Source organism: uncultured Campylobacter sp., assembly GCF_938045625.1.
In the GTDB taxonomy this organism is placed as follows: Bacteria; Campylobacterota; Campylobacteria; order Campylobacterales; family Campylobacteraceae; genus Campylobacter_A.
On the sequence record NZ_CALIAV010000022.1, the window covers coordinates 1 to 48,402 of the forward strand.

Annotated in this window: 50 protein-coding genes and 1 tRNA gene; 18 read left to right on the forward strand and 33 right to left on the reverse strand. The window is 44.9% G+C overall.

What is annotated here, in order from left to right; all coding sequences use genetic code 11:
* Positions 1-244: 244 nt before the first annotated feature.
* From Q0386_RS01740 to Q0386_RS01770, 7 genes are all read left to right on the forward strand, one after another.
* Positions 245-448 carry a 4-oxalocrotonate tautomerase family protein gene (locus tag Q0386_RS01740; protein ID WP_002949321.1) on the forward strand — a complete coding sequence of 68 codons (204 nt, stop codon included), beginning with the start codon at positions 245-247 and terminating at the stop codon, positions 446-448.
* Positions 445-942: a thioredoxin-dependent thiol peroxidase gene (gene bcp / locus Q0386_RS01745; RefSeq protein WP_295144267.1), complete on the forward strand. Its 498-nt coding sequence runs from the start codon at positions 445-447 to the stop codon at positions 940-942. The genes Q0386_RS01740 and bcp overlap by 4 nt, the downstream gene beginning before the upstream one ends.
* Positions 943-1,550: 608 nt before the next feature.
* Positions 1,551-2,165 carry a glycerol-3-phosphate 1-O-acyltransferase PlsY gene (plsY, locus tag Q0386_RS01750; RefSeq protein WP_299026188.1) on the forward strand — a complete coding sequence of 205 codons (615 nt, stop codon included), beginning with the start codon at positions 1,551-1,553 and terminating at the stop codon, positions 2,163-2,165.
* A complete protein-coding gene (locus tag Q0386_RS01755; RefSeq protein WP_299026191.1) occupies positions 2,162-2,476 on the forward strand; it encodes a dihydroneopterin aldolase in 315 nt (104 codons plus the stop codon). Before plsY ends, Q0386_RS01755 begins: the two co-directional genes overlap by 4 nt.
* 73 nt (positions 2,477-2,549) lie before the next feature.
* Positions 2,550-3,221: a homeostatic response regulator transcription factor HsrA gene (gene hsrA, locus Q0386_RS01760; RefSeq protein ID WP_002947350.1), complete on the forward strand. Its 672-nt coding sequence runs from the start codon at positions 2,550-2,552 to the stop codon at positions 3,219-3,221.
* Positions 3,222-3,259: 38 nt separating this feature from the next.
* On the forward strand, positions 3,260-4,489 hold the full coding sequence (locus tag Q0386_RS01765; protein ID WP_299026194.1) for a HAMP domain-containing sensor histidine kinase: 1,230 nt from the start codon (positions 3,260-3,262) through the stop codon (positions 4,487-4,489).
* Positions 4,490-5,938 carry a Ppx/GppA phosphatase family protein gene (locus tag Q0386_RS01770; RefSeq protein ID WP_299026197.1) on the forward strand — a complete coding sequence of 483 codons (1,449 nt, stop codon included), beginning with the start codon at positions 4,490-4,492 and terminating at the stop codon, positions 5,936-5,938. It begins immediately after the preceding gene.
* A gap of 1 nt (position 5,939) precedes the next feature.
* Here Q0386_RS01770 and Q0386_RS01775 read toward each other — a convergent pair whose 3' ends face one another.
* The 11 genes from Q0386_RS01775 to glmM all read right to left on the reverse strand — a co-directional run bounded on the left by Q0386_RS01775 (position 5,940) and on the right by glmM (position 15,707).
* Positions 5,940-7,133, reverse strand: coding sequence for a PD-(D/E)XK nuclease family protein (locus Q0386_RS01775; RefSeq protein ID WP_299026200.1), 1,194 nt, complete (start codon positions 7,131-7,133; stop codon positions 5,940-5,942).
* 15 nt (positions 7,134-7,148) lie between these two features.
* A complete protein-coding gene (locus tag Q0386_RS01780; RefSeq protein ID WP_299026203.1) occupies positions 7,149-8,087 on the reverse strand; it encodes an excinuclease ABC subunit A in 939 nt (312 codons plus the stop codon).
* Positions 8,084-8,380 carry a flagellar motor switch protein FliN gene (fliN, locus tag Q0386_RS01785; RefSeq protein ID WP_034957998.1) on the reverse strand — a complete coding sequence of 99 codons (297 nt, stop codon included), beginning with the start codon at positions 8,378-8,380 and terminating at the stop codon, positions 8,084-8,086. Before fliN ends, Q0386_RS01780 begins: the two co-directional genes overlap by 4 nt.
* A 56-nt stretch (positions 8,381-8,436) precedes the next feature.
* Positions 8,437-8,850 (reverse strand): chemotaxis protein CheX, encoded by a 414-nt coding sequence (locus Q0386_RS01790; protein WP_299026311.1) that lies wholly within the window; start codon positions 8,848-8,850, stop codon positions 8,437-8,439.
* A 65-nt stretch (positions 8,851-8,915) separates the two neighbouring features.
* Entirely contained in the window at positions 8,916-9,665 is a 750-nt protein-coding gene (trpA, locus tag Q0386_RS01795; RefSeq protein WP_299026206.1) for a tryptophan synthase subunit alpha, read from the reverse strand.
* Positions 9,658-10,839, reverse strand: a complete 1,182-nt coding sequence (gene trpB, locus Q0386_RS01800) for a tryptophan synthase subunit beta (protein ID WP_299026208.1) — start codon at positions 10,837-10,839, stop codon at positions 9,658-9,660. Before trpB ends, trpA begins: the two co-directional genes overlap by 8 nt.
* Positions 10,840-11,013: 174 nt before the next feature.
* Complete coding sequence (locus tag Q0386_RS01805) at positions 11,014-11,613, reverse strand: phosphoribosylanthranilate isomerase (protein ID WP_299026211.1); 600 nt, start codon at positions 11,611-11,613, stop codon at positions 11,014-11,016.
* Entirely contained in the window at positions 11,610-13,223 is a 1,614-nt protein-coding gene (gene trpD, locus Q0386_RS01810) for an anthranilate phosphoribosyltransferase (protein WP_299026214.1), read from the reverse strand. The genes Q0386_RS01805 and trpD overlap by 4 nt, the downstream gene beginning before the upstream one ends.
* Before the next feature lie 265 nt (positions 13,224-13,488).
* Complete coding sequence (locus Q0386_RS01815) at positions 13,489-13,851, reverse strand: NINE protein (RefSeq protein ID WP_299026217.1); 363 nt, start codon at positions 13,849-13,851, stop codon at positions 13,489-13,491.
* Positions 13,841-14,371, reverse strand: coding sequence for a signal peptidase II (locus tag Q0386_RS01820; protein ID WP_299026220.1), 531 nt, complete (start codon positions 14,369-14,371; stop codon positions 13,841-13,843). Before Q0386_RS01820 ends, Q0386_RS01815 begins: the two co-directional genes overlap by 11 nt.
* On the reverse strand, positions 14,364-15,707 hold the full coding sequence (gene glmM, locus Q0386_RS01825; RefSeq protein ID WP_299026223.1) for a phosphoglucosamine mutase: 1,344 nt from the start codon (positions 15,705-15,707) through the stop codon (positions 14,364-14,366). Before glmM ends, Q0386_RS01820 begins: the two co-directional genes overlap by 8 nt.
* 400 nt (positions 15,708-16,107) lie before the next feature.
* Between glmM and rpsT the strand changes: the two genes are divergently transcribed.
* Both rpsT and prfA read left to right on the forward strand, forming a co-directional pair.
* Positions 16,108-16,374: a 30S ribosomal protein S20 gene (rpsT, locus tag Q0386_RS01830; protein ID WP_002949506.1), complete on the forward strand. Its 267-nt coding sequence runs from the start codon at positions 16,108-16,110 to the stop codon at positions 16,372-16,374.
* An 11-nt stretch (positions 16,375-16,385) separates the two neighbouring features.
* Positions 16,386-17,453, forward strand: a complete 1,068-nt coding sequence (gene prfA / locus Q0386_RS01835) for a peptide chain release factor 1 (protein WP_299026226.1) — start codon at positions 16,386-16,388, stop codon at positions 17,451-17,453.
* 555 nt (positions 17,454-18,008) lie between these two features.
* Here the strand turns inward: prfA and Q0386_RS01840 are convergent.
* The 3 genes from Q0386_RS01840 to Q0386_RS01850 are packed head-to-tail and all read right to left on the reverse strand — an operon-like array spanning position 18,009 to position 19,340.
* The gene (locus Q0386_RS01840) at positions 18,009-18,410 is read right to left on the reverse strand and encodes a sel1 repeat family protein (protein WP_299026229.1); all 402 of its coding nucleotides are present in this window, start codon (positions 18,408-18,410) and stop codon (positions 18,009-18,011) included.
* On the reverse strand, positions 18,407-18,661 hold the full coding sequence (locus Q0386_RS01845; protein ID WP_299026234.1) for a replication/maintenance protein RepL: 255 nt from the start codon (positions 18,659-18,661) through the stop codon (positions 18,407-18,409). The genes Q0386_RS01840 and Q0386_RS01845 overlap by 4 nt, the downstream gene beginning before the upstream one ends.
* Before the next feature lie 10 nt (positions 18,662-18,671).
* The gene (locus Q0386_RS01850) at positions 18,672-19,340 is read right to left on the reverse strand and encodes a hypothetical protein (protein ID WP_299026237.1); all 669 of its coding nucleotides are present in this window, start codon (positions 19,338-19,340) and stop codon (positions 18,672-18,674) included.
* Positions 19,341-19,434: 94 nt separating this feature from the next.
* Between Q0386_RS01850 and Q0386_RS01855 the strand changes: the two genes are divergently transcribed.
* Positions 19,435-20,205 (forward strand): exodeoxyribonuclease III, encoded by a 771-nt coding sequence (locus tag Q0386_RS01855; protein WP_299026241.1) that lies wholly within the window; start codon positions 19,435-19,437, stop codon positions 20,203-20,205.
* Positions 20,206-20,450: 245 nt separating this feature from the next.
* Positions 20,451-20,942 carry a hypothetical protein gene (locus Q0386_RS01860; RefSeq protein WP_299026243.1) on the forward strand — a complete coding sequence of 164 codons (492 nt, stop codon included), beginning with the start codon at positions 20,451-20,453 and terminating at the stop codon, positions 20,940-20,942.
* A gap of 62 nt (positions 20,943-21,004) precedes the next feature.
* Here the strand turns inward: Q0386_RS01860 and Q0386_RS01865 are convergent, their stop codons facing one another.
* Positions 21,005-21,565, reverse strand: a complete 561-nt coding sequence (locus Q0386_RS01865) for a manganese efflux pump MntP family protein (RefSeq protein ID WP_299026244.1) — start codon at positions 21,563-21,565, stop codon at positions 21,005-21,007.
* A 300-nt stretch (positions 21,566-21,865) separates the two neighbouring features.
* On the opposite strand from Q0386_RS01865, the gene Q0386_RS01870 reads away from it, so the two are divergent.
* The 5 genes from Q0386_RS01870 to Q0386_RS01890 all read left to right on the forward strand — a co-directional run bounded on the left by Q0386_RS01870 (position 21,866) and on the right by Q0386_RS01890 (position 25,239).
* Positions 21,866-22,612 carry a DUF4197 domain-containing protein gene (locus Q0386_RS01870; protein WP_299026247.1) on the forward strand — a complete coding sequence of 249 codons (747 nt, stop codon included), beginning with the start codon at positions 21,866-21,868 and terminating at the stop codon, positions 22,610-22,612.
* Between the two features lie 14 nt (positions 22,613-22,626).
* A complete protein-coding gene (locus Q0386_RS01875; protein ID WP_299026249.1) occupies positions 22,627-23,514 on the forward strand; it encodes a DMT family transporter in 888 nt (295 codons plus the stop codon).
* Positions 23,515-23,734: 220 nt separating this feature from the next.
* Positions 23,735-24,622, forward strand: a complete 888-nt coding sequence (locus Q0386_RS01880) for a DMT family transporter (protein WP_299026252.1) — start codon at positions 23,735-23,737, stop codon at positions 24,620-24,622.
* A 96-nt stretch (positions 24,623-24,718) separates the two neighbouring features.
* Positions 24,719-24,874: a hypothetical protein gene (locus Q0386_RS01885; protein WP_299026257.1), complete on the forward strand. Its 156-nt coding sequence runs from the start codon at positions 24,719-24,721 to the stop codon at positions 24,872-24,874.
* On the forward strand, positions 24,835-25,239 hold the full coding sequence (locus tag Q0386_RS01890; RefSeq protein ID WP_299026260.1) for a hypothetical protein: 405 nt from the start codon (positions 24,835-24,837) through the stop codon (positions 25,237-25,239). The genes Q0386_RS01885 and Q0386_RS01890 overlap by 40 nt, the downstream gene beginning before the upstream one ends.
* A gap of 88 nt (positions 25,240-25,327) precedes the next feature.
* Here the strand turns inward: Q0386_RS01890 and Q0386_RS01895 are convergent, their stop codons facing one another.
* From Q0386_RS01895 to Q0386_RS01920, 6 genes are all read right to left on the reverse strand, one after another.
* Positions 25,328-26,125 (reverse strand): metal ABC transporter permease, encoded by a 798-nt coding sequence (locus Q0386_RS01895; protein ID WP_299026263.1) that lies wholly within the window; start codon positions 26,123-26,125, stop codon positions 25,328-25,330.
* Between the two features lie 437 nt (positions 26,126-26,562).
* On the reverse strand, positions 26,563-27,993 hold the full coding sequence (locus Q0386_RS01900) for a DUF4139 domain-containing protein (protein WP_299026265.1): 1,431 nt from the start codon (positions 27,991-27,993) through the stop codon (positions 26,563-26,565).
* Positions 27,994-28,043: 50 nt separating this feature from the next.
* Positions 28,044-29,369, reverse strand: a complete 1,326-nt coding sequence (locus tag Q0386_RS01905; protein WP_299026268.1) for a TRAP transporter large permease subunit — start codon at positions 29,367-29,369, stop codon at positions 28,044-28,046.
* Positions 29,366-29,947, reverse strand: a complete 582-nt coding sequence (locus Q0386_RS01910) for a TRAP transporter small permease subunit (RefSeq protein ID WP_299026271.1) — start codon at positions 29,945-29,947, stop codon at positions 29,366-29,368. Before Q0386_RS01910 ends, Q0386_RS01905 begins: the two co-directional genes overlap by 4 nt.
* On the reverse strand, positions 29,948-31,288 hold the full coding sequence (locus tag Q0386_RS01915; RefSeq protein WP_298086477.1) for a sodium-dependent transporter: 1,341 nt from the start codon (positions 31,286-31,288) through the stop codon (positions 29,948-29,950).
* Positions 31,289-31,290: 2 nt separating this feature from the next.
* Positions 31,291-32,628, reverse strand: a complete 1,338-nt coding sequence (locus Q0386_RS01920) for a sodium-dependent transporter (RefSeq protein ID WP_299026275.1) — start codon at positions 32,626-32,628, stop codon at positions 31,291-31,293.
* A gap of 272 nt (positions 32,629-32,900) precedes the next feature.
* On the opposite strand from Q0386_RS01920, the gene Q0386_RS01925 reads away from it, so the two are divergent.
* Positions 32,901-33,200, forward strand: a complete 300-nt coding sequence (locus tag Q0386_RS01925) for a F0F1 ATP synthase subunit C (RefSeq protein WP_122862636.1) — start codon at positions 32,901-32,903, stop codon at positions 33,198-33,200.
* A gap of 46 nt (positions 33,201-33,246) precedes the next feature.
* Positions 33,247-33,330: transfer RNA gene (locus Q0386_RS01930), tRNA-Leu, on the forward strand.
* Between the two features lie 412 nt (positions 33,331-33,742).
* On the opposite strand, the gene Q0386_RS01935 is transcribed toward Q0386_RS01930, so the two are convergent.
* From Q0386_RS01935 to Q0386_RS01990, 12 genes are all read right to left on the reverse strand, one after another.
* Entirely contained in the window at positions 33,743-34,594 is an 852-nt protein-coding gene (locus Q0386_RS01935) for a universal stress protein (protein WP_299026278.1), read from the reverse strand.
* A gap of 16 nt (positions 34,595-34,610) precedes the next feature.
* Entirely contained in the window at positions 34,611-36,806 is a 2,196-nt protein-coding gene (locus tag Q0386_RS01940; protein ID WP_299026281.1) for a polyribonucleotide nucleotidyltransferase, read from the reverse strand.
* Complete coding sequence (locus tag Q0386_RS01945; protein ID WP_299026284.1) at positions 36,791-37,501, reverse strand: phosphoribosyltransferase family protein; 711 nt, start codon at positions 37,499-37,501, stop codon at positions 36,791-36,793. Before Q0386_RS01945 ends, Q0386_RS01940 begins: the two co-directional genes overlap by 16 nt.
* Positions 37,501-39,672, reverse strand: a complete 2,172-nt coding sequence (locus tag Q0386_RS01950; RefSeq protein WP_299026286.1) for an LPS assembly protein LptD — start codon at positions 39,670-39,672, stop codon at positions 37,501-37,503. Before Q0386_RS01950 ends, Q0386_RS01945 begins: the two co-directional genes overlap by 1 nt.
* A complete protein-coding gene (locus Q0386_RS01955; protein WP_298058471.1) occupies positions 39,662-40,111 on the reverse strand; it encodes an RDD family protein in 450 nt (149 codons plus the stop codon). The genes Q0386_RS01950 and Q0386_RS01955 overlap by 11 nt, the downstream gene beginning before the upstream one ends.
* A complete protein-coding gene (gene purD, locus Q0386_RS01960; protein WP_299026290.1) occupies positions 40,108-41,361 on the reverse strand; it encodes a phosphoribosylamine--glycine ligase in 1,254 nt (417 codons plus the stop codon). Before purD ends, Q0386_RS01955 begins: the two co-directional genes overlap by 4 nt.
* Positions 41,362-41,593: 232 nt before the next feature.
* Positions 41,594-42,226: a uroporphyrinogen-III synthase gene (locus Q0386_RS01965; protein ID WP_299026293.1), complete on the reverse strand. Its 633-nt coding sequence runs from the start codon at positions 42,224-42,226 to the stop codon at positions 41,594-41,596.
* 82 nt (positions 42,227-42,308) lie between these two features.
* Positions 42,309-43,472 carry a PIN domain-containing protein gene (locus tag Q0386_RS01970; protein WP_299026296.1) on the reverse strand — a complete coding sequence of 388 codons (1,164 nt, stop codon included), beginning with the start codon at positions 43,470-43,472 and terminating at the stop codon, positions 42,309-42,311.
* Positions 43,473-43,510: 38 nt separating this feature from the next.
* Positions 43,511-44,155, reverse strand: coding sequence for a cupin domain-containing protein (locus Q0386_RS01975; RefSeq protein ID WP_299026299.1), 645 nt, complete (start codon positions 44,153-44,155; stop codon positions 43,511-43,513).
* Between the two features lie 304 nt (positions 44,156-44,459).
* Positions 44,460-46,250 (reverse strand): type I restriction-modification system subunit M, encoded by a 1,791-nt coding sequence (locus Q0386_RS01980; RefSeq protein ID WP_299026302.1) that lies wholly within the window; start codon positions 46,248-46,250, stop codon positions 44,460-44,462.
* The gene (locus Q0386_RS01985; RefSeq protein ID WP_299026305.1) at positions 46,247-47,563 is read right to left on the reverse strand and encodes an AAA family ATPase; all 1,317 of its coding nucleotides are present in this window, start codon (positions 47,561-47,563) and stop codon (positions 46,247-46,249) included. Before Q0386_RS01985 ends, Q0386_RS01980 begins: the two co-directional genes overlap by 4 nt.
* The coding region (locus Q0386_RS01990; protein ID WP_299026308.1) for a restriction endonuclease subunit S at positions 47,563-48,402 on the reverse strand (840 nt) is incomplete at its 5' end. The genes Q0386_RS01985 and Q0386_RS01990, both read right to left, overlap by 1 nt.

Here is a 48,402-nt window from a genome sequence, read left to right on the forward strand (position 1 = left end):
GGCCGCAGCCAAAACGATAGAACCGAAAAAATTCTTACGCATATTCGCTCCTTTTGGGATAAATTTAGCTAATTTTACTACTATCAAATCACATAATAATCACAATAGCTTTAGATTTTACTTAAATATCAAATTTAAAGCTATATTTTAATATGAAGGCTTAAATTTTAACGCGCAAACGAGCTGGGCAACTGATTAAATTTTGATATAATTAGTCTCTATTTATCAAATTTAAGGAGAAAAAATGCCTTTCATAAACGTCAAAATGGCAGGCCCGGAGCCGACAAAAGAGCAAAAGCAAAAGCTGGTCGAGGAGATGACCGACACTATGGTGCGCGTGCTGGGCAAAAACCGCGAACGAGTGCAAATTTATATCGAGACATACGACGCAAGCTCGATAGGCTCGGGCGGCAAGACGCTTGAGGAGATCAGAAAGGAGCAAAAATGAGCGAATTTTCTAAAGAGGATTTGGAGCGAAAAATCACGCTAGTAGCGGGCGATACGGCGCCGGAGTTTAGCCTAGAAAACAGCGACGGCGTAAGCGTCAGCCTAAAAGACTTCGTCGGCAAAAACGTTGTGCTGTACTTTTATCCAAAGGACAACACCCCGGGTTGCACGACCGAAGCATGCGAATTTAGCGCGCTTTACGACGACTTTATAGCCAAAGACACCGTGATCGTGGGCGTTAGTCCCGATAGCGTCAAGTCGCACGCCGGCTTTGCGCAAAAACAGAGCCTAAAGCACATCCTGCTAAGCGATCCTACGCACGAAGTCGCCAAACTCTACGGCGTCTGGCAAGTGAAGAAAAATTACGGCAAAGAGTATCTGGGCATAGCGCGCTCGACCTTTGTGATCGGCAAAGACGGCAAGATCGCGAAGGTGTATAAGAGCGTGAAAGCCAAGGAGCATGCGGCAAAGGTTTTGGCCGATCTTGTGAAGTGATTGCGGCTTGTCTTTTTCCTTTATACTTCGCTTTGCTTCGTTACACTCGCAACTGCAAGCAGAAGGAAATTTCGCCGAAGCTCGGTTACATACTACTTGTATGCGCCCTCGCTCGGCTAATTTCCGCCTCGTCTAAAGAAAAAATACTTCACCTTACCGTTTTATACTCGAATTTGAAGTCAAATTTGCAAATTTGAGTCACTGAGACCCACATTTTAAACCTGCGACGCTTTGCTCGCAGAGCAAAGCAGTGTCGCCACCTCTAACGTGCAGTGGGGTTGGAGAGGGCTTGGGAGAGGAAGGGGCGACGCTTCGTAAGTAGAAACCCCTTCCTCTCCCAAAGAAAAGAGAAAGGTGGATACAAAAGGGGAGCTCTTTTGCTTTGGCGTTGCCTCGCAACTGCAAAGCAGAGCGTAATTTAAGCCCCTTCCTCCTTAACAAGAAAGACTAAAATCCAAATTTGACAAAACCAAATTTAGCATTTTTGCGGTGCAGGTCTCGGTGCGTAAAATTTACAAATTTACCGTCCTCCAAAACGACCGATTTATCAAAAAATCAGCCGAATTTAATTAATATTGCGAAATCGAAACAAAAATCAGGATGAAAAAATGAACGAAAATTTGATAGCTTACGCCGCGGCGTATCTGCTAGGCGGTATCCCCTCGGGCGTGATTTTGGCTTATATCTTCGGCGGAGTGAACATCAGAAGCGAAGGCAGCGGCAGTATCGGCGCGACGAACGTCTTGCGCGTGCTAAAACAAAAAGACCCCAAACTCGCTAAAAAAATCGCGATTTTGACCGTCGTTTGTGACGTTTTAAAGGGTGTTTTGCCGATACTGATCGCGAAATTTTTTGGCCTTGCTCCCGCGACGCTTTGGGCGATGGCGGTACTTTCAGTGCTTGGGCACTGCTATTCGCCGTTTTTGAAATTTGAAGGCGGCAAGGGCATAGCCACGGGAGCTGGCGTTTTGGCGGTATTTTTGCCTCTTGAGATCGCTATCGCGCTTGGAGTTTGGTTCGTCGTGGGCAAGCTGCTTAAAATCTCCTCGCTTGCCTCGCTAGCCGCGCTTGCGGCGTTTATCGTAGCGACTTTTGCGCTTCAGCCGCAGATTCCTGATATCGACTCCTATGCGCCGATATTTTTGATCGCGTTTTTGGTCGTTTACAAGCATCTGCCAAACATAAAACGCCTGATAACCGGGCAAGAAAAGCGCGTAATTTGACGACGATTATCAAAGATTACGAGTTTAGTACTATCATAGGACTGCTTGATTCTGAGCGCGTGACGCCGCAAAAGGTAAGAGTTAGCGCAGAGTTTGAAAGCGGCGAGTTTATAGACTACGTGGAAATGATAAATTTGATCGAGGAAATTTATGCGCGGGAGAAATTTGGCAGCGTGGAGAGCTCGCTTGAAATTTGCGCGAAAAAGTTGAAGGAAAAATTTAACTCGCTTAGCTTTTTGAAAATGGAAATTTTAAAAATCGAGATCGTCAAAAATGCGATGGTTGGCGCAAGAGCCGAGTTTAAATATTAAATTTTTTTTAAAGTATCTTGAAATCTTGCTTAATTTATGCTACAATCCCAACAAATTTCACTGAAGGGAAAAAATGAGAATTTTAATAGTTGAAGATGAGGTAACTCTAAACAAAACCATCGCCGAGGGCTTGCAAGAGTTCGGCTATCAGACCGACAGCTCGGAGAATTTCAAGGATGCCGAATACTACATCGGTATTAGAAATTACGATTTGGTTTTGACTGATTGGATGTTGCCTGACGGCGACGGCGTGGATCTAATCAACATCATCAAACACAAATCTCCGCGCACCGCAGTAGTCGTACTGTCTGCGAAAGACGATAAAGATAGCGAAGTTAAAGCATTTAGAGCGGGTGCGGACGACTATATCAAAAAGCCGTTTGATTTCGACGTTTTGGTAGCTAGAATCGAAGCGAGACTGCGCTTTGGCGGCACCAACGTTATCAAAATAGACGACCTCATCATCGATCCGGACGAGGAGAAAATCACCTATCTAGGCCAAGATATCGAGCTAAAAGGCAAGCCGTTTGAAGTACTAACTCACCTTGCGCGTCACAGCGACCAGATTGTTAGCAAAGAGCAGTTGCTAGATGCGATATGGGAGGAGCCTGAGCTTGTAACCCCAAACGTAATCGAAGTGGCGATAAATCAAATCCGCCAAAAAATGGATAAGCCGCTAAATATCTCGACTATCGAGACGGTCAGAAGACGCGGGTATAGATTTTGCTTTCCCAAAAAAGCCTAAGACTTAGGTTTATAGCGCAATTAGCATCGGCTTCTACGATGCTAATTCTCATCATCTCCGTCCTTTTATATCAGTATATCAAGGTTACGATTTACGAAAATATCTCCCAATCGCTCGCTTACGAAGCTAAAATTTTATCCACGAGCGCAAATTTATCTAAAGTAGAAAAACCGTTTGAATACTTCACGCTAAACGATAGTCCCACGAGGGCAAAGCTCGTTGAGGGCAAGACCGTATCGCCTTATTTCGTCACGGAAAGTGTCGGCCAAAAGACCCATTTGACGTTATTTTACCCGTATATGGACGATACTAGCATCGCGCTAACCAAAGACACCACCCATCAAAGCAAACTCGTAGATCAAATTTTAATCGATATCATCATAGTAAACGCTACGTCGATACTCCTGATTATTTTTTACGTGCTGTTTTTGTCGCGGATGCTGCTTGTGCCGATCAAAATTTTAAGCAGAAAAATGACGAATTTAAACGAGCGATTTTTGCAGACGGTGAGCCTTGACGAGCTACCGCCCGAGTTTAAGCCGCTAGGCAGAAGTCTAAACCGCTTAATCGAGCGTATTCAGACGTTCGTGCTTTATCAAAAAGAGCTTTTTGTCGGCGTCGCGCACGAGCTAAAAACGCCGCTTGCGGTGATGAAAACCAAAAATGAAGTCACGCTAATAAAGCCGCGCGAGAGCGAAAAATATATCGAAGCACTCAAAAACAACAACGAAGCGATCAATCAGATGAACAAAATGATCGGCTCGATCCTAGAGATTGGGCGGCAGGAGGGCGCGCAGTTTGAGGAGGCCGTGCGCATCGATATCATCGAGTTTTTAAATCAATCTGCGAATAATTTTAAAATTTTAGCTCGCGGCGAGGGCAAGGATATCGCGACTGATTTTGCGCCAAACAGACTTGAAATGACGCTGCAAACGACGCTTTTAACGCACGTTATCCAAAATTTCGTCCAAAATGCGATCAAATTTTCTCCTCGCGGCGCTGTGGTTACTCTACGCTCGCGCCTTAGCGAAAACGAATTTATCATCGAGGTCGTAGACGAGGGCTGCGGCATCGACGAGAGCAAGGATCTTTTTGCGCCGTTTAAGCGTTTTGGCGATAAGGGCGGAGTGGGACTTGGGCTATTTTTGGCTAAGGGCGCGGCTCAGGCTCTGGGCGGCTCGGTATCTATCAAAAACCGCACCGATGGGCGCAGCGGTGCGGTCTCGACCCTCACTCTAGCGATAAATAAAAATAATAAAGGCAAATAAATGGCAAAACGAACCGCCGTCATAGATCTAGGCTCAAATTCGATGCGAATGGCGATTTTTGAAAAGACTTCGCGTTACGCGTTTCACATCATCGGCGAATTTAAGATGAAGGTGCGTCTGGGCGAGGGCGCGTACGAACATGGCGGCGAGATCTCGGAAAAGTCCATGCAAAAGGCCTTCGAGGCGCTTAGCGAGTTTAAAAATATCGCAAAAAACTACAAATGCGCGAAAATTTTAGCCATGGGCACCTCGGCTCTGCGCGACGCCCCAAACGCCGGCCTGCTCATAAGTATGGCGCGCAAAGAGCTTGGGATAAATTTAAAGGTCGTTAGCGGCAAGGATGAAGCGACGTTTGGCGGCGTGGCGGCACTAAATTTGCTAGAACCCCTAGACGAGTTTGTCACGCTTGATATCGGTGGCGGTTCTGCCGAGCTAGCGCTTGTTAGCGGTGGCAAGATAACTGATGCCGTATCGTTAAATTTAGGCACCGTGCGGCTAAAGGAGCTATTTTTCGATAAGAAAAATTTAAACGCCGCAGCGCCCTTTATCAAAGAGGCGTTTAAAAGCTTGCCTAAAAACTTTAAAAGCAAAAATCTAGTCGCCATCGGAGGTAGCCTGCGCGCGATATCTTCAGCCATCATGTCGGCGCAAGACTATCCGCTAAAAACCGTGCATAACTTTGCCTACAAATTTCAAAACCACAAAAACTTCATCGAAAATCTCGCGCGAGCGAGCGTGCTTGAGCTCGGGAAATTTGGCATAAAAAAAGATCGCTTCGATACGATTAGAGAAGGCGCGCTCATATTTTTGGGCGCAGTGGATGCTGTGGGTGCGCAAAACATCTATACTAGCGGCGCGGGCTTTAGAGAGGGCGTGTTTTTGAGCGATATCTTGCGCCCGACGCGTAAATTTCCGCCGAACTTTAACCCGAGCGTGAGGAGTTTGCAGGATAGATTTTTACTAGACGATAACAAAACGATCGTGAAATACGCCAAAGATCTATTTGCCGCGCTAAAGCCGTTGCATGGGCTTGAGGGGCGATACGAGAGCGAGCTGGCTGTCGCTGCTAGATTGCATAGCGTGGCGCAGTGTTTGGGATTTTATGGCGAGCACGCTAGCTCGGCGTTTTTTGTGTTAAATGCCCTAAACTACGGCTTTTCGCATGCGCAAAAATGCCTGGTTGCCGCGATCATCGCACAAAACGGCAAGAAAACCTCGAGCGAATTTGAGCGATTTAAAAACCTGCTACCGAGCGAGGATGTCGTGCGCTGGCTGAGTTTTATTCTCGCGCTTGCTAAAAATCTCGATGCAAACTGCGTGCATAAGAAGCTGGAGTTTGAGTTTATCAACCATACTTTGCAAATTTACGGCGCCAAGGAGCTGTTTATGGCGAAGGAAAATATCAAAAAGATGACCAAGCCGGATACTTTTGCGATCTGTTTTGCGTGAACTAGGAAATTCCTAGTTCACTTTTGACTATATTATTAAAAATATTTATTTGCTCTTTAATAATGCCTACTAATTCTTCTGCCTTGGATTGAAGTTGATTTTCTGTAAAATTTTCTAGAGAATCTTCTTTTATTGGTTCGCATATATATGTAAATTGAGTGCTATTGTCTATTTTTAGGTTTTCTCTAATTTTTGACTGTATTTTTATAACTTTATCCTCTTTAATGCTATGATGATAGTATGATATTCTTAATACTTTGTGGTGTTTTCTGAGTTGTTTTTCTATTATTATAGATATAACTTTCGATGAAACTTCCGCCCATGATTTCTCAAATATCTTTTTCGCGATCAAATCGGTTCCATTGGTTTTAATATCGAAGACGTCGGTATTGTATTTTCTTATACCGCACTCCTCTAACTTATTAATAATTAGCCTGTACAATATATCTATGTTTGTTTCTCTATGGCTAATTAAAATTTCGAGTACTCTTTTATATTTTGGGTTATTCCAGACATCATCGCAAATAGCTTGCAATATATCGTCTTCCACGATATTTTCTCCTTTTAATAAATCAACATAACTTAATAAAATAATTTTTGCTTTTTCTGATATTGTTTGATTCTTATTCAATAAACTTTCTATGTTTTTGCTTACCATTTTGTATGTCGCTATTAGCCACCAGCCTCGCTCTGTCTCATCTGCAGGCAAGCGACCGTCTTTTGTCAAGAAAATATAAATTCTTTCAAAATCATTATATTTATCGTCAATAAATTTGCGATATTTGAGCAACTGTTCTTCGCCTTCATCCGCTTCAACCTTGTTTTCTATCGTTATGACAAGTTTATTATTTTCGTCAATTAGCAAAAGATCAATATTATCGCTTTCTCTAAAAACTCTTATATTTTTTTCTTGAATTTTTAGATATTTTTCTAAATTTTTGTAGCCTTCTGAAGTATTATCGCTATTTTCTAACGTAAATTTTAAAAATCCTTCTAAAATTTGATATTTTAGTCCGTGTTCATTATCTCCAAAAAGCCAAGCTAGGGTGTTTGAGTGTTTTATTTCTTGATTGCCAAGACCGGCAATTTCAAAGATATTAAAGTCCATTACGCTATTTTTGATAGCGTTAAATTTTTCTTGAGCCTCTTTATCGTTTATAAATTCTTTTAAAATTTCCAAATCGTTTTTGGACAAATTTATCTCCGATTTTTAGTCTATACTGGCCTTATCTTTATATGCATCAAGAGGTTGGCGGTTTTCGATGTAGGCGTTTAGCTTTTTTTGATTTTCCTCAAAAAAGCTCTGGAAGTCCTGCTCGCTTGTCATCTTTTCTTCGCCGAATTTATCCAAAAGTACGTTTGAGGCGCCCGTTAGCACTAGGTAGCGTCTGTCAAGGTGCTGAAAAAGCACGACTTTATTGACGCCGTCAAGCTGTTTTTCGTAGATTATCTCCACCTCTTCGTCTTTTTTTACCTTTTCAAACCAGTCGTTTTTTTGCTTTGTTTTAAATGCGTTTTGCTTATTTTTTAGTTTTGTTTTGATGAATAAGAGCGTGAGTAAAAGTAGCGCCAAAACGCCCAAAACCGAGTAATATCTATAATCGATCATATCGCTCATGCCCTGCGTCATAAAATTTACGTCGCCGTTTTGCGCGCTTAAATTTAGGCCGGCACCTTGAGCAGACGCGGTCAAATTTGATGCGTTTTGATCGCCGGATAAATTCGTCGCTTCGGTTATATTTTCTCTAGTTTCTTGTGGCGAGAGTGTTGTTGCGGCGGCTGAGTTCGCTGCATTTTCAGACGTCACGCGTATACGCAGGCCAAAGCCGTCGGTGGTTTTTGATGCGCTAACGGCTACTTGCGCGTCGCTTTTTATCACGAGGGCTAAATTTTGGCCCCTAGGCTCAAACAAAAGCTCTTGTAGTATGCTTGAGTTTACGCTTTTTTCGATATTTTGATCGTTTTGCAGGTCTGTAAAAAGCAGGGTTATCGCGCCGTCTTTGCGCTCTTGCAAGATCGCTCCGCTATAAGGTGCATCAAAGCTAAGCATGATATCGACGCGGTCGCTGCGCTCGTAGACGTTATATGTGGATAAATTTGAACCCCAAAGCGCTACGAAAAACAACAAAAGCGCGGCAAAAATCCTCATAGTTGCTCTCGTTTAAAGTACTGGATGACGGATTTTGAGTCGAGGATTTCATTTATCCTGATGGCGAGGTTTTTTTCGTAAACCATAACTTCGCCCTTGCCGAAAATTCGGTTGTTTATAAAAAGCTCCACGCTCTCGCCGGCAGGCTTTTCTAGGTCGATTACAGAGCCTACTTCGAGCTTTAAGAGCTGTTTTACGCTAATAGTCGTGGTGCCGAGCTCCGAGATAAAATCAACTCCGATATCCATCAACTCGTCGTAGCTTTTAAAAAGCCCGCCGCGCTCTTGCAACATCTCCTGAACCCCTTGCAGCGCCGTTTCTACGGCGGTTACTTCTTGTAGTTCTTCGCTCATGCTTTTTTATATCCTATTTGAAATGTTCTATTTTTGATTTTATAGACGCGCTTGTCGTCTAGTTTGACGTGAAAGCTCGTCCTGCCTAGATACTCGGGAGTGCCTAGTTTATAGGCGTTTGCTTCGCGTTCGTTGAGTAGATTTTTAGCGTAGCCGATCGTGAGATTTGCCACCTCTTTGCAGATGTCGCTTAGCTCGTCCTCAGCTAGTTTATCAACGCCAAGAAGCACGCTAGCAAAGCGATTTAGCGTATCTTTTTTAAAGTAAAGATAAAAGTGAAACTCCTCTTTGCCCTTAAAAATCGGCAAGCTCGAGCCGTAAAATTCCCCTTCCGCGCTCTTTGCGCTCTCTACCTTGTAGCCCAGGGTATCCTCGCACAGATGCTTGATCCCAAGCTCCGCAACGTCCATCATCGCGTCGTCCTTTAAACGAAATTTTTTGATTATACTTAAATTTAACGCAAACGCGGCTAAATTTAAAAAAGTTTATTGATTTGCTTTATCAGCTCTTCGCCCTCAAATTTGGCCGTGAGCTTTACTATCTCGGTGCCGATTATCGCGCCGTCGGCATAGGTTTTTACCTCGTCGGCATCGTTTTTATTTTTCACGCCAAAGCCTACCGCGACAGGCAGATCGCTTCTTTTTTTTAGACCCTCTACTAGCGCTTTTAGTCGCTCCTCGCTTGCTCGCTGCGAGCCGCTCACGCCGATAGCGCCCAGAGCATAGACAAATCCTGAGCCAAATTTTAAAATTTTATCCGCGCGGTTTTGCGACGTGACGCTGATTAGCGGTATGAGATCAAGGTCAAATTTAGCGCACAGCCCAGCTACCTCCTCGCTCTCCTCAAACGGCAGATCGGGGATGATAAAGCCTGCTATACCGACCTCTTTTGAGCGGGCGATAAAATTCTCTACGCCGTAAGCAAACACGATGTTAAAATACACGAGAAAAACGACGGGTTTATTTATCTTGCCTTTGCACTCTTCTAGCATGGAAAATATCGCGTCCGTATTTACGCCCTTTGCGGCGGTTTCAAAGCTGGCTTGCGCGATGAGTTTACCGTCTGCTAGTGGATCGGAGTAAGGGATGCCAAGCTCAAGTAGATCTAGGTAGCTGCCGTCTAAATTTAATAAAAACTCCTTCGTCGCCTTGGCGCTAGGATATCCGGCCACGACGTAGCCGATGTTTGCTTTTTTACCCGCGAACGCATCTTTTACCTTAGCCATAAATTTTTCCTTTCTCGTAGCTCATCACGGTGTTTATATCTTTGTCGCCGCGCCCCGAGACGTTTACGACGATGACGCTTTTTTTCGTCAAATTTGGACATAGCTTTTCTAAATACGCTAACGCGTGCGAGCTTTCGATCGCAGGTATGATGCCTTCTAGGCGGCTGGTTAGATATAGCGCGTTTATGCACTCGTCGTCGGTGACGCCGTAGTAGGCGACTCGTTTGCTCTCGTGGAGGTGCGCGTGCTCCGGTCCTACACCTGGATAGTCAAGTCCCGCCGAGATGCTATGCACCGGCTCGATCATGCCGTACTCGTCTTGCAAAACGATCGTTTTCATGCCGTGGATGATGCCTGTGCGGCCCTTGGTTAGCGTCGCGGCGTGATAGGGCGTGTGTGCGCCAAGCCCTGCTGCCTCGACTCCGATCAAATTTACGTCCGCGTCGCCCAAAAACGCGCTAAAGATACCGATCGCGTTGCTGCCGCCGCCGACGCAGGCGATGACGTAGTCCGGATGCACGCCGTATTCTTTTAGCTGGGCCTTGGTCTCGTGGCCGATGATACTCTGGAAGTCGCGCACGATCCTAGGATAGGGGTGCGGGCCAACTGCCGAGCCGATGACGTAAAAGGCGCTTTCTATCTCGTTTACCCACGCTTGGATCGCTGCGGTAGTGGCCTCTTTTAGGGTTTTTAGACCCTCTTCTACGCTCACGACTCTGGCGCCTAAAAGCTGCATGCGAAATGTGTTTAGCTGCTGACGCTCTACATCGGTCGCACCCATATATACGTCGCACTCAAGGCCGAGCAATGCCGCCGCGGTCGCAGTCGCTACGCCGTGCTGACCCGCGCCCGTCTCTGCTAAAACCTTCTTTTTGCCCATTTTTTTGGCTAGAAGCGCCTGGGCTAGGGCGTTATTTATCTTATGCGCGCCCGTGTGGTTTAGATCCTCGCGCTTTAGATAAATTTCATGCCCGTAGTGCGAGCTAAGGCGTTTTGCGTGATATAGCGGGCTTGGGCGTCCGACGTAGTTTTTTAGTAGATCGTCTAGCTCGGCCTCAAATTCAGCCGTTTTTACTATGCGCTCATATGCGTCCTCGAGCTCATCTAGCGCGAACATCACGGTTTCTGGCACGAACTGTCCGCCGAATTTGCCGAAATATGCTTTAGTGTTCATCGGTATCCTTTAAATTTTCGTTTATTTTAGCATTTTAAGTTTTTATTAGGCTTATTTGGGATGTGGTGCGGTCACACCAACCGGCAAGCGGGTAAAATGAGAAAATTTGAAACAAGCGATATTTTATTTAGGCAAGGCGGCAAAGGCGTAAATTTGCCTTCGCCGCAAGCAAATTTACGCCTTTATCAGCTCCAAAATTTTCTTTATTTTATCGGCCGATTTTATACCGTTTTCATCCTCGACTTTTGAGTTTAGATCGAGCACTCGCGGGTTAAATTTGACCGCTTCGCGCGCGTTGTGCTCGCCGATGCCACCCGCCATGCCAAAGTCAAATTTGACCTCCCGTAAAATCTCCCAATCAAAGCTAATGCCGTTGCCGCCTGCGTTTTCACCCTTGCAGTCAAAAAGCGGCATATCGCAAAGCGCTGTATCGACGGCTGGAAGTGCGTCTAGCACGCTATAAACGCGCCAAACCTCTAGCCCCATCGCCTTTAAATTTGCGTACAAATTTGAGCTAACCTCTCCGTGGATCTGCGCCGCGTCAAGCGGGACAAATTCGCAGATTTCCATTATCTCGCAGTCGCTTTGTCCGGCAAAAACGCCGACACATTTTTTGCCCGCCGCGTGTGCGATACTCACTATCTCGCGCGCCGTCTGAGCGCTTACTTGACGTTTGCTTTTGGCAAATATCGCACCCAAAAAATCTACGTCCAGGCTCGCCACCTCGCGCGCTTCCTCAGGCGTTTTGATACCGCAAATTTTAACCAGCGTCACGCTTTGCCTCGCACGTAGTCCTCGAAAAAGCGATAAACTTTACCGCTTTTTATCGCGTCTAAGATGACCTCTTTGGCCTGCGCTGGGCTATCAGCGACGCCTGCTGCATAGAGCGCAAACATCGCGTTTAGCACGACTATGTCAAATTTCGGTCCGCTAATCTCGCCTTTTAAAATTTGCTTTAAAATTTCGGCGTTTTGCTCAGGCGTGCCACCCTCGATCTCGCTGTGAAACGCCCGTCTAAAACCAAACTGCTCGGGCGTGATGCTGTACTCGCTGGTCTGGCCACCGCGTAGCTCTACGACGCGCGTCTCATCGCACAGGCTAATCTCGTCTAGTCCGTCCTCGCCGCGAACTACCAGCGCTCGCTCGCGTCCCAGCAGCTGCAGCGTCTCGGCGTAGAGGCGTAAAACCGGCTTATGATAGACGCCCACGAGCTGATTTTTGAGCGCCAAATTTGGATTTAGCAGCGGGCCAAGTACGTTAAAAACCGTGCGGATGCCTAGGCGCTGACGCACTTCGCGCACTTCGCCAACTAACGGATGGAAAAACGGTGCGTGGAAAAAGGCTAAATTTTTATCGTTTAGCAGCTCGCGTTGTCGTAGGAGCGAATTTGAGCTCTTAACGCCCAAAATTTCCAGCACGTCTGAGCTGCCTGATTTGCTAGAAACGGCTTTGTTTCCGTGCTTTGCGACCTTGACGCCAAGGCTCGCTAAGATAAATGCGACGGTCGTTGATATATTTATCGTCTTAAAGCCGTCGCCGCCCGTGCCGCAAAGATCGATCATCGGCGAAGGATCGCGGTAGGTCTGCGAGTATTTTAGGATGTTTTTGGCGAGGCTTGCGAGGCTTTGCGGATAGAGGCTTTTTTCGCTGATCAGCACCAAAAGCGCGGCTAGCTGCGTGATCTCGTACTCTTTGCTCGCGATGATTTCGCAAATTTGCTCAAAGTCGCGGTCGTCTAGGCGTTCGTTTTCTTGAAGCTTGATTAGAAACGGCTTGAGCGGGCGGATTTTGGGCTCTTTGGCGACGTCTGCCACAGGCGCGGCTTCGTAGTTGATGAAATTTTCGATGATTTTTTTGCCGTACTGCGTGAAGTAGCTCTCTGGATGAAATTGGATACCAAAAATCGGCCTGTCTCTCACGCTAAGAGCCATCACTACGCCGTCCTCGCTCACGGCAGCGGCCTGCAAATTTGACGGTAGCTCATCCACGTAAAGCGAGTGGTAGCGCATGACCTCAAATTCATCCGGCAGCCCCGTAAACAGCGGCTCTTTGCGGCTAACTTTTATGAGCGAAGTTTTGCCGTGATAGGGCCTTTCTAGGCGTTTGATTTTGGCGCTGTAAACGAGCCCGATCGCCTGATGTCCGAGGCAGATACCAAGGATCGGCGCGGTGATGTCGCTTTTTAAAATCTCTAGGCAAATGCCGCTATCTTGCGGGTGTTTCGGTCCCGGGCTTAGCACGATTTTGCTCGGATTTAGCCTGCGGATTTCATCCAGAGTGATCTTGTCGTTGCGCACGCAGCGTACTTCTTCGTCGGTTAGCTCGCGTAGGTACTGCTCCACGTTGAAAACGAAGCTGTCATAATTATCTATCAATAAAATCATTTCTTTCCTTTTAAACGGCTTGTCTCGCGAGCGCTTTTTGTGGATTTCGTTAAAATTTGACTCGATAGGCTATATGCCTTATCTTCGTCAAATTTTAACTTCAAAACCCCAAAAATCATCTCAAAATCCTACGCCTTATCATTTTACGTTCAAATTTTGAAGTCAAATTTGCAAATTTGATTCACCGAGACCCGTACCTTGAAAATGCTAAATTTGGCCGTTTGCGATTAGAAAATCGATCAAATTCTCGTAAATTTACCGAGCCTCACCCTAGCAAAATTTCCTTCCTCGCTTCAAATTCCTCTTTACTTATCGCGCCGCTCTCATAAAGCTCATAGAGTCGTCTTAGCCGCTCTTCGAGGTCTTGCGCGCGCAGTTTGTCTTTTAGCGCTTCTTTTTTCTGATTTTTCTCGACGGCCGCGCCGGTTAAGCGCAGATCAAAGAGCCACCACGCGCCCCAAAGCGCCCAAAATACGTAGCCGACAAGCGCCCACGCTAGGCTATATCCGATGAAAAACAGCACCATCATCGCAAATCCGCTCACGAATTTACCCAGATAAAATCTGTGCCCGCCAAACCAGCCCGTAAGCAGCCAAAGCGCGTAGGCTATATAAACGTTATCGCCCATTTTTAGCACCTTTTCGCCCCGCGGCAAAGCTTTGCCAGAGTATGAGTACGACCCCGACGTCGATCATAACGTCGGCGAGGTTAAAGATCGCAAACTCAAACCACTTGTGCCAGTAGACGTAGTCGACGACGCCACCGTGAACGAAGCGATCGAGCAAATTTGAACTGCCCGCGCCCAGGATTATACCCGCTCCTAGCGCATGCTCCTCTAAAATTTCCTTTTTTTCGCCGTTTGCGCTTAAATTTGGCTCCATTTTTGCCACAGCCCGCGCGTCAAATTTACGCTTTAACCTCCAAAGCAGATAGCCGCAAACGCCCGCGATCAACGCCAGCTGGATAAATTTTAGCCATTCTCTCAGAAACGCGAACATCGAAAACGCTACGCCTCGGTTGTAAGCAAGCACTAGCGAAAAGTACTCGCCCTGCCACGAAAAACCGCCCAAAAATATCTGCTTGACCGCCTGATCGAGCGCGAAAACGATAAAAAACGCCGCAAAAAAAACGCCTAAAATTTTAGCCATTTAGAGCTTTTAGGAAAAATTTCTCGACCTCGTCCATGCGGGTTTTTAGTGCGTCGGCGCACTTGCCCTCGAGTAAAAGCCTGATGAGGTTTTCGGTGCCCGAGTAGCGAAATAGCGAGCGGATGCCCTCTTTTGTGAGGCTTGCTTCAAGCTCTTTTAGCCCCGCGATGCTTTCAAGCGGCTTTTTCTCGGTTATCTTTAAATTTAGCAAAATTTGCGGATACGGTTTTATCTCGCTTAAAATTTCGCTCGCTTTTTTGTCTTTTTTTAGCACCAGTGCCGCAAACTGCAGCGCCGCCACGAGTCCGTCGCCCGTCTTTGCGTAGTCGCTAAATATGATGTGACCGCTCTGTTCGCCGCCGAAATTCGTGCCGTTTTCTTTCATCTTTTCAAGCACGTATTTGTCGCCGACGTTTGCGCGCAGGAGCTTGATTTTGTGGGATTTTAGATAGTCTTCGAGCGCCGCGTTGCTCATCACTGTAGCCACGACTGCGCCGCCTTTTAGGGCTTTGTTTTCTTGTAAAAATGCCGCCATGACGCCTAGCAAACTATCGCCGTTTGCCACCTCGCCGCACTCGTCGACAACCACGAGTCTATCGGCGTCGCCGTCAAATGCAAAGCCTAAATCCGCCCGTAATCGCACGACTTCGGAGGCTAAATTTTGTGGATAGAGCGCGCCGCAGTTTAGGTTTATGTTGCTACCGTTTGGTTCGTCGTTTATGACGATGGTTTCAGCTCCTAGCTCGCTAAAGATAGTCGGAGCGACCTTGTACGCAGCGCCGTTTGCGACGTCTAGAACTACGCGCAATCCGTGCAAGCTGAGGTTTTTAGGAAATGAGTTTTTGATCTGTACGATATAGCGGCCGATAACGTCGTCGATACGCTTTGCCGCGCCGATTTCTAGCATCTGCTTTTGCGATCTCTCGATGAGCGCGTCGTCGAAGTAAATCTTTTCTATCTGCGCTTCGGCCTCTTCGCTCAGTTTATTGCCTTCGCTGTCAAAAAATTTGATACCGTTATCGTAGTACGGGTTGTGCGAGGCGCTGATCATGATGCCCGCGTCGCAGCGCATATCTTCGGTGAGAAACGCGATCGCAGGAGTAGGCATCGGGCCGATCTGACGGACGTTGTAGCCTACGGCCGTGAGCCCCGCGACGATGGCGGTCTCGATCATGTAGCCGCTTTTGCGCGTGTCTTTGCCTAGTAAAATAGTGTTTGTGTGCGACGCAAACTGCCTAAAATATATCCCCGCAGCCATAGCAAGGCGCATGGATGTTGCGGCGGAGAGTTTTTCGCCGGCTTTGCCGCGGACGCCGTCGGTACCGAATAGTTTCATTATTTTTCCTTTTATAGCTTATATCGGCTTGTCTTTTGAGCGTCTTTATAGAAACCCCGCCTGTGGCGTCGCTACGCTGGTTTTGAATGAGTTTAAAATTTTCGCCCTGCGGCAGACTACCTTTGCTTCGCTTTGCTCGCAACTGCAAGCAGAGGTCTAGCCTTGGGACGAAAATTTCCGCACAACTTCAAATCCATCTCAAAATACTGCGCCGCAGAATTTGCCAGACAGCTTTTTGCTTGGCAAATTCCATAAATTTATTAAATTTCCGACCTATTTTATCAAAAAATATCCAAATTTAAGTTGTAAATTTCCTCGCTTTAAATTTTACTTAAATTAAGCGGATTTTAAAACTGATTTTTATATAATCACGGACTAAAATTATGACAAAAGGGACATTATGGCAAACCATAAATCTTCTGAAAAAAGAGCCAGACAGACTATCAAAAGGACTGAAAGAAACAGATTTTACCGCACTAGGCTTAAAAATATCACTAAAGCCGTGCGCGTAGCCGTTGAGGCAGGCGATAAAGAAGCCGCGCTAAACGCGTTTAAAGTGGCAAACAAAGATTTCCACAGCTTCGTTAGCAAGGGTTTTTTGAAAAAACAAACAGCTTCTCGCCGCGTAGGACGCCTCGCAAAACTCGTAAACAAACTATCTGCTTAATCTAAATTTTAATGTTAGCCGACAAACTGCAGCCTTTTTTGGATCGCTACGACGAGCTCTCTCGTCTACTTAGCGATCCGTCTATCACAAACGATATCGCAAATATGACCAAGCTCTCAAAAGAGCAATCAAATTTAGAAGATATCGCTTCGGCTGCAAAGTCCTATCTGCAAACTCTCACGGACATCGAGGAAAACAAGGCCCTGCTCGATGACGCCGAGCTTGGCGAGCTAGCCAAAGAGGAACTCAAAAATCTCGAATCCCAAAAAGAAAATCTCGAAGAAGAGATTAAAATTTTACTCCTTCCAAAAGATCCTAACGACGATAAAAACGTATTTTTAGAGATCCGCGCGGGCACCGGCGGAGACGAAGCGGCGCTTTTTGCGGGCGATTTGTTTAACGCCTACGCCAGATACGCCGAACTTCGCGGGTATAAATTCGAGATCGTGAGCCAAAGCGAGGGCAACACGGGCGGCTTTAAAGAGATTATTTTGCTGATAAAGGGCAAGGGGGCGTACTCGAGGCTCAAATTTGAGGGCGGCACCCACCGCGTCCAGCGCGTGCCCGAGACCGAAAGCCAAGGCCGCGTGCATACCTCGGCCGTCACCGTCGCTATCATGCCCGAGGTTGAAGATAGCGAGATCGAGATAAATCCAAACGACCTTCGCATCGACGTTATGCGCAGCTCGGGCCACGGCGGACAGTCGGTAAATACGACGGACTCGGCGGTGCGTATCACTCATATCCCGACGGGCATAGTCGTAACAAACCAAGACGGAAAAAGCCAGCACAAAAACAAAGAAGCCGCGATGAAGGTGCTAAAAGCGCGCCTTTATGAGATACAAGAAGAGGAACGCCTAGCCAAAGAAACCAGCGAGCGCAAAAGCCAAGTCGGCACGGGCGACCGCTCGGGGCGTATCCGCACCTACAACTTCCCGCAAAACCGTATCAGCGACCACCGCATAAATTTGACGCTTTACCGCCTCGACGCGATAATGGCGGCTGGGCTTTTCGACGAGATTATCGAGCCTCTCATCGCGCATTATCAAGCCGAAGCGATATCGGACGCCGATCTGTAAATTTGAAAATTCACTCAAAATTTCGGCATTTTCAATACGGCATTTTCGTTAAATTTGGATGCAAATTTTGCTGCAGACGGAGTCGTCATGCAAGTTAAATTTGAGAACAACTTATCTTCGCGTTTTAGGTAAAAATCTCTGAAAAATAGTTGTCAATTCGGATCTGTTTTTTTAAATTTAGCTTTAAAAATATCAAATAAAAAACCAAGCCGAAATATATAAACCGATAAATTTTTAGTCGCCTATAACCCGTCCAAATTTATCAAATTTTTAGCCCGCCACGCCGTCAATATGTAAAACAAAAACTGTTTGTCAAAGTCAATCGGCGCTCGAAATCGGGTTTTATTAAAATAGCAAAACCCATAAATTTCTCAAATTTAATAAACAGAAACAAGGCGTCTAATTTATTGCAAGCGGCTTTATAAAAAATTTGAGCGAAGTTTTACGGCAAACTATTCAAATTTAGTGACTAGAAATAATTTAAAATTTCACGCCGAAACTAAATTTAACATCGCGCCGCGTATCCGTCATGCGCAAAACCCGTCCAAAACAGCTTCACTTCGCTAATTCAAGTATATTGCACGCACGTTTGGAGCCCAGATCGCAGGCTTTTTTGAGACGCTCGCCCGATAGCTCAAAGCTCCGCTGCGCGACGTCGCCTTTTAGATAAAACACCGACTCCTCGTAGCAGCTCTCCGCACTCCCAGCGGCGCAGGCGTCTTTATAGATCGCAAAGGCTTTTGCGCCATCCTTGTAGCCCGTTAGCCCCTTGGCGTAAAACTCCGCGGCAAAGTAGCAAGCCAGCGCATCGCCGCCCGAGCAACTTTTTTCTAGCGCAGCGAGCGTTTTTTCACAGCTTGCGGCGTCGCCTTTGTTGATGCAGGCATTTAGCCCAGCTTCGTCTATCGCGGCATTTGAGAGCACAACTGCAGCGGCTAGTATCCAAATTTTTCTCATTTTTTATCTAGTTCCTTTAAATTTTTAAATCTATAAATCCCGTTTTTCACACGCTCGAAAATTTTGCGATTTTCAAGCAGCCTGATAGTCTGCGTGACGGTGGGCTTGCTGGCACTCGTCAGCTCGCAGATATCTGAAATTTTAACGGTTATGAAGCCGTTTTCGTCGGCATTTTGGGCTAAAAATAAGATGATTTCCAACTTTTTCTCGCCCAAAATTTGACCGAAAATCTCCCTCTCTAGCTCCGTCATCGCGCTAAATTTACTTGTATTCTAGTAGTTTAAAGTATTTTTTCGCGACGGGATCGAGAAAAAAGGCATCGTATTTATCGCCCGGGTCATTTCCCATAAGTTCCGGTCTCATGTTGTATTTATACATTTCTCGACCTTTTTCATTTTCGTCTTCGTGGTATACGTAAAACGCGCCGTCTAGGACGACTTGTCCAAATTTACATTTTTTGCTCTCGCTTTCTTCGTTAGTCCATTCGTATTCCCATTTGTATATTTGCCCAAAATTTGAATTTCCGACTTTTAAAAATATATTTTTGAGATGATTGCTGTTAGGCTCGTCCAGCATTAGTTCGCCGTATTCTATGCCGGTGTTTACATCTCCGTCATACCCTTCGCCAAAGTCGTAATTTTTTCCTACGTAGGTTATTTTACTGCCGTCTGCCGTAACGAAACTTTCGCCCAGATGACTATAGTTTTCGTCCTCTTTGCGCTTGGTCGCCTCGGCTTCTACGTATTGCATGCTGTTTTCATTGGCGCAGTAACTTAGTTTTAGCTTTACGATATCGTTTTTATTCTTTTTTAAAAACGATTTTAGCGCGTGCATAGACTTGACGTCTGACAAAAATATCTCGGCGCTATCTACCTCTTTGGCGCCTAAAAACGCGGCAAGCGCAAGCGATAAAACGATGATTTTTTTCATTTTTTACTCCTTAAAATGATCCTAATTTTACTAAATTTTAGCTTATTTTACGGCTCTTGCGATAAAATACGCCAAATTTAATAAAGGATAAAATTTGAAGTTAATCAGCTGGAACGTAAACGGGCTGCGCGCGGTCGCCGCTAAAGACGGTTTTGCTTGGCTAGAGCAGCATAGACCCGATTTTTTGGGCCTTCAGGAGATTAAGGTGCGCGAGAGCGACGTGCCTGCGGAGATCTACAAGCTCGGATTTAACGAAATCAGCGTAAATTCGGCAGCAAGAGCCGGGTACTCGGGCGTGATGAGTCTGGCCAAATTTGGCTCCGCTACGCAAAAGGCGGCGTTTTTTGACGACGACGAGGGACGGGTTTTGGAGCATAGATTCGGCAACGTCGTACTTTTTAACATCTACTTTCCAAACGGCCAAAAAGACGACGCGCGCCTAGCCTACAAGATGGATTTTTACGCTAAATTTCTAGCCTACATCCAGGAGCTCGTAAAACAGGGCAAGGACGTGATATTTTGCGGCGACGTGAACACCGCGCACCGCGAGATCGACCTCAAAAACCCAAAGGCAAACGCCAAAACCTCGGGCTTTTTGCCTATCGAGCGCGCATGGCTGGACGAGGTCGTCGCATGCGGCTTTATCGACACCTTTCGGCACGTCCGCGGCGACGCGGCGGACGCGTATTCGTGGTGGAGCTACCGCTTTAACGCCCGCGCCAAAAACGTCGGCTGGAGGATCGATTATTTTTTCATTTCAGCAAGCCTCAAAGACCGCTTAAAAGACGCGTTTATCCTGAAGGGTATCACGGGCTCTGACCACTGCCCCGTCGGCATCGAGATCGATTTGGAGGGGCTTATTTAAATTTTTTAGCGGCGCGGGTTAAATTCGAGCTAAATTTACGCTTTTACGGCAGGTGATTTTGGGTCAAATTTGACTCGTCGCGCGATTTGCCAAATTTAAGTCCAAATTTTGCGCCCGCTTTTAAAAACCAAACGCTTAAATTTAAGCCGCGATATATGCGTATATAATTATAATATATAACGAAAAAAGCGACAAACAGGCGAGCCTAAAGGCTTTTACGTAATCAAATTTAAAGGAAAAACATGATGAACAAAACTATCTTATCGGCTATTTTAGCAGGAGCTACCCTTTTAACACTAAGCGGTTGTTTTGATTCGGGAGCTAGCGGAAATAAAGAAACCAAAGTCGATAAACCTAGCGGAAAGATAGCAAAGAGCCTAAAAGAAGTTTGCGATAATCCAAATACTAAATATGACGCTTTAGTAGCAGATTTAAAAGTAAAAATGCTTAAAGATGATAATAAAGGCAATAAATGGGTTTTCTTTTATGATCAAAATAACCAAGACTTTAAAATTACGGCAAGAACAACAACAACAAATTATCAAATTCAACATCTAGTTATTCCACAAATAGAATTTTTAAACGTTCATTTAGAAATGCAAGAACCTGAATGCAGAAACGAATCAAATCCGTATAAAGAAAAAATACTGAAAGATAAAGACATAACGCACAAAGAGGCGGCAGAATATGAAAAAGTAATTTCGGTAGGAAACATAATACAAATAAAAAAAATATAGTTTATATAAAAATAGGAAATTTATGCAAGAAAAACGGCGCTTAGCGCGAGGCGCCGTTAAATTTAGCTCAAAAACCCATGATTCAAAAGGTGCGTGATTAGGATTTTAAAACCAAGTGCGATGAGGATCGCGCCGCCTAAAATCAGCGCCTTTTGCTCCAAAAACTCTCCCGCAAATTTACCGACGTAAAACGCCGCGACGCTAAGCGCAAAGCAAACTACTCCGATCACGGCGGCGCTAAAGTAGATATCCGCAGCCGTAAAGCTAAGCGTCACGCCCACGGCTAGCGCGTCGATGCTGGTGGCAAATCCGCCGCAAAGTAGCATCTTTGTATCGAGGCTCACGGCCTGCGCGGGCTCGTTTCTACAGGCTTCGCGGGTCATCTTTACGCCCAAAAAACCCAAAATCGCAAACGCGATAAAATGATCGATCTGCGCGATAAATCTAGCAAACGCCGCGCCCAAAAAATAGCCTGCAAGCGGCATCGCCGCCTGAAAAAATCCAAAAACAAACGCGATAAATAAAATCTTTGATAGCGCGAGATTGCGGTATTTCGCGCCGTTTGCGATGCTAAGCGCCGCCGCGTCCATAGCAAGCGCGATAGAGAGAAGTAAAAGCTCCATTTCGTCCTTTCAAAAAGGCTAATTTTAGCTTAAAATTTACTTCTTGCGGCTAATCTCGCTCAAATTTGCGGCTAAATTTGACGTCTGAAATTTGGAGCCAAACAGACGAGCGCGCCGTATAAATTTGCGCTTAAATTTAGCTCTTAAATCACGGCTCAAATTTTGCATTTTAAATTTGCAAATTTAGCCCTCCGTGCCGTAAAGATGCGGGTAAATTCGCCCTAAAAAGGCCCAAATTTACCCGTTTAAAAGCTGAAATTTAATATCATAACCGCCGAATTTTACTTTAAGGAAAAAACGATGAAGAAAAGTTTGATCTTATGCGCGGTTTTGCTCGCCGTTTCGGCTCAGGCTAATTGGCAAGAGACGCTAAACCAAGGCGCGCAGATACTGGGTGCGGCAAACTCGGGCGACTATAAAAGCGCGGTCAGCTCGGCTCTAAATGCGGCCGTTAAGGAGCTGTCAAACGGGGGATTTTTAAAAAACGCCACGGCTAAAATCCCGCTACCAAAGAGCCTAGAAACGGCGGCAAATTTGGCTAAAAAAGTGGGCGGCGAAAAGTGGGCCAACGAGCTAGTAACCTCGATAAATAACGCGGCAAGCGCGGCCGTGCCGGGAGCTGCGGACGTATTTTCGGGTGTGATAAAAAACATGAGCGACGCGGACGTGAAAAAGGTGCTAGAAGGCGGCAAGGACAGCTTTACGAAGTTTTTGCAACAAAACTCGAGCCAGAAGCTGCAAGCCGTATTTAAGCCGATCATCACCAAAATGATGAGCGACAATACCTTTGCCACGGCGTATAACGGGCTAAATTCATTCGTCGCGGGCAGCGCGCTGGCAAAATCAGACGCCGCAAAGCAGCTAAAAGGCATCGCTACTAGCATGGGCGCGGGCGAATACATCCCGCAAGAAGACGAGGATCTAAACGGCTATATCACGCGCAAGACGCTAGACGGGCTCTTTAACGTGATGAGCGAGAAGGAAAGCTCGCTAAGGGGCGGCGCCGTGGAGCAGGGCACGAAAATTCTGCAGGGAATTTTCAAGTAAAATAAGGGAGAATAGTGAAAAATAGTTTGGAATTTCGCGCCGATGTGGGCATGATTTTTGTTGCGATAGTCTTTGGTCTGGGCTATCTGCCTACCTCGCTAGCGCTTGCTACTAATGGCGTTTTTGGCGTGTTGTTTTGGAGATTTTTGCTAGCGGCGATCATAGCCGGGGCGATATTTTATAAAAAGCTAAAAGACGTAAGCGCGCCTGATATAAAATCGGGCGTGATCTTGGGTCTGTTTTTGTTCGCTGGATTTGTCAGCCAGACTTTTGCGTTTAAGTACGCCGACACCTCGTCCGTGGCCTTTATCATCGGGCTAAACGTGGCTTTGGTGCCTTTTATCGCGGCGGGGCTTTTTAGGCATAAAATTTACTCCTACGCGTATGTGGGCGTGGCGTTTGCGGTGGCGGGGCTTTATATGATAGGCGATACGAAGGTGGGCTTTGGCCTGGGCGAGATTTTGGCTCTGGTTTGTGCGTGCGCCTACTCTTTTCACATCGTGCTCACCAACCGCTTGGTGCAAAAATGCAACCTCGTGAATATGGTTTATTTTGAAATTTTGACCCTAATCGCGCTTTGTTTTGTGGCTATTTTAGTTTTTGAGGACGCTAAAATCGCTCCTGTCGTGGACAAGGCGTTTATCATAGCGATGCTAGTCGTGGGCGTGCTGGGTACGGCGTTTGCGTTTTTTGCGCAGGCCTTGATGCAAAAATTTACCACGCCCGTTAAAACGGCGATATTTTTCACCCTTGAGCCCGTAACTGCCGGAGCGATGGGGTATTTCATCGGCGCGGAGGACATCAGCGCATATAGGCTTTGCGGCGCGGCGCTTATCTTGGTCGGAGTTTTGATCAGCGAGATAGGCAGCTACCTGCGCGCTAAAAAGGAAAATTTAGCCTAAATTTCGGCGAGTTTTGGCGTTTTGCTCAAAGCGCCGACCTGCCGTAAAATCAAATTTATCAAATCGCCGCCAAATTTACTCTCGCGGCGATTTTCTTTCTTAAATTTATCACCGTTTGCCAGCTAGCAAGAGGGCGGCGACTCTCAAATTTGACGCGATAAAGCCCGAATTTAGTCAAATTGCGTTAAATTTGCCCCTTAAATTTAGCTAAAGAAATCAGATGAAAAAATCAACCGAATTTAAGGCCGACCTCGCGCTGTTCGTGATCGCGGTGGTCTGGGGCGTGACGTTTTTGCCGATGGCGCAGACGCTAAAGACAAACGGCGTTTTTACGCTTTTGTTTTGGAGGTTTTTGATCGCGGCCGCGCTGATGGCGCTCATAAGCCTCAAATTTACGCGAAAAATCGACCGCAATTCGCTAAGATTCGGCACATTTTTAGGCGCGCTTTTGTTCGCGGCCTTTACGCTTCAGACCTTTGCTCTCAAATACGCCCCAAGCTCTACTGTCGCCTTTATCACGGGGCTAAATGCCGTTTTTACGCCATTTATCGCGCTCGCGTTTTTCGGACAAAAGGTCGTCGTTTACGCATTTATCGGCGCGTTTTTATCGGCGGCGGGGCTTTATTTTTTAACTGGCAGCGAGCTTGGTTTTGGCGCGGGCGAGGCGCTTAGCGTCGTTTGCGCGCTGGGCTTTGCGCTACATATCATTTTCACGGGCGTTTTGGTGCGCAGGTGCGAGCTTTACTGGATGGTGAGCGCGCAGTTTGCGGTCGTCGCGGCGCTTTGTTTCGTCGCTGCGCAGATTTTCGAGCCTCGCGGCGTCGTGCCCGTTTTAGACGAGGCGTTTTTTATCGCGGTTGCGGTGACGTCGGTGTTTGCGACGGTTTTGGCGTTTTTCGTGCAAACCGCGGCGCAGCGCTACACGACGCCCGTTAAAACCTCGCTCATATTTACCTTTGAGCCGGTAAGTGCGGGGATTGTGGGGTATTTTTTTGGCGGCGAGATACTAAGCGGTGTGCAGATAGCTGGAGCTGGGCTCATACTCTTTGGCATCGTCGTTAGCGAAGTGGGCAGCTACTATAAAAACAAAAGATCGCGGGAAATTTGAGCTAGTGGCTTTGCATGCTTAAATACGGGGCGGCCGAATTTTACGGTTAAATTTAAAAATTTCGACGTAAATTTGGCCGCAAAAAGGAAGGGGAAAATGAACGAGGATGAAAATTTAGCGGCGCCAAAGTGGATGGAGCTTGACGCTGAAGAGAAAATTTTGTGCGAATTTGAGCTCGTGCATACCATCCACAAAGAAGTCAGAGCCGCGCTTTGTATTTTTTATACGCGGGCGACAAGGGTTTTGACGTAGGCGCTGTTTGGTTTGCTATGACGGCGGGCTGCGCATTTTTATTTTGCCTTTTTGCACGGCAAAGCATAAAGACCGCCAAAGCAAAAAAATTATACGTCTCAAACAAGCGCTTTATAACGCAGCGCGATACAGTCGGTATCGGCGACGTGTATTTTAGGTATTTTGACTCTGGCTATTCGTGGATATCGTTTAAAGTCGAGCTTTGTTTTTATGAAAACAAAAAATTTCTCTTTTACTGCGTAGCGGACGAGGAGAGCGATGAGTATAAAAATTTGATAAATTCGCTATACGAGATTTCAAAAAACGACCGCCTCTTGCAAAAGCACCTAGGCTACTACGTAAAGCAAAAGCAAATCAATCCGTAAATTTAGCCAAATTTGAGAGCGCCGCGCAGTCTGTCGCCTGCGGGCTCACAAGCCAAATTTGATCAAATTTGACCCTAAAACGCCGAATCTACCGCCTTTTTATCGCCGTAAATATAAAAAAGCAAACCGAAGCGATGAGGATGATACTAGCACCGCTGGTTAAATTCGCCTCAAAGCTCAGCCACAGCCCGCTCACGCAAAACGCGGCCGAGATGAGCGCGGCGTTTAGCATCATCGTGCCCAGGCGGCTCGAGACCGCGCCCGCGATATAGGGCGGGATCGTGAGCAGCGCGATAACCAGGATGAGTCCGACCGCGCGTATCGTCATCACGACGCTTAGCGCCATCATGCACGTTAGCGCGTAGTATAGCAGCGTCGTGCGCACGCCGCGAAGCCTCGCAAACTCCACGTCAAAGCTAAGCGCCTCAAACTGGCGGTAAAATAGCGCGACGGACGCGAGTATGACGCAGTTTGCGACCGCCATGAAAACAAGATCGCCCTGCGGCACGGCTAAAATCGAGCCGAAAAGATAGCTCATCAAATCGACGTTGTAGCCCGGCGCTAGGTCGGTGAGGATGATGCCAAACGCCATGCCAAACGCCCATAGCGCGCCGATAACCGAGTCCATCTTACTTTTGTCTTTGAGCGTGATCGTGGCGATGAGCAGCGCCAAAAATACCGAAAACAAACTCGCTCCAAGCAGCGGCTCGAGCGAAAAATAAAATGCGATGCCAAGCCCGCCGTATGCGCCGTGCGCGATGCCGCCCGCGATGAAAACCATGCGGTTTATGACCGTGAGCGTGCCGATCACGCCGCAAGCGATACTAACGAGTATGCCCGCCAGCAGGGCGTTTTGCATAAAATTTAAGCTAAGAGCTTCTAGCATTTGTTTCCTTTTTTGCTTTTTTCGGCGCTTTTGGTGTTACTCGCCGAGACCCGTATCTTTAAGGTGCTAAATTTGGTTTTGTTAAGGGGAAGGGGCTTGAATTATGCTCTGCTTTGCAGTTGCGAGGCAAAGCCGACGCAAAAGAGCTGCCTTTTTCTTTTCTTTGGGAGAGGAAGGGGATTCTACTTACGAAGCGTCGCCCCTTCCTCTCCCAAGCCCTCTCTAACCCCACTGCACGTGAGATGTTGCTGCACTGCGTGCAGGTCTCGGCAACTCAAATTTGACTGCAAAAAATCAAGGCGAAGTATCGTGAGATGATTTTTGGGGTTGTGCAGATAAAATTTAGCGTAGGCTAGACATATAGTCTGCCGAGCTAAATTTTATCAAACTCCGCAAAAAGCACTCGCGAGACAAGCCGCAACAAGAAATTTACAATATTACTCGCTCGGCTTAGTTAGCTCATAGGAAAAATTTATCTCCTTGCTCTCATTTGGCTTGAGCGCGAATTTCCACGTTACCTTGCCGTCTTTGCCTATCTCGTTTTCTTTCGGATCGTTTTTCACGCTTACGCTCACGCTCTCGTGCGTGCTAACTGGCGCTTGCTCCTCTAAAACCACGTCCCACGCGAGTTTTGAGCTGTTTTTGACGCTATATTTATATCCGCGCGAGATCTTGTTTTTCGAGCCGAAAAACGACTCTTTCGTATATTCGCCGTTGGCTTCTTTTTTCACGCTAACAAGCTCGTTTTTGCCAAAAAACTCCTTCGCCTCCTCGCCCGCAGCGTAGCCTACGTACCTTTTGCCGATATTTATACCGTCAATCTTAAACTCACTTTGCGCACTCTCGATGCTTCGCTCGGGCTTAAACGCGGCTCTAACAAAAGCGCCCGCGCTGCCGTAGCCGTCGATCACGAGGTGAAATTTAGCGTCCAGACTCTGCTTGTCGTAGGCAAAATCAGCCGTTTCGTCCGCTTTTAGACTCACGCCCTCGATGCGCCACGCGTTTGCGAGCGCGTTTTGCTCGTTGATTGACTGCATGTCTTTGACGCTATTTTTCTTTGCGGGCGCCCTTGCCACGGCCATATCTGCACTCGCCTCCATCATCGGCGCGGCTGCTAGCGGCATCATATTTCGCGGCTTTGGCTTGCCCTCATAGCGCGGATAAAACGGTGCGGGCGTCAAATTTGACGAGTAGTAAAACGGATAAAGCGCGATCGTAAGGGAGTTTAGATCGATGCCTAAAGGATTTGTCACGGTTAAATTTTGCGAGATTTCGACCTTGCCTTTGGCGACATCGGCATGGATTTTGTTTTTCAAACTTACGCTAACGCCCACGGGATAGGATATCTTGACCTGTTTTGAGTCGCATTCGAATTTCAAATCAAGCTTTTGAAAATTTTTAACCTCGGTCGCGCCCATTTTCTTTTTCAGCTCGTCTATTTGCTTTTTGGTTTGCGAAATTTGAGCAAGATTTTTTAGCACGGCTTCATAAAATTTATCGCCATCGGCGTCCAAATTTGCGACGCTTTGTTCTTTAAAAGCGGGAAAATTATTTAAAAAAGCGTTTTTGGAGTTTAACGCGTTTAGTTTATCGTTTAGCTCCCCAAGCTCTTTTTCGTTTTGCTTAAATTTGGCGTAGGCCTCGTTTTCTGCGGGCTTTGCTTCGTTTAAATTTAGGCTCACTAGCTCGCAAGACGCGCTCACGTCGATATCCTCAAGCGCTACGAACTCGGGTAAATTTAGGCTGAATTCGCTTTTTTGGTTGGTGAAACTTTGATGGATAAATGAGGCGTTTTTATAAATTTCTATCAGGTTGCTTTCGGCGCTCGCTATCAGGGCAAACACCGAAACTAAGGCTATCTCTCTCATTTTTTCTCCTTTGGATGATTTAAGAGATTATAGCCTTACATAGATAAATTTTAGCCTAGCAAGATGATTGTGAAAATAATCAATACTAGAATTTGTATCGCGATAAAGGGCACCACGCCGCGGTAGATGTCTGAGGTCTTGACCTCTGCCGGAGCCACGCCTTTTAGATAAAAGAGGCTAAAGCCAAACGGAGGAGTGAGAAACGAAGTCTGTAAATTCATCGCGATAACGATGGCAAAATAGAGCGGATTTATGCCTAAATTTACGGCTATCGGCGCCAAGATCGGTAGCACGATATACGAAATCTCGACGAAATCTATAAAAAATCCGAGCGCAAAAATCGTAATCATAGCTAAGATGATAAAGCCCCATTTTTCGCCGGGTAGATTCGACATCACTTCCTCAACGATCTGGTCGCCGCCGGTGTAGCTAAACACCATCGAAAACGCGGTCGCGCCGATAAGGATAGTAAAGACGACGGCCGTGGTTTTGACGCTCTCTTCGAGCGCTTCTTTTAGCATTTTAAACGAAAAAGTCCTGTAAAAAACCGAAAGCAAGATCGCACCCACACAGCCAAACGCCGAGCTCTCCGTTGGTGTAGCGATACCCTCAAATATCGAACCAAGCACTAGCACAACAAGCACCAAAGGCGGTAAAATCGCGAGGATAGCGTTTAAAATTTGCTTTGATTTAGGCACGTCGCTTTCGACGACGACCGGCGGCGCGTAGTCCTTTTTGACGTAAGAGATGATAAGGATATAGGCTATATAAGCGCCAACAAGCGCTAGTCCAGGATATATCGCCTCGCGGAAAAGATCGCCGACCGGTACCGTAAAGACGTCGCCTAGGATAATTAGAACGATAGAAGGCGGGATGATCTGCCCAAGCGTACCCGAAGCGCAGATAGTGCCGCAGCCTAGAGCTTTGTTGTAGTTATACTTTAGCATCACAGGCAAGCTCATAACGCCCATAGCTACGACGCTAGCTCCGACTACGCCAGTAGATGCGGCTAGCAGCGCGCCCACCAAAACGGTGCTAATCGCCACGCCGCCGCGAATCTCTCCGAATAAAAACGCCATAGACTCGAGCAGTCTCTCGGCTAGCTTGGTCTTTTGTAAAATAATGCCCATAAAAACAAAAAGCGGCACTGCGATGAGGATTTTATTTTCCATTATCGAGTAGATACGGTAAGGCATAAAGCTAAAGGTCTCTTTAAATATCTCAAGCCCGCCGATAAAGCCGTTGCCGTCACCAAAGCTCTCGACCATGCCGCCGATGAGTCCGAAAATAACGGCTATCGCGCCAAAGGTAAATGCGACGCTAAAGCCGATAGCAAGCATAAAAAGCGCGGCTAAAAACATTACGATGCCGGTCATTTTCCCTCTCCTTGTTGCGCAGTTTGGTTTAAATTTGCGTCAAATTTACCCTCTTCGCTTAAATTTGAGCGAGCGTCAAGATAGACGTTTAGCCACTTTATAAAGTAGCCGACGCTAAAAAATATAAGTAGCCAAAAACTAAACGGGATAAAGGCCTTGATAATCCAGCGATACGGCAAACCACCGGGATCGGCGCTACCCTCGCCGCTCTCATACGCCTCTACGACGTAGTCCCAGCTCAGCCACGCGACCAAAAGCGTAAGCGGCAGGATAAAAAAGATAACGCCCGCCATATTTATGAGCGCCCTTTTCTTTACACTCATCTTTTCGTAAAATATATCCACTCGCACGTGCGTATCGTCTTTTAGCGCGTAGCTCATGCCAAGCAGGATGATGACGCTAAAAAAGTGCCACTCAAGCTCCTGGAGGCCTACGTTGCCGTATTTGAAAAAATATCTCGCCGTGACGTTAAAAAAAACGTCCGCGATCATCAAAAACATCACGAGTATACAGACGTAGCCCACGACGTTGCCGACTTTATCGAAAAACCTCTCTACTTTTTTTAAATTTCGTTCCATTTAACTCCCCAAAATTTGTCTTATCATTATCGCTAAAATACAAATCGGCGCGACGAATCGCAGTAAAAAATACCAAATTTCAAAAACCGCCCTACCCATATACGGTAAAAATAGCTCCTCCAGGCTGCCTCTTTTCATCGCGTAGCCGACAAATACCGCTATCACGATGCCGCCAAGCGGTAGCATGATATTTGAGCTAAGATAGTCTAAAACGTCGAAAAATCCCTTGCCGAAAAACGTGAGCGCATCTTTAAATTCGGTAATATTTGAAAGCGCGCAAAGCGTGCCTAGGCAGTAAACGCAAACGCCAACGATCGCAATAGCACCCAGGCGAGGGATCTTAAACTCGTTTATGAGGTAAAAAACGAGCGGCTCGACCATCGAGATAGCTGACGTAAGCCCCGCAAAAATAAGCGCGGTAAAAAACGTAAAGCTTAAGACGTTTCCCATAGCTCCTAGCTTAGCAAACAGCGTAGGCAGCGAGATAAACGCAAGTCCCACGCCCTGACTAGGCTGCTCGCCGTACTCAAAAACAAAGGTAAAAACAATGAGCCCGATGACGACGCTAACGATGATATTTAGCGCAACGACGTAGAGCGAAGATGTGAAAAGATTTGTCTTGTCATCCAGACTAACCGAATACGTCGCGATCGCACCGATACCCACGCACATCGTAAAAAACGCAAGTCCCAGAGCTACAAACACCGCCTCGCTCGTGATCTTAGAAAAATCAGGCACCAGCAAAAACTCCGCCGCCTGCGAAAATCCGCCCATCTGCATCGAGTAAATAAGCATAAAAATAAGCAGTAAAAAAAGCGTCGGCAAAAGCCATAAATTTATGCGCTCGATGCCGCCTTTTATGCCCTTTGAGAGGATGAAAAAATAGGCCGCGAACGCAATGCTAAAGTATAAAATTTGACCCGAGATGTCAGAGCTTATAAATTTGCCGAAATTTTCGCCCGAAACCGCGATACTTTGCGGAAGCTCGCCAAGAGATAAAACCGAATACCTAATAACCCAGCCGATGATAACCGTATAAAACGACGCGACTAAAACGCCGGTTATCATTATGACGCCGGCATACCCCCAAAATTTGCCGTTTTTAGGGGCGAGCGAGCGAAAGGCGTTAACGGGATCGGCGTTTGAAATTTTGCCCATCGCCATCTCCGCAAAAAATATACTAAGCCCGACCGCAACGGCAAAAACTAGATACAAAAGCACGAACGCCGAGCCACCGTTTGCGCCGACCATGTATGGAAATTTCCACGCATTGCCAAGTCCGATCGCGGCACCCACGATGGATAATATAAATCCGATTTTAGAAAATTTATCGCTTGCCACGCTTAGCTCCTTAGCGCATTTATCGTGATGATGACGATACTGATGGGAGCGACAAATCTAATCATAAAATACCAAATTTCAAATACGGCCCTGCTCATATACGGCCCAAAAAGTATGTAAAGCGCGTCTTTTTTGATCACAAAGCCAACGAAAATCGACACCGTGATGCCGCCGATAGGCATGATGATGTTTGAGCTGAGAAAATCAAGGCAGTCAAAAAAGCTCTTGCCGAAAAATACCAAATTTTCTTTTATACCCTCGATGCTTGAAAGTATGCACAAAATGCCCATGCAGTAGATAAAAACGCCGATTAGCGCGAGGGCTTTTTTACGAGAAAAGCCAAACTCGCGGATGAGATAGTGCGTAAACGGCTCCAGCATCGAGATGGCCGAGGTAATGCCCGCAAAAAGCAGTGCCGAGAAAAATGCAAACGCAAGCACGTGTCCGAGCGTGCCCAGTTTCGCAAATAGCGTCGGCAGCGAGATAAACACTAGTCCCACGCCCTGACTAGGCGTCGCACCGAACTCAAACACGAAAGTAAAGATAACAAGTCCCATCAAAATGCCCATCACGACGTTTATCACGACGATGATAATGGAGGAGCTAACGAGATTCGTATTATCAGGCAGCGACGCAGAGTAAACGATAATAACGCCAACGCCCAAAGATAGCGTAAAAAACGCGAGCCCAAGCGCGGTAAGAATGCTACTTACGCCCAGTTTTGAAAAATCGGGAACCAGCAAAAATTTAGCCGACTGCACGAAGCCGTCCATCGTAAACGAGTAGCTAAGCATGATGATAAGCAAGATAAGAAGCGAAGGCATCATCCATACGTTTACGCGCTCGATGCCGCTTTTTATGCCTTTTGAAACGATAAAAATGCAGAGAAAAAATACGATCGTGAAGTAAAAAATTTGAGACGCGGCGTCGTTAGCGTAAAAGCTGCCGAAAATTTTCTCCGAAGCCTCGACATCCTTTGGCAGCTCGGTTATTACCATAACTGCGTATTTTAGTATCCATCCGATGATGACCGTGTAAAAAGAGGCGATGATGATCGCGCCTATCATCGTAAAACCCGCAAATTTCCATGCTTCTTTATGCTTTGGTGCAAGTTTTTTAAAGGCATTTACGGGGTCGGATTCGGAAAGCTTACCGATAGCTATCTCGCCGAAAAATATCGCAAGTCCGATAAAAAACGTCATAAAAAGATACAAAAGCACGAAGGCTGAACCGCCGTTTTGGCCGACTAAATACGGGAATTTCCACGCATTTCCAAGCCCCACCGCAGAGCCCGCGACGGCTAAGATAAAGCCGATTTTAGAAAATTTATCCTGCGCCAAATTTAACCTTAGTATTTAAAATTTCAGAAGCGAGGCTAGCATAAAAAAGCTTTTAAAATTCTAATTTTTAAATAAATTCGTGGAAAAACGAAACATCGCTGAAATTTTTTGTAAATTTGTAGCACTACAGGGCGGCAAATTTGACGAGTAGAAATTTTATGAAAATTTTTCTCGGTTTTAAGTAACTCAAAGCTAAATTTTTATAAAATGCGCTCTCAAAGCTTCAAAGTAGGGGTCTGATCCGAAATAGCTTAAATTTACAAGGAGACTTTATGAAAAAAGTTGTTTTCTTAATGATGGCTTTTGCTAGTTTCGCGTTTGCGGACGGTGGCGAAATGCTAAAATCTTACTCTGTTCTTGCAGCGGCAGTTGGTCTAGGCCTAGCGGCTCTTGGCGGCGCTATCGGTATGGGAAATACCGCATCTGCGACAATCTCAGGTACAGCTAGAAATCCAGGCGTTGGCAGCAAGCTAACTACGACGATGTTCGTTGCTCTTGCGATGATCGAAGCGCAAGTTATCTACGCACTAGTTATCGCACTAATCGTTCTTTACGCAAACCCAATGTTATAATCTCGGGCGGGTTCGTCCCGCTCTTTGCTTCTTTTTTAATCTACGTGCGACCTTGGTGGAACGGTAGACACGCTACTTTGAGGTGGTAGTGCCGAAGGGTGTGCGAGTTCAAATCTCGCAGGTCGCACCATAATACTTATTAGCCTTAACAAAAATCCCTAAAATAGCCAAATGCATCAAACCCATTGACAGGAAAACTATCAAAAAATTGCCAACTAACTGACCAAATTTGCTGACTAACCAAATTTTAGTCAGTACTTGTAAGTATAATCTAAAAATCACCTTCTAAAATATTATTATGATTATTTAATATACTTGGCTGATTGTCAATTATGTCTGATTTTTGGGCCTTATTAAAAACCATAAACCGTAATTTAGCAATAATTTTGGACTTTGCTTAGTAATAAGTCTCAATAGTTAAGCTTTATTCGGAGTCGAATTTAGTATATTTCCTCTTGGATTACGATATTATAACCCTATTTCAAGCTAAATTTAGATTTTGGAGCTAAATTAAGTCATAAATTTAGCTCCAATCTTTTGCTTTACATAAATACCGGTATCGTGGTGTTTTGTAAGAAATACTTGGTCGTACCGCCCAAGAAAATCTCCCTAAAACCGTTTTCTGCATATCTAGCCGCTACGATTAGGTCGAAATTTCCATCCGTAGCGGCTTTTAAAAGCGGTTCGCCCGGGACTGAAAAAGTTCCTACGACCTCAAAATCCGCATTTATGCCGTGCAGCGCGAAGTATTCATCCAGCCTCTTTAAGCTAGCCTCGCTTTGATCGCCCAAATTTGCCTTTGAAGTAATGCATTTTACGCGCTTAGCCTCTTTTAAAAGCGGTAGCGAGCTGGTAATGGCGCGCGAGCTCTCAGGCGTACCGGTCCAGCTTACCAGGATATTTTCCGCGCTAAATTTAGTAAGTTTTCTAGGAATCGCGATAACGTTTTTACCGCTTTTTAGCACCGCCGCTTCAAACGTACCCGTTATCTTACCGTCAAGCGGTACGGCTGCTACGACCATATCGCAAAATTTAGACTCTTGCTCGACGATTAGGCTTCTTTTACCGCTTTTGGTTATAAATTTCGCGCTCGCCTCGCCTTTTAACGGGGTATCGCTGACGCGTACGCCAAGCTCGGCGCAAAGCTTATTAAAAATAGTCTCGTTTTGCTCGTGCTCTAGTCCCAAATCAGCCTTAGCAGCTTTCAAAAACTCTTCGTAAAGCACGCCGCCTCGAAGCGTCATTTTCATATTATAAACGACGCTAGGATCTAGCTGGCAAGCCAAAATCTCGATGTGGCTGTTAAAATGCTTAGCGACCAGCAAAGCCCCTCTGATACGCTCTTTTACGTCGTCGCCCGCGCCGATTGGGAAAAATATTTTTTTATACTGCATCGGTTCTCCTTTAAATTTATTGCGCTAGAGAAAGGGAAATTTTGTGCCCTTTTTGCTCGCTGATTTTTACTTTGACCTTATCGCCGGCTTTTAGAGGCGTTTTGATCTTTGAGATATGCAAAAGTCCGTCCACGCCGCCGGGAAGCCCAATAAAGGCGCCAAATTCTACCACGCTTTTTACCTCGCCCTCAAATTCGTCTCCGATATTAAACTCAGGCGTCTTTTGTGGCTTGCCATCTCTGCCGCCTCTTTTACCGCCAAAACCCTTGCCGCCGTCTTTTGAGACGATTTGTATGATGTAGTCTTTAGCCGCATCTACGCTTGATTTTTGCGCGCCGGCGATCTTTACCTCGCCTTTTTCGCGGTCTAGATCGATGGCGACGTCAAATTTCTCTATGATCTCTTTTATCGTTTTGCCCGCTTGTCCGATGATATCGACGATCTTGCCCGGATCCACGCTAAAAAGCTCTAGTTTAGGCAGTATGTCTTCGTTTACAGAGATATTTTCGTTTGCTTTTTCCATCAAATTTAATATATGAAGCCTGCCCTCGCGCGCCTGCAAAAGCGCTTCTTTAAGCACGTCAAGGCTGATACCGCCCAGTTTTATATCCATCTGAAGCGCGGTTATGCCGTCTTTGCTGCCCGCAACCTTAAAGTCCATGTCGCCGTCGTGATCCTCTAGTCCCATGATATCGGTTAGTACGGCGTGTTTTTCGCCCTCGAAAATTAGTCCCATCGCAACGCCCGCAACTAATTTTGGCGTATCGACGCCTGCAGCCCTCAGCGCTAAAGAACCGCCGCAAACGCTGGCCATCGAACTTGAGCCGTTACTTTCTAAAATTTCGGACACGAGTCTGATCGTATAAGGCGAATTTACGTCGATACTAGGCGCAAGGGCACGCTTAGCGAGGTTGCCGTGTCCCAGCTCGCGTCTGCCCGGAGCCTTTAGCGGACTAGCTTCACCGACGCTAAAGCCGGGGAAGTTGTAGTTAAACATAAATTTATCCGTCACAGCGCCTTTTTCCGTTAGTATATCGTACATCTGCGCGTCGCCGTCGGTACCTAAAGTCGCCACCACGAGAGCTTGCGTCTGGCCGCGGGTAAAGAGGCAGCTACCGTGAGCTTTTGGCAGAATATTTGTCTCGATGCTGATCGGGCGGACCTCTTTAAGCTCCCTACCGTCGGCGCGCACGCCCTCGTTTATGATCTGCTCGCGGACGATTTTTTTCTTAAATTTAGCTAGGACGTTAGAGACGACCTCCTCCTCCCAGCCCTCTTTTTGCGCTACTTCGTCGGTTAAAATTTGCTTTGCGATCTTGGTTAGCTCGCTGGCGCGCTCACTTTTAGCCATCTGATTTATCGCAGCTTTTACGTCATTTTTGTAAAATTCGTTTAGATAGACGGCGACGCTCTCGTTTTCGATCTCCGGTTTTAGCTCGAGCTGCGCGTCTTCTTTTTTATGCTGGCTAAATGCCTCTTCATAAGCGTTTGAGGCGCGAAGTATGGCTTTACCGGCTTCTGCGATCGCCTCCACGATGAGATCCTCGCTAAATTCGTTCATATCCTGCATCGCTATCACGCCGCTTAAATTCGGATCCATCATAGGATCTAGCGCGATAGGCACTATCTCGTCTTTTTCGGTCGGGATGCTTCTCATCTCGATCATCAAAAGCTCGTCTTTAACGCCTGCCACGTAAAGATCAAGCGCCGAAGTTTTTAGCTCGGAGTTGCTAGGATTTATTACGAATTTATTATCTATATATCCCACGCGAACGCCGCAAACGGGCGCATTTACAGGGATGTCGCTAAGATAAAGCGCGACTGAGGCTGCATTTAGAGCGACGACTTGTAGATCAACCTCGGGGTCGCAGGATAACACCATAACGACGATTTGCGTCGGATACGCGTAGCCCTTTGGAAAGAGAGGGCGCAACGAGCGGTCGATGATGCGCGAAGTTAGCGTCTCAAAATCCCCCGGCTTTGTTTCTCTTTTTACGTAGCCGCCCGGGATCTTGCCCGCAGCGTAGCTTTTTTCGATGTATTGCACCGTTAGCGGTAAAAAATCCTCGCTAACTTGCGTGTCTTCGCGAGCGACGGTAGCTAAAACGACGGTGTTTTTTACACGCAAAAGCGCCGCGCCGCTAGCTTGTTTGGCGACCTTGTTTATATCGTAAATTTCAACTTGATTATTTACTTCTATTGAATACTGCATGCCCTGACGTCTCCTTGTTTTTGTAATGGTATATAAAACGGACTCTCCTCTAGGATGGAAAGCACGGTTTCGGGTTTTGGTTCGATTTTATTTTTGTAGTAAAAATCCACTTCGATAAAATTCGCGATCTTATGCACGGCGTAAATTTCATCCACTAGCGGCGCGATAGCTGCTGCGACGTCCATAGCGATGAGCGGCGTAGCGTAGGTGACTGATTTTACCCGCTCGCGCATTAGCGTTTTTAGGCAGGTTAGCGCCGTGAGTCCCGTCTCGCAGCCTTCGTCGATGAGCAGGATGTTTCTATCCTTTAGATCGCCGATGAGATTGCCTTTTCTAAATTTATAGACGTTTTTTAGGATCTTTTCGTCGTACTTACGATCCGCCTCGCCATAAACGAAATCGTAGCTAATGCCAAAGCTCTTAATCAGCTCGTCGTTTAGCACGACGTCGTCTTTTTCGCTAACCATAGCGATCTCGCACTCGGGATTGTTTGGCGCAAAAATACGCTCGCAAAATAAAATCTCGTAGCTCAAATTTAGCCCGCGAGCTACGCTATCGACCATGATGACCGAGTCTATAGAGCCGCATATCATTAGGTATTCGCCCGCGGTTAGCTCTTTTTTGGGTAAAATTTCAAGCAGTTTTTCGGCTGCCTCGAGCTGGTTTTCAAAGACCAAATCCTCGTAGCCGCCCATCAGCTACCTTGCGTCTGACCTACGGAAAAGTCGTAATGCACGCCGCCCATCGGATAGAAATTTATAAAGAAATAAACGCCTCTTGATTTCTTTGCAGCCGTTCCGCTCGTGGTCGTCGTAGGCTCAAGCTCCTCTTCATAGACGAATGTATAATTCCAACACTTTCTGCGGTGAGAGACGCCTAGTTGCCACTGCTTATTGTAGTCTCGCTCAAGGTCGTACTGCGAACCGCCAAAAAGCCTATAATTGTGCGGAAGCTCGACGTAACCGTTTAGGTGTAGATAGTTTTGCTTTTCCTGCGCATTTTTCCTTTGCATGGTGTGCCAAAGGCTGGCGCCAAATTTATCGTGCGTATAGCTAGCTCCGCTTTGAATTTTTTCAAAGTATTTATTGTCGTAAGAGTACTCGAGTCTGTTGTAAAAAGATAAATTCGCTAGCGGATACCAGCCGATGACATTTTTAAAATTCGAGCGTTTGTTCTCTTTCGTATAATAACCCTGCGAAATCGTGTGGCGTAAAAATTTTCTTCCGTTTTCGTTAAAGAAATACTGCGTCACTCTGGCCGAAATCTCGTCTCTAGTATGCTGAGGATTTATAAAGCTTTGGTATTTTCGTCCAAGCGTATCGTAGACATATACGTTGCCGTCATCCTCGGCAGTTTCGTATTTATCGGGCAGGTCGCCTTCGTTGTAGGCTTTTACGACATAGTCAACGCCTAAATTTACGCTATGATAAAAGCTCTCGTAAGCTCTAGCCAGATCCGTATAAAGCGAGAATTTGTGATAGTTTTCTATATAGTTTGCGCTCTTGTCCTCATCCCCGGTCGGGCGATACATTTTTTTTCCGTAATCCACGTGAGTGGCGTATAGATAGTGGTAGTAAGAAAATTTAAGATAATCGTCCGCCAAAGGCAGGTGAAATGAAACCGGTAGGTTAAATTCGTACTGCGTCGCCTTTACGCCGATTTTTCTCGTGTAGTTGTGCGAGTGGAGATCGACCGAATAAAGCACGTTCGGCAAAATAAAGCTATCGGTAAATTTATGATATTGAAAGCTCGGGTACTCTTGAAGCGTGTCTTTATTTTCGTTCGGACTACCGATCTTTGACGTATCCGTGTAATACCTCGCATATGCGCCGAAATAGTGCTTGTCGCTACTTAGAAAATAGTTTAGCTTTGACGTCACGAGAGGATTATCGTCGCTACCCGCGCCGCGCTTTTTCAGATTTATATAGTCGATATCGTTTAGAGCCGTCGCATCAAGCCACAAGCCCTCCTGCAGATCCTCGTTTATCAGGTGCTTAACGAGCCTATCGCGCTCGTATTTGACCTCAGCGCCTTTATGCGTTTTATTTTTTAGAGGAAGCCTTAGCGAGTTTTTCTCGATCTGTCTTTGGCGGTAATCCTCGGTATCCCTAAACGCGCCTAGCGTTACCGAGCCTCTGGAATACGGCGAATCGGCAAATCTAAACGTACCGTAGATACCCGTGCCACGTCTAGTGCGAATTTGCGGATCAAACTGTAAGTCCCAGCTGTCGTATTCGGCGATATAGATCGGCTGTTTGTAGTAAAATCCGTCGTTTTTACCGTAACCAAGCTCCGGCGGCAAAAGTCCGGTACGTCTGCGCGTATCGGTAGAAAAGCCAAAATACGGCAAATAAAACACCGGGACGTTTCCGACGTAAAATACAGGATTATAAAGATGCAAAAATTTACTCTCGCGGTTTAGCTTGCCGCTGCTAAATTTGATCTTCCAATCAGGGTCTTGGACATTACAGCTCGATACGACCGCGCCGTTTACCTCGTAAAATTTAGACGTGCTGTTACTCTCGTCACTTTGCATCCACACTTCCATGTCGCGGTTCATCATAAATAGCGTCTCGTAGTTACTATCTTTACTATTTAGGTCAATCTTTGCGTACGAGCAGCGCGAGATTTCGTCCTTGTTTCTTATCAAATTTACATTACCAAAAAGCTCCAAAATTTCTTTTTGCTGATCGTAAACAGCTCTGTCTGCGCTCATCAAATAATCTTGCGAATACACAAGTACGTTTTTATCTGCAGTAACTATACCCTTATCGCGTTTTACGTCATCAGCCAAAAGCTCGAAATTTTGAGCCGCAAAGCAACTAAAAGCCCCAAACATTAGTAACAAAAAAATTCTAGTAAACATTTATAACTACCGTTTTCGCGGCCTTGTCTTGCCACGTTTGAAATAATGGATTTGAAAACGCCCATGCAAAACCTAGGAAAAATGCGTTTTCACCGATGATGCGAACCAAAGATCGAGTGAGAGAATTTAGCAAGCCTGGCTTATCAAGCAGATCGATATCCACGCACACGATCTTCATCGCGACCTTGCCGATACTAGCGCCGCAGTACCACGTAAAAAACGTCTGATAAATAACCTCGAGCAAAACGATCTGCGGTATCATTTCCATAGCTAGCGCACTGATCTGCTCATAGTCCAGCCCATCAAATTTTTCGTAGTAGACGGCATAAAACAAAACCGAGATTAAAAACTTATCTATCCCCCACGCGACGGCTCTTTTACCGACGCTAGCGAGCGTGATATTTTCATTTTCGAGCTTGTCTATGACGCTCCTGCTCATTCGCGTCCTTTTAGCATTTGCCAGGCAATATCTTTTCGGTACTGCGCGCCGTCAAATTCTACGTTTTCGCAAAGCTCATAGGCCTTTTGCTGCGCTTGTTTTATGCTTTTGCCAAGCCCCACGCACACGAGTACTCGTCCACCGTCAGCATAGATCTCGCCGCCCTGTTCGCTCACTCCTGCATATGCTATGTGCGAGTTTTCAGGCACGTTTTTTACGCTTATTTTAGCCTTAGGCGAGCTTGAAAAAGGATAATTTTTACTAGCCATCACGACGCCTACGGCAAATTCGTCTTTTAATTTTACCGGTTTTAGATCGCCTTTTGCCGCGTTTAACAAAATTTCGCCCAGATCGCCGTCGATCAGCGGCATTAGCACTTCACACTCCGGATCGCCGAAACGCACGTTAAACTCGAGTACGTACGGCACACCCTTAACCACCATAAGTCCCACAAAAAGCACGCCGCAAAAAGGATTTCCCTCGGCTTTCATGCCTTTTAAGGTCGGTTCTACAACCTCTTCTTCAACCTGTCTTATTAGCTCTTGGCTTGCTAGAGGACTAGGAGCGTACGCACCCATACCGCCAGTATTTGGTCCCTCGTCGTTATCTTTTAGGCGTTTATGATCCTGCGCTACGGGCAGGCTGACGAAATTTTCGCCGTCGCAAATAGCAAAAAAGCTAAGCTCGAATCCGTCTAAAAACTCCTCCACAACCACGCGTTTACCGGCCTCGCCAAAGCTCTCGCCGCTTAGCATATCGCGAGCCGTGGCCTTTGCTTCATCGCGGCTTTGCGCGATTATCACGCCTTTGCCGGCGCACAGCCCGTCGGCCTTGACGACGACGGGAGCGGTAAGAGAGTCGATAAATTTAGCGGCAGAATCGTAATCGTCGGTATTTAGATAAGCAGCCGTTCGGATCGCGTTTCTAGCCAAAAAATCCTTCATAAACGCCTTGCTACCCTCGAGTCTAGCCGCAGACTTACTTGGTCCAAAAATGTTTAAATTTCGCGCCTTAAATATATCCACGACGCCGTCGCTTAACGGCGCTTCGGGACCGACGATCGTTAGTTCTATCTGCTCCGTCTCGGCAAATTCTGCGAGCTGATTATAGTCTTTGATGTTTAGATTTGTGCCGAGCTTTGAGGTGGCTCCATTGCCTGGAGCAAAAAAAAGCTCGTGTTTGCGGGATTCTTGAAGTTTAAGAGCTATTGAGTACTCGCGCCCGCCGCTTCCGATTATCAAAATTTTCATAATTTCTCCAAAAATAAAAAACCCAAGTGAGCGGTGCGCATATAAGTGGCCCGAAAATTCAAAGCCAACCTTGCAAATAGGCGGTTCCTTTAGGTCGCAACTTCTCGCGCTCGCGCGCTCAAACGAAGCCACGTCACACAGTTCCGCACATCTTCGCCTATACTAATGTGTTGGACCCTATAAAAATACGCTGCCAAATCACTCAGGCAAGGTTATTATATAAAATTTTAGCTTAAAGTAGCGTTTTTGCGAGGCTTACGCAGGAATTTATATTTTGCTGAGCACTCACTACGGGCGAGGCAAAAGCTTCTAGCTCTTTTGCCGTCGTAAGTCCGATAGCGACGGCTTTATAGCTCTCATCCCAGCCGAAATTTCGCGTAAAATTTCGCACTGCTGAGGGAGCTGTAAAAATAATCGCTGAGTTTTTAGGCGGTTTTTGCTCTTCATTAAGCGGTTTAAAAACGTTTTCGTAAGCGATTATTTGCGTCAAATTTACGCCGCTTGAACGCAAAATTTCACCAACGCTCGAAGCCGTTTCGCGCGCCCTTAAAAACAGCGTTTTTTTGCCTTGCAGAAGCGGTGCGATCTCTGCGGCAAAATCGTTTCCATGAGCGTTCCCTGCAGTGTAAATTTGAGCGAAGCCAAACTCGCTAGCCGCGTGGCTAGTGCCTTCACCGATGGAGCAAATTTGCAAACTAGCAGGCAAAATTTGATTAAATTTTAGCGCGTTTACGGAGTTTTTGGAGGTCAAAACCAGCGCGTCAAATTCGGCTAAATTTACGCTAAATTTATTAAATTTTATCTCGTTTAAAACCAGCGTCTTTACGCCATCAAATTCCACATTTGACCCGACTAGATAGATCATTTTTGCCCTTAAGTTTATGACTTTGCGTCCAAATTTTACCGCAAATCCTCAAATTTTAAAAGCCGCACACAAAACACAAATTTTACTTAGCCGCATTGCGCTTGCTTAGGTACTCTTTTGCCTTTTGCTTTAGCGCTTTATATAGCCTGCCAGCCTCGTCTGCGCCGTATTTTTTCACGAGCCCGTTGTGAAAATCGCCCAAATTTTTACTTTCAAATGCGATTTTTCTTATATCTTGCTTTTTAGCCTCATCTATCTTGGGCGCGAGCTGCGTTTTTACCGCATTTTTAGCCTCATTTTTTACTTCGTTTTGCGGTGCTGGAGCTTGCTTTGATTTTTGCGGCGGATGCTTGCTTGATAAATTTTGCCCCTTTTCGTCCGCATTTAGATTTTCGCCAGAAACCTCGATCTTCGCATCTTTTGAGCGCTCGGTAGAAGCGAGTTTATCACTCAAATTTGACTCAGCAACCTTAACTTCATCATTTGTCACCGCACCACTTTCGCCCTCTAAAGATTGCGGTTTTAGAGACTCCAAATTTTGCTCTTTTGCCGAGGCGCTTTGAGCATGTAAAGTCTCGCCACTCAAATTTGACTCCATTTGCGACTTTTCTCGCTCGTCAAATTTTTGCTCATCGCCTTGCGTCGCTGGCCTAGATTTTGCAGAATTTGGCGCCGCGATACGCTTTGCCTCACCTTTTTGTGAGCTTTCTATTTGAGGTTTTTTGTAGATCTTCCTTGCGTCCTCTTTTAGTGCGTTATACACGCCGGCACCATTTTTACTGCCAAATTTTGAGATAAATTTCATATGAAGCTCGCTTAGGCTTCCCGAGTTTCGTATCAAGATCGCGATTTCGTCTTGATTTTCTTCGATGAGCTGCGCAATGTGCGAGCGATTGAAGTCAAATTTAAGTTTATAAAATTTACCGCCGTTTTTATCTTGTTTATTAAAAAAATCTATCACGTCATCATAAAATTTATCGTTGCTGACGATGTAAATTTTGTCTTTTTTATGCGAGAGTTTGCCCATTAAAAACGTAATTATTTTATCGGCATAGTCCTTGTGAGCGCTTTCTAAAAGTATAATTTTTATTTTGATTTTTCGCGCCAGAAACCACGCCAAAACGGAGATGCTTAGTTTTTGCCTATTGTTGGTTACGATGTAAATTTTATCTTTTTGCCCTAGCTTTTTTAGCGTCGCTAGATTATCTACGCTTATGTTTTCATCGTCTATTATAAATCTTGCCATATATTTCCCAAACGAGTCGGGGCAATCGCCCCAAAACTCTACATCTTATCTTTTGTTACGATGAGTAACATTTTAAATTTTTCCGGGATCTTTAGCCCGTGCGGGATTTTGCCCGGAAGCACGATGGTATCGCCTTTTTTGATATCAAAATGCTCATCGCCGATGGTTAGCTTCATCTCGCCGTCAAGCGCGACCAAAAGAGCGTCGCCCGGAGCCGCGTGAGTGGAGAGCTGTTGGTCTTTTGAAAATGACAGCAGCGACATCGAGCCGCTTTCGTTTTTGACGAGCGTTTTGCTCACGATTTTGCCTTCTTCGTATTCGACCGCATCCACTAGGCTAAAAATAGCCGCCTTAGGTAAATGATCTATCATTAAGTCCTCCTTAAAATCGATTAAGACGTATTTCGTTGGTTCGTTGAAAACTAGTTTTCGCCATACTTTTTTCTCTATCAGGCAGGCCTGTTCGTCGCCTAAGCGCATCTGCTTTTCGCCGTAGTACAAGCTCGCGCCGCCCTCTACGACCCACGCGAGGCTGTCGCAAAATAGCATCTCGTGATCTAGCTCCTCGCCAGCGTCAAAGGCAAACACATCGACGTGAGAGTTCTCGCAGTCAAAAATTCTCTTGCTAACGACGCTTTTTGCGATCACTTTCGTGTCGGCGTTTAGATTGTAAATTTTACTCATTTTCCTTCCTTTCGTAAATTTACGCGTCATTGTAGCTAAAATTTTCGGACGATTTGTTGATAAGGGTTATTCTATAAATATTAATTGAGCCTAAAAATTTAAACAGGAACGCCTGCGTCTATTGCCTGTCCATATAATTTTATTAACCCTATTTTAAACGACCAATATTAAGACTCCATCTATTAAATCAAATAAAATATCATTTCTTAATGTTTATATTCTTCATCCTCTGACACATTTCGTGCTTTCAAATTTTTTATATTCTCTTTACTTTATAATGGGCATTTATATATTTCTTAAAATCTTATGGTAGCTGCTCAAGCCCAAGCTCTTTTAAAAATACATTATGCTTGTCTTTTGCATTTTTGATGTCATTCTCTATTGTCCTCAATTCTTTTGCCACTTCTTCAATATTAATTATTTTTTCTTCAGGAGCTGTGCTTACATATCGAGAAATATTTAAGTTGTATCCATTCTTCTCAATTTCTTCCATAGATACACGACGCGAATACCTCTTGTCATCTTCCCTACGGAACTGATATGTCTCAACAATCTTGTCTATATGTTCAGGTAAAAGAACATTTTGTCTTTTCCCTTTTTCGTAATATTCACTTGCATTGATAAATAATACATCATCAGGTTCCTTGCATTTTTTCAATACAAGAATGCAAACCGGTATTCCTGTTGAAAAGAATAAATTAGCCGGCAGTCCGATCACTGCATCAATATTTCCGTCTTTCAGAAGTTTAGTTCTAATTTTCTCTTCTGCACCCCCTCGGAACAATACGCCATGAGGCAAGATAATTGCCATAGTTCCATTTTTGCTCAAAAAATGAAATCCATGTAGTAAAAACGCAAAATCAGCTGCCGACTTTGGTGCAAGTCCATAACTTTTAAAGCGAAAATCTTCGGCTAATGTATCATCCGGTTCCCATCGATAACTAAAAGGTGGATTTGCTACTACAGCATCACACTCCAACTTTTTAGCCGGATTCATTTCATTGAGCAACGACCAATCATTTAACAAAGAATCTCCGTGAAAAATTTGAAACTCCGAATCCTTAAACCCATGTAATAACATATTCATTCGTGCAAGGTTATATGTCGTTATATTCTTCTCTTGTCCATATATTTGGCTAATACTATTTGGTTCAAGATGCTTTTTTACATTGATAAGCAATGAACCGGAACCACATGCGAAATCCAAAAGATTATTTATAAAATTCCTTTTTCCTAACTCCGGTTTATGGCTATCCAATATAACAATTCTGGAAAGAATATTAGAAATCTGCTGTGGGGTATAAAATTCTCCAGCTTTTTTACCGGAACCAGCTGCGAATTGCCCTATCAAATACTCATAAGCGTTGCCTAACAAATCTACTTCATTGGTAAACTCGGCAAGTTTTTCAGCAATTTCCGTTATTATAGAGCAAAGCATTTCATTACGTAATTGATAATTTTTACCAAGTTTATCCGAATCAAGATTCACCTCTGAAAATAGTCCATGAAATGTACTATCAAACGATTCATTTTCAATAAATTTAAAACCGGCTTGCAAAGTCTTCAAAAGTTGATTATTTTGTGTTCGAGATAACTCATAAATATTACTCCATAAGTACTGTGGCTTAATGACAAAATGAACCTTTTTGCGCATCTGCTTTTCAAAAAAGGATACTTGATCCAAATTATTGATATACCATAAACTCAAAGGAGTTAGCTTCTGACTTTCAAGTAAGCTGACATATTCATCGACAAGAGTTTGTCTTGCTCTTTTAATGACCTCATTATTTGTCTCATTTTCCTTTACGGGAATCTTACTTACAGGCAATGTATTAAAATAATCCGTTATCTTTAATTTTAACTCGGCTATAACTTTATCTATATTCCCATTGCTTTGTACATTTTCAATTTCTTTCTCACAATCCATATACTCTTTGCCAAGCTCCTTATTTGCCGCAGTTTCATAATTGCCTGAAAGATATCTTAGGAAAAGAAAGGATAACATATAATCACGGAAGTCATCCGCATTCATAGCACCGCGAAGTTTATTCGCTATGCTCCAAAGTGCATCTCCTAATTGTTGTGTATCATTCATTGCTCTTCCTCCTGATTTTGAGTTTCCTCAAATATTCTCTGATTAAAATTATAGTCTTCCAGAAAGTTATTTAGGATGTTTCTAAAATATTCTTTATTTTCCTCTACCATTTCTTTAGGATCAAATAAAGAATAGTTTCCATGACTCAAAAGGTTGACTATCCTTGTATATACTGGCTCATTTTCCGCATCACCTTTTCTAATGCATGAAGAAAAATGAGCATAACCATGAAATGACGCTGTTTTTTCTAATATGTTTCTCAATATATTGAAATGATAAGTGTATAATATATCGGTATCGGACGCTTTTTTTAATTCTTTCAATAATGCAACATGATGAAAAAACGGCGTTTTGGTAGTATCTTTTAAAATATACGTAGCGTTGTCTTTGCTTTTTTGCAAAAATAACTGCTCAGCTCTGCTAATTTCATTACACAAAACATTAAAAAACAATGTGTGATGTGATGATACGATAACTTTTACACCTTCTCCTTTCATAAGTGCCGCCAAATGACTAGCTACGGCAATTACATTGTTATCATCCAAAGAAGATATCGGATCATCTACATAAATATATTTTACCCACTCATATGCCTCCGCTTTGTCTATTACCAATTGGACAATAGCCAAGAAAAAGCACCAAATAAAGATGTTCTCTTCGCCCCGAGAAACTTTAATATTGTCTATTCTTTGCATACTGCCTTTAACCAATTCTTCTCTATAAAAACTAATTTCCGCCTCATCATAATCAATACTAAAGTTAAAATCAGCGTAGCGATGAAGAAGTGGACGAATTTTGTTATCCATATCAAGGTCTTTTAATCCATTAAAAAAACGTGAACTCTTATTAAACTTTAATACACGCTCCGCATCGTTATCTAAATCATTATCCCAATAAAACAAATCTTCTGTAAAAGCATTATAGTAAAGGGTATCAGCCGTTTTTTCTCCAGTCTCCTCATTCAAATGTTGTCCCAAAGACTTAAATTCACCGGAAAGTCTCGTTTTGCCTGTTCCATTATAAGCGAATAAAATAATATATTTCTTCTCATCCAATAGTTTCTTGAAATACTCGGCTATTTCTTTAATAGAACTAAATTTTTTATGTCCGATCCTTTTGAAAATAAAATCAATGTTCACAAGTAATTCTTGCGATACATTTTCTTTTAAAATATAATTCCCGGAAGTTTTATCTTTTTTATAATTTTCTGTGATTATTTTTTTGTAATGTTGAAACTCATCATTACCCAGGGTTTTATTTGTTAATTTTTTAAACTCTTGTTCGGTAATGCTTGAGGGGATATTTATGCTCATTACCACACCTCCTCAGTAGCGGGAAACAATCCTTGCATTAATGCTTTTTTATGTTGTTTTAATGCTTCTATTCTATCTGTTTGTTTATTTACTAAATCATCTATACCAGATAAAAAACCAGCAATTTTTTGCTGTTCAGGAAGATTGGGGAGAAATATTTTAATTTGAATTAAATTTTCATAATTCAGAGTATTTCTGACTCCTCCTTCAAAGATCATTTGTTTAGTAAAACTAGTAGAATTAAAAAACATCCATAAGAAAATATCGTCAATTACATCATTGTTTGCTTTAAAGCTTACATAAAGCGGACTAATTATTGAAGTTCTGTCATCATATTTGTATGCTAATGAACCAACATCAATACGGGAAGGATTGTAAGCAAAATACCCTTTCTTAATTACATAATAATTTGAAGTGTTTTTACTTGCAACTCTTCTATTTTCAAAATATTTATCTTGTCTAACAAAGCCAAATTTATTACTTATACTTTCGATTAATGAATATTTTTGATTCTTATTCTTCATAGAATTTTTTATCAAAACTTTCTTTAAACTATTCTCTTCCCAATCGCCACTATTCATAAACTCTGGGAATCTCCATTCAGGAACTGTTTTTCCTTCGGCTGGAAAGAGCTTTTGCATCCAACCTTTTTTATAGTCATTTAGCAATGACAATTTCTTTTCTTCAACAGAAATAAGGTCATCGATAGAAGATAAACAGTCTGCGATTTTTTGTTGCTCTGGTAATTTTGGAATTAAAACTTTAAGTTTCGAAAATATTGAAATCCAATGTCTCTTATGAACAGAAACCTCATAACTTACCATTTGCATTATTTCAAA

Bases quoted from the DNA above. Each gene is read 5' to 3' on its own strand.
- Q0386_RS01740 (WP_002949321.1), top strand. From the start codon at position 245: ATGCCTTTCATAAACGTCAAAATGGCAGGCCCGGAGCCGACAAAAGAG.
- bcp (WP_295144267.1), top strand. From the start codon at position 445: ATGAGCGAATTTTCTAAAGAGGATTTGGAGCGAAAAATCACGCTAGTA.
- plsY (WP_299026188.1), top strand. From the start codon at position 1,551: ATGAACGAAAATTTGATAGCTTACGCCGCGGCGTATCTGCTAGGCGGT.
- hsrA (WP_002947350.1), top strand. From the start codon at position 2,550: ATGAGAATTTTAATAGTTGAAGATGAGGTAACTCTAAACAAAACCATC.
- Q0386_RS01765 (WP_299026194.1), top strand. From the start codon at position 3,260: ATGCTAATTCTCATCATCTCCGTCCTTTTATATCAGTATATCAAGGTT.
- Q0386_RS01770 (WP_299026197.1), top strand. From the start codon at position 4,490: ATGGCAAAACGAACCGCCGTCATAGATCTAGGCTCAAATTCGATGCGA.
- Q0386_RS01780 (WP_299026203.1), bottom strand. From the start codon at position 8,087: ATGAGGATTTTTGCCGCGCTTTTGTTGTTTTTCGTAGCGCTTTGGGGT.
- fliN (WP_034957998.1), bottom strand. From the start codon at position 8,380: ATGTTGCAAGAGCGCGGCGGGCTTTTTAAAAGCTACGACGAGTTGATG.
- Q0386_RS01790 (WP_299026311.1), bottom strand. From the start codon at position 8,850: ATGGACGTTGCGGAGCTTGGGATCAAGCATCTGTGCGAGGATACCCTG.
- trpA (WP_299026206.1), bottom strand. From the start codon at position 9,665: ATGGCTAAGGTAAAAGATGCGTTCGCGGGTAAAAAAGCAAACATCGGC.
- trpB (WP_299026208.1), bottom strand. From the start codon at position 10,839: ATGAACACTAAAGCATATTTCGGCAAATTCGGCGGACAGTTCGTGCCA.
- trpD (WP_299026214.1), bottom strand. From the start codon at position 13,223: ATGATTTTATTGATAGATAATTATGACAGCTTCGTTTTCAACGTGGAG.
- Q0386_RS01815 (WP_299026217.1), bottom strand. From the start codon at position 13,851: ATGGGCGATAACGTTTATATAGCCTACGCGCTTTGGCTGCTTACGGGC.
- Q0386_RS01820 (WP_299026220.1), bottom strand. From the start codon at position 14,371: ATGGCTAAAATTTTAGGCGTTTTTTTTGCGGCGTTTTTTATCGTTTTC.
- glmM (WP_299026223.1), bottom strand. From the start codon at position 15,707: ATGAAACTATTCGGTACCGACGGCGTCCGCGGCAAAGCCGGCGAAAAA.
- rpsT (WP_002949506.1), top strand. From the start codon at position 16,108: ATGGCAAACCATAAATCTTCTGAAAAAAGAGCCAGACAGACTATCAAA.
- prfA (WP_299026226.1), top strand. From the start codon at position 16,386: ATGTTAGCCGACAAACTGCAGCCTTTTTTGGATCGCTACGACGAGCTC.
- Q0386_RS01840 (WP_299026229.1), bottom strand. From the start codon at position 18,410: ATGAGAAAAATTTGGATACTAGCCGCTGCAGTTGTGCTCTCAAATGCC.
- Q0386_RS01845 (WP_299026234.1), bottom strand. From the start codon at position 18,661: ATGACGGAGCTAGAGAGGGAGATTTTCGGTCAAATTTTGGGCGAGAAA.
- Q0386_RS01850 (WP_299026237.1), bottom strand. From the start codon at position 19,340: ATGAAAAAAATCATCGTTTTATCGCTTGCGCTTGCCGCGTTTTTAGGC.
- Q0386_RS01860 (WP_299026243.1), top strand. From the start codon at position 20,451: ATGAACAAAACTATCTTATCGGCTATTTTAGCAGGAGCTACCCTTTTA.
- Q0386_RS01865 (WP_299026244.1), bottom strand. From the start codon at position 21,565: ATGGAGCTTTTACTTCTCTCTATCGCGCTTGCTATGGACGCGGCGGCG.
- Q0386_RS01870 (WP_299026247.1), top strand. From the start codon at position 21,866: ATGAAGAAAAGTTTGATCTTATGCGCGGTTTTGCTCGCCGTTTCGGCT.
- Q0386_RS01880 (WP_299026252.1), top strand. From the start codon at position 23,735: ATGAAAAAATCAACCGAATTTAAGGCCGACCTCGCGCTGTTCGTGATC.
- Q0386_RS01885 (WP_299026257.1), top strand. From the start codon at position 24,719: ATGAACGAGGATGAAAATTTAGCGGCGCCAAAGTGGATGGAGCTTGAC.
- Q0386_RS01895 (WP_299026263.1), bottom strand. From the start codon at position 26,125: ATGCTAGAAGCTCTTAGCTTAAATTTTATGCAAAACGCCCTGCTGGCG.
- Q0386_RS01900 (WP_299026265.1), bottom strand. From the start codon at position 27,993: ATGAGAGAGATAGCCTTAGTTTCGGTGTTTGCCCTGATAGCGAGCGCC.
- Q0386_RS01905 (WP_299026268.1), bottom strand. From the start codon at position 29,369: ATGACCGGCATCGTAATGTTTTTAGCCGCGCTTTTTATGCTTGCTATC.
- Q0386_RS01910 (WP_299026271.1), bottom strand. From the start codon at position 29,947: ATGGAACGAAATTTAAAAAAAGTAGAGAGGTTTTTCGATAAAGTCGGC.
- Q0386_RS01925 (WP_122862636.1), top strand. From the start codon at position 32,901: ATGAAAAAAGTTGTTTTCTTAATGATGGCTTTTGCTAGTTTCGCGTTT.
- Q0386_RS01935 (WP_299026278.1), bottom strand. From the start codon at position 34,594: ATGCAGTATAAAAAAATATTTTTCCCAATCGGCGCGGGCGACGACGTA.
- Q0386_RS01940 (WP_299026281.1), bottom strand. From the start codon at position 36,806: ATGCAGTATTCAATAGAAGTAAATAATCAAGTTGAAATTTACGATATA.
- Q0386_RS01945 (WP_299026284.1), bottom strand. From the start codon at position 37,501: ATGGGCGGCTACGAGGATTTGGTCTTTGAAAACCAGCTCGAGGCAGCC.
- Q0386_RS01950 (WP_299026286.1), bottom strand. From the start codon at position 39,672: ATGTTTACTAGAATTTTTTTGTTACTAATGTTTGGGGCTTTTAGTTGC.
- Q0386_RS01955 (WP_298058471.1), bottom strand. From the start codon at position 40,111: ATGAGCAGGAGCGTCATAGACAAGCTCGAAAATGAAAATATCACGCTC.
- purD (WP_299026290.1), bottom strand. From the start codon at position 41,361: ATGAAAATTTTGATAATCGGAAGCGGCGGGCGCGAGTACTCAATAGCT.
- Q0386_RS01965 (WP_299026293.1), bottom strand. From the start codon at position 42,226: ATGATCTATCTAGTCGGGTCAAATGTGGAATTTGATGGCGTAAAGACG.
- Q0386_RS01970 (WP_299026296.1), bottom strand. From the start codon at position 43,472: ATGGCAAGATTTATAATAGACGATGAAAACATAAGCGTAGATAATCTA.
- Q0386_RS01975 (WP_299026299.1), bottom strand. From the start codon at position 44,155: ATGAGTAAAATTTACAATCTAAACGCCGACACGAAAGTGATCGCAAAA.
- Q0386_RS01980 (WP_299026302.1), bottom strand. From the start codon at position 46,250: ATGAATGATACACAACAATTAGGAGATGCACTTTGGAGCATAGCGAAT.
- Q0386_RS01985 (WP_299026305.1), bottom strand. From the start codon at position 47,563: ATGAGCATAAATATCCCCTCAAGCATTACCGAACAAGAGTTTAAAAAA.